This is a genomic window from Pseudomonas syringae group sp. 247E2, assembly GCF_032587795.1.
In the GTDB taxonomy this organism is placed as follows: Bacteria; Pseudomonadota; Gammaproteobacteria; order Pseudomonadales; family Pseudomonadaceae; genus Aquipseudomonas; species Aquipseudomonas amygdali.
Window position 1 is genome coordinate 346,030 of record NZ_JAWHPK010000015.1, and the last position, 55,837, is coordinate 401,866.

Annotated in this window: 55 protein-coding genes and 3 tRNA genes (2 of these 58 running past the window's edge); 37 read left to right on the forward strand and 21 right to left on the reverse strand. The window is 57.1% G+C overall.

Going from position 1 to position 55,837, the window contains the following annotated elements; translation table 11 throughout:
• From fghA to rpoS, 7 genes are all read left to right on the forward strand, one after another.
• On the forward strand, positions 1 to 127 hold the 3' end of the coding sequence (gene fghA, locus RYC18_RS16745) for an S-formylglutathione hydrolase (RefSeq protein ID WP_005733317.1). It extends 719 nt beyond the left edge of the window; 127 of the gene's 846 nt are visible here — the last part of the coding sequence; its start codon lies beyond the left edge, outside the window; its stop codon occupies positions 125 to 127.
• Between the two features lie 52 nt (positions 128 to 179).
• A complete protein-coding gene (gene ispF, locus RYC18_RS16750; protein ID WP_002554705.1) occupies positions 180 to 653 on the forward strand; it encodes a 2-C-methyl-D-erythritol 2,4-cyclodiphosphate synthase in 474 nt (157 codons plus the stop codon).
• Complete coding sequence (gene truD / locus RYC18_RS16755; protein ID WP_010201444.1) at positions 650 to 1,708, forward strand: tRNA pseudouridine(13) synthase TruD; 1,059 nt, start codon at positions 650 to 652, stop codon at positions 1,706 to 1,708. Before ispF ends, truD begins: the two co-directional genes overlap by 4 nt.
• On the forward strand, positions 1,696 to 2,445 hold the full coding sequence (gene surE / locus RYC18_RS16760; protein ID WP_005743445.1) for a 5'/3'-nucleotidase SurE: 750 nt from the start codon (positions 1,696 to 1,698) through the stop codon (positions 2,443 to 2,445). The genes truD and surE overlap by 13 nt, the downstream gene beginning before the upstream one ends.
• Positions 2,446 to 2,486: 41 nt before the next feature.
• Entirely contained in the window at positions 2,487 to 3,122 is a 636-nt protein-coding gene (locus RYC18_RS16765) for a protein-L-isoaspartate(D-aspartate) O-methyltransferase (RefSeq protein WP_002554702.1), read from the forward strand.
• 208 nt (positions 3,123 to 3,330) lie between these two features.
• Positions 3,331 to 4,197 (forward strand): peptidoglycan DD-metalloendopeptidase family protein, encoded by an 867-nt coding sequence (locus RYC18_RS16770; RefSeq protein WP_002554701.1) that lies wholly within the window; start codon positions 3,331 to 3,333, stop codon positions 4,195 to 4,197.
• A 103-nt stretch (positions 4,198 to 4,300) separates the two neighbouring features.
• Complete coding sequence (gene rpoS / locus RYC18_RS16775; RefSeq protein ID WP_005733320.1) at positions 4,301 to 5,308, forward strand: RNA polymerase sigma factor RpoS; 1,008 nt, start codon at positions 4,301 to 4,303, stop codon at positions 5,306 to 5,308.
• Between the two features lie 516 nt (positions 5,309 to 5,824).
• Here rpoS and fdxA read toward each other — a convergent pair.
• Together fdxA and mutS are read right to left on the reverse strand one after the other, a co-directional pair.
• Entirely contained in the window at positions 5,825 to 6,148 is a 324-nt protein-coding gene (gene fdxA, locus RYC18_RS16780) for a ferredoxin FdxA (protein ID WP_004657930.1), read from the reverse strand.
• Between the two features lie 259 nt (positions 6,149 to 6,407).
• Positions 6,408 to 8,975 (reverse strand): DNA mismatch repair protein MutS, encoded by a 2,568-nt coding sequence (gene mutS, locus RYC18_RS16785; RefSeq protein WP_162491500.1) that lies wholly within the window; start codon positions 8,973 to 8,975, stop codon positions 6,408 to 6,410.
• Positions 8,976 to 9,248: 273 nt separating this feature from the next.
• Between mutS and RYC18_RS16790 the strand changes: the two genes are divergently transcribed.
• The 4 genes from RYC18_RS16790 (at position 9,249) to recX (ending at position 11,592) form a co-directional block, all read left to right on the forward strand.
• Positions 9,249 to 9,377, forward strand: coding sequence for a hypothetical protein (locus RYC18_RS16790; protein WP_255872123.1), 129 nt, complete (start codon positions 9,249 to 9,251; stop codon positions 9,375 to 9,377).
• A gap of 68 nt (positions 9,378 to 9,445) precedes the next feature.
• Complete coding sequence (locus RYC18_RS16795; protein WP_005743449.1) at positions 9,446 to 9,961, forward strand: CinA family protein; 516 nt, start codon at positions 9,446 to 9,448, stop codon at positions 9,959 to 9,961.
• 93 nt (positions 9,962 to 10,054) lie between these two features.
• Positions 10,055 to 11,119: a recombinase RecA gene (gene recA, locus RYC18_RS16800; RefSeq protein WP_004657925.1), complete on the forward strand. Its 1,065-nt coding sequence runs from the start codon at positions 10,055 to 10,057 to the stop codon at positions 11,117 to 11,119.
• 5 nt (positions 11,120 to 11,124) lie between these two features.
• Positions 11,125 to 11,592 (forward strand): recombination regulator RecX, encoded by a 468-nt coding sequence (gene recX, locus RYC18_RS16805; RefSeq protein WP_005743450.1) that lies wholly within the window; start codon positions 11,125 to 11,127, stop codon positions 11,590 to 11,592.
• A gap of 4 nt (positions 11,593 to 11,596) precedes the next feature.
• Here recX and RYC18_RS16810 read toward each other — a convergent pair whose 3' ends face one another.
• Together RYC18_RS16810 and RYC18_RS16815 are read right to left on the reverse strand one after the other, a co-directional pair.
• Positions 11,597 to 12,718: an LOG family protein gene (locus RYC18_RS16810; RefSeq protein WP_002554686.1), complete on the reverse strand. Its 1,122-nt coding sequence runs from the start codon at positions 12,716 to 12,718 to the stop codon at positions 11,597 to 11,599.
• Positions 12,719 to 12,911: 193 nt separating this feature from the next.
• Positions 12,912 to 13,328: a quorum-sensing-regulated virulence factor family protein gene (locus RYC18_RS16815; protein WP_002554685.1), complete on the reverse strand. Its 417-nt coding sequence runs from the start codon at positions 13,326 to 13,328 to the stop codon at positions 12,912 to 12,914.
• 279 nt (positions 13,329 to 13,607) lie between these two features.
• Here RYC18_RS16815 and RYC18_RS16820 point away from each other — a divergent pair, with 279 nt between their 5' ends.
• From RYC18_RS16820 to RYC18_RS16830, 3 genes are all read left to right on the forward strand, one after another.
• On the forward strand, positions 13,608 to 14,318 hold the full coding sequence (locus RYC18_RS16820; protein ID WP_002554684.1) for a tRNA-uridine aminocarboxypropyltransferase: 711 nt from the start codon (positions 13,608 to 13,610) through the stop codon (positions 14,316 to 14,318).
• Between the two features lie 245 nt (positions 14,319 to 14,563).
• Entirely contained in the window at positions 14,564 to 15,211 is a 648-nt protein-coding gene (erdR, locus tag RYC18_RS16825; protein WP_002554683.1) for a response regulator transcription factor ErdR, read from the forward strand.
• A gap of 83 nt (positions 15,212 to 15,294) precedes the next feature.
• A complete protein-coding gene (locus RYC18_RS16830; RefSeq protein ID WP_002554682.1) occupies positions 15,295 to 15,660 on the forward strand; it encodes a diacylglycerol kinase in 366 nt (121 codons plus the stop codon).
• Positions 15,661 to 15,667: 7 nt separating this feature from the next.
• Here RYC18_RS16830 and RYC18_RS16835 read toward each other — a convergent pair whose 3' ends face one another.
• A complete protein-coding gene (locus RYC18_RS16835) occupies positions 15,668 to 16,594 on the reverse strand; it encodes a LysR family transcriptional regulator (RefSeq protein ID WP_002554681.1) in 927 nt (308 codons plus the stop codon).
• Positions 16,595 to 16,717: 123 nt separating this feature from the next.
• On the opposite strand from RYC18_RS16835, the gene fpr reads away from it, so the two are divergent.
• Positions 16,718 to 17,497 (forward strand): ferredoxin-NADP reductase, encoded by a 780-nt coding sequence (gene fpr, locus RYC18_RS16840; protein ID WP_002554680.1) that lies wholly within the window; start codon positions 16,718 to 16,720, stop codon positions 17,495 to 17,497.
• 79 nt (positions 17,498 to 17,576) lie between these two features.
• Here the strand turns inward: fpr and tsaA are convergent, their stop codons facing one another.
• The 6 genes from tsaA to RYC18_RS16870 form a co-directional block, all read right to left on the reverse strand.
• Positions 17,577 to 18,269, reverse strand: a complete 693-nt coding sequence (gene tsaA, locus RYC18_RS16845) for a tRNA (N6-threonylcarbamoyladenosine(37)-N6)-methyltransferase TrmO (RefSeq protein ID WP_044324680.1) — start codon at positions 18,267 to 18,269, stop codon at positions 17,577 to 17,579.
• Positions 18,270 to 18,282: 13 nt separating this feature from the next.
• Positions 18,283 to 18,744 (reverse strand): DUF1456 family protein, encoded by a 462-nt coding sequence (locus RYC18_RS16850; protein WP_002554678.1) that lies wholly within the window; start codon positions 18,742 to 18,744, stop codon positions 18,283 to 18,285.
• A gap of 80 nt (positions 18,745 to 18,824) precedes the next feature.
• Positions 18,825 to 19,535, reverse strand: coding sequence for an rRNA pseudouridine synthase (locus tag RYC18_RS16855; protein ID WP_005760260.1), 711 nt, complete (start codon positions 19,533 to 19,535; stop codon positions 18,825 to 18,827).
• Between the two features lie 92 nt (positions 19,536 to 19,627).
• Positions 19,628 to 20,068: a GNAT family N-acetyltransferase gene (locus RYC18_RS16860; protein ID WP_005760262.1), complete on the reverse strand. Its 441-nt coding sequence runs from the start codon at positions 20,066 to 20,068 to the stop codon at positions 19,628 to 19,630.
• 102 nt (positions 20,069 to 20,170) lie between these two features.
• Positions 20,171 to 21,514 carry a 30S ribosomal protein S12 methylthiotransferase RimO gene (gene rimO / locus RYC18_RS16865; RefSeq protein WP_002554675.1) on the reverse strand — a complete coding sequence of 448 codons (1,344 nt, stop codon included), beginning with the start codon at positions 21,512 to 21,514 and terminating at the stop codon, positions 20,171 to 20,173.
• Positions 21,515 to 21,909: 395 nt separating this feature from the next.
• A complete protein-coding gene (locus RYC18_RS16870) occupies positions 21,910 to 23,001 on the reverse strand; it encodes a catalase family protein (protein ID WP_316886509.1) in 1,092 nt (363 codons plus the stop codon).
• A 320-nt stretch (positions 23,002 to 23,321) separates the two neighbouring features.
• Here RYC18_RS16870 and RYC18_RS16875 point away from each other — a divergent pair, with 320 nt between their 5' ends.
• Complete coding sequence (locus RYC18_RS16875; protein WP_005733333.1) at positions 23,322 to 25,217, forward strand: potassium transporter Kup; 1,896 nt, start codon at positions 23,322 to 23,324, stop codon at positions 25,215 to 25,217.
• 97 nt (positions 25,218 to 25,314) lie between these two features.
• On the opposite strand, the gene RYC18_RS16880 is transcribed toward RYC18_RS16875, so the two are convergent.
• From RYC18_RS16880 to RYC18_RS16895, 4 genes are all read right to left on the reverse strand, one after another.
• Positions 25,315 to 26,649, reverse strand: coding sequence for a virulence factor family protein (locus tag RYC18_RS16880; RefSeq protein ID WP_002554672.1), 1,335 nt, complete (start codon positions 26,647 to 26,649; stop codon positions 25,315 to 25,317).
• Complete coding sequence (gene mprF, locus RYC18_RS16885) at positions 26,649 to 29,291, reverse strand: bifunctional lysylphosphatidylglycerol flippase/synthetase MprF (RefSeq protein WP_057405447.1); 2,643 nt, start codon at positions 29,289 to 29,291, stop codon at positions 26,649 to 26,651. The genes RYC18_RS16880 and mprF overlap by 1 nt, the downstream gene beginning before the upstream one ends.
• 349 nt (positions 29,292 to 29,640) lie before the next feature.
• Positions 29,641 to 29,717, reverse strand: a tRNA-Met gene (locus tag RYC18_RS16890).
• A 230-nt stretch (positions 29,718 to 29,947) separates the two neighbouring features.
• Positions 29,948 to 30,024, reverse strand: a tRNA-Met gene (locus RYC18_RS16895).
• Between the two features lie 259 nt (positions 30,025 to 30,283).
• Between RYC18_RS16895 and dinB the strand changes: the two genes are divergently transcribed.
• On the forward strand, positions 30,284 to 31,345 hold the full coding sequence (gene dinB, locus RYC18_RS16900; protein WP_005746536.1) for a DNA polymerase IV: 1,062 nt from the start codon (positions 30,284 to 30,286) through the stop codon (positions 31,343 to 31,345).
• 40 nt (positions 31,346 to 31,385) lie between these two features.
• On the opposite strand, the gene RYC18_RS16905 is transcribed toward dinB, so the two are convergent.
• The 3 genes from RYC18_RS16905 to RYC18_RS16915 form a co-directional block, all read right to left on the reverse strand.
• Positions 31,386 to 32,342 carry a hypothetical protein gene (locus tag RYC18_RS16905; protein ID WP_002554669.1) on the reverse strand — a complete coding sequence of 319 codons (957 nt, stop codon included), beginning with the start codon at positions 32,340 to 32,342 and terminating at the stop codon, positions 31,386 to 31,388.
• Positions 32,343 to 32,412: 70 nt separating this feature from the next.
• On the reverse strand, positions 32,413 to 34,128 hold the full coding sequence (locus RYC18_RS16910) for a proline--tRNA ligase (RefSeq protein WP_002554668.1): 1,716 nt from the start codon (positions 34,126 to 34,128) through the stop codon (positions 32,413 to 32,415).
• Between the two features lie 171 nt (positions 34,129 to 34,299).
• Positions 34,300 to 35,646, reverse strand: coding sequence for an OprD family porin (locus RYC18_RS16915; protein WP_005746539.1), 1,347 nt, complete (start codon positions 35,644 to 35,646; stop codon positions 34,300 to 34,302).
• A gap of 865 nt (positions 35,647 to 36,511) precedes the next feature.
• Here RYC18_RS16915 and RYC18_RS16920 point away from each other — a divergent pair.
• Together RYC18_RS16920 and RYC18_RS16925 are read left to right on the forward strand one after the other, a co-directional pair.
• Positions 36,512 to 36,943 carry an HIT family protein gene (locus RYC18_RS16920; protein WP_057405448.1) on the forward strand — a complete coding sequence of 144 codons (432 nt, stop codon included), beginning with the start codon at positions 36,512 to 36,514 and terminating at the stop codon, positions 36,941 to 36,943.
• On the forward strand, positions 36,940 to 37,146 hold the full coding sequence (locus RYC18_RS16925) for a SlyX family protein (protein WP_002554665.1): 207 nt from the start codon (positions 36,940 to 36,942) through the stop codon (positions 37,144 to 37,146). The genes RYC18_RS16920 and RYC18_RS16925 overlap by 4 nt, the downstream gene beginning before the upstream one ends.
• Before the next feature lie 65 nt (positions 37,147 to 37,211).
• On the opposite strand, the gene RYC18_RS16930 is transcribed toward RYC18_RS16925, so the two are convergent.
• On the reverse strand, positions 37,212 to 37,820 hold the full coding sequence (locus RYC18_RS16930; protein WP_002554664.1) for a cold-shock protein: 609 nt from the start codon (positions 37,818 to 37,820) through the stop codon (positions 37,212 to 37,214).
• A 457-nt stretch (positions 37,821 to 38,277) separates the two neighbouring features.
• Between RYC18_RS16930 and RYC18_RS16935 the strand changes: the two genes are divergently transcribed.
• The 17 genes from RYC18_RS16935 (at position 38,278) to RYC18_RS17015 (ending at position 51,937) form a co-directional block, all read left to right on the forward strand.
• Complete coding sequence (locus tag RYC18_RS16935) at positions 38,278 to 38,751, forward strand: Dps family protein (protein WP_003314356.1); 474 nt, start codon at positions 38,278 to 38,280, stop codon at positions 38,749 to 38,751.
• A gap of 349 nt (positions 38,752 to 39,100) precedes the next feature.
• Entirely contained in the window at positions 39,101 to 39,445 is a 345-nt protein-coding gene (locus tag RYC18_RS16940) for a ribbon-helix-helix domain-containing protein (RefSeq protein WP_005746541.1), read from the forward strand.
• 280 nt (positions 39,446 to 39,725) lie between these two features.
• Positions 39,726 to 41,501 (forward strand): aspartate--tRNA ligase, encoded by a 1,776-nt coding sequence (gene aspS / locus RYC18_RS16945; protein ID WP_002554661.1) that lies wholly within the window; start codon positions 39,726 to 39,728, stop codon positions 41,499 to 41,501.
• A 116-nt stretch (positions 41,502 to 41,617) separates the two neighbouring features.
• Positions 41,618 to 42,364, forward strand: coding sequence for a YebC/PmpR family DNA-binding transcriptional regulator (locus RYC18_RS16950; protein WP_004657903.1), 747 nt, complete (start codon positions 41,618 to 41,620; stop codon positions 42,362 to 42,364).
• Between the two features lie 130 nt (positions 42,365 to 42,494).
• A complete protein-coding gene (gene ruvC / locus RYC18_RS16955) occupies positions 42,495 to 43,019 on the forward strand; it encodes a crossover junction endodeoxyribonuclease RuvC (RefSeq protein ID WP_005746542.1) in 525 nt (174 codons plus the stop codon).
• An 87-nt stretch (positions 43,020 to 43,106) separates the two neighbouring features.
• Positions 43,107 to 43,715: a Holliday junction branch migration protein RuvA gene (ruvA, locus tag RYC18_RS16960; RefSeq protein ID WP_004657901.1), complete on the forward strand. Its 609-nt coding sequence runs from the start codon at positions 43,107 to 43,109 to the stop codon at positions 43,713 to 43,715.
• The gene (ruvB, locus tag RYC18_RS16965) at positions 43,716 to 44,777 is read left to right on the forward strand and encodes a Holliday junction branch migration DNA helicase RuvB (RefSeq protein ID WP_002554657.1); all 1,062 of its coding nucleotides are present in this window, start codon (positions 43,716 to 43,718) and stop codon (positions 44,775 to 44,777) included. It abuts the gene before it with no gap.
• A 133-nt stretch (positions 44,778 to 44,910) separates the two neighbouring features.
• Positions 44,911 to 45,378 carry a tol-pal system-associated acyl-CoA thioesterase gene (gene ybgC / locus RYC18_RS16970; protein WP_005733346.1) on the forward strand — a complete coding sequence of 156 codons (468 nt, stop codon included), beginning with the start codon at positions 44,911 to 44,913 and terminating at the stop codon, positions 45,376 to 45,378.
• On the forward strand, positions 45,368 to 46,063 hold the full coding sequence (gene tolQ, locus RYC18_RS16975) for a protein TolQ (protein WP_002554655.1): 696 nt from the start codon (positions 45,368 to 45,370) through the stop codon (positions 46,061 to 46,063). Before ybgC ends, tolQ begins: the two co-directional genes overlap by 11 nt.
• Positions 46,064 to 46,077: 14 nt before the next feature.
• Positions 46,078 to 46,542, forward strand: coding sequence for a protein TolR (gene tolR, locus RYC18_RS16980; protein WP_002554654.1), 465 nt, complete (start codon positions 46,078 to 46,080; stop codon positions 46,540 to 46,542).
• Positions 46,542 to 47,612 (forward strand): cell envelope integrity protein TolA, encoded by a 1,071-nt coding sequence (tolA, locus tag RYC18_RS16985; RefSeq protein WP_316886510.1) that lies wholly within the window; start codon positions 46,542 to 46,544, stop codon positions 47,610 to 47,612. Before tolR ends, tolA begins: the two co-directional genes overlap by 1 nt.
• A gap of 47 nt (positions 47,613 to 47,659) precedes the next feature.
• Positions 47,660 to 48,910: a Tol-Pal system beta propeller repeat protein TolB gene (gene tolB, locus RYC18_RS16990; RefSeq protein ID WP_216597196.1), complete on the forward strand. Its 1,251-nt coding sequence runs from the start codon at positions 47,660 to 47,662 to the stop codon at positions 48,908 to 48,910.
• A 52-nt stretch (positions 48,911 to 48,962) separates the two neighbouring features.
• Positions 48,963 to 49,463 carry a peptidoglycan-associated lipoprotein Pal gene (pal, locus tag RYC18_RS16995; protein ID WP_002554651.1) on the forward strand — a complete coding sequence of 167 codons (501 nt, stop codon included), beginning with the start codon at positions 48,963 to 48,965 and terminating at the stop codon, positions 49,461 to 49,463.
• A gap of 6 nt (positions 49,464 to 49,469) precedes the next feature.
• Complete coding sequence (gene ybgF, locus RYC18_RS17000) at positions 49,470 to 50,288, forward strand: tol-pal system protein YbgF (RefSeq protein WP_054991767.1); 819 nt, start codon at positions 49,470 to 49,472, stop codon at positions 50,286 to 50,288.
• Positions 50,289 to 50,459: 171 nt separating this feature from the next.
• Complete coding sequence (gene queE / locus RYC18_RS17005; RefSeq protein WP_002554649.1) at positions 50,460 to 51,107, forward strand: 7-carboxy-7-deazaguanine synthase QueE; 648 nt, start codon at positions 50,460 to 50,462, stop codon at positions 51,105 to 51,107.
• 1 nt (position 51,108) lies between these two features.
• Positions 51,109 to 51,798 (forward strand): 7-cyano-7-deazaguanine synthase QueC, encoded by a 690-nt coding sequence (queC, locus tag RYC18_RS17010; protein WP_002554648.1) that lies wholly within the window; start codon positions 51,109 to 51,111, stop codon positions 51,796 to 51,798.
• Positions 51,799 to 51,861: 63 nt separating this feature from the next.
• Positions 51,862 to 51,937 (forward strand) — tRNA-Lys (locus tag RYC18_RS17015).
• Between the two features lie 178 nt (positions 51,938 to 52,115).
• On the opposite strand, the gene RYC18_RS17020 is transcribed toward RYC18_RS17015, so the two are convergent.
• Positions 52,116 to 53,714 carry a glycoside hydrolase family 28 protein gene (locus RYC18_RS17020; protein WP_316886511.1) on the reverse strand — a complete coding sequence of 533 codons (1,599 nt, stop codon included), beginning with the start codon at positions 53,712 to 53,714 and terminating at the stop codon, positions 52,116 to 52,118.
• Positions 53,715 to 54,108: 394 nt separating this feature from the next.
• On the opposite strand from RYC18_RS17020, the gene nadA reads away from it, so the two are divergent.
• Complete coding sequence (gene nadA / locus RYC18_RS17025) at positions 54,109 to 55,167, forward strand: quinolinate synthase NadA (protein WP_002552585.1); 1,059 nt, start codon at positions 54,109 to 54,111, stop codon at positions 55,165 to 55,167.
• 51 nt (positions 55,168 to 55,218) lie between these two features.
• Here nadA and RYC18_RS17030 read toward each other — a convergent pair whose 3' ends face one another.
• Positions 55,219 to 55,837: the 3' end of a M48 family metalloprotease gene (locus RYC18_RS17030; RefSeq protein WP_005732870.1), read on the reverse strand. 815 nt of this gene lie beyond the right edge of the window; the window shows 619 of its 1,434 coding nt (coding positions 816–1,434); its start codon lies off the right edge, out of view; the stop codon is at positions 55,219 to 55,221.

A 55,837-nucleotide genomic window follows, 5' to 3' on the forward strand; every position in this document is an offset into this window, starting at 1 on the left:
GGCCGCCAAGGCTGCGAACTATCCGCTGACCTTGCGGATGCAGCCAGGTTATGACCACAGCTATTTCTTCATCGCCAGCTTCATCGAAGACCATCTAAGGCATCACGCTGAAGCCTTGAACAGCTAACGAGCGCCAAAGCAGGTAGAATCACGCCCTGACTTTTTTCAGGGCGTTTTTTATGCGTATTGGCCATGGCTATGATGTGCACCGTTTCGCTGAAGGCGACTTCATTACCTTGGGCGGCGTGCGGATTGCACACGGGTTCGGCCTGCTGGCCCATTCCGATGGCGATGTCCTGCTGCATGCCCTGAGCGATGCGCTCCTGGGGGCCGCGGCACTGGGTGATATCGGCAAGCACTTTCCTGACACCGATCCGCAGTTCAAAGGTGCCGACAGCCGCGTGCTGCTGCGTCATGTCCTCAAGCAGATCCACGGCAAAGGCTGGAAAGTCGGTAATGTCGACGCCACCATTGTTGCCCAGGCACCGAAAATGGCACCGCATATCGATGCCATGCGTGCCTTGATCGCTGAAGATCTACAGGTTGAGCTGGACCAGGTGAACGTGAAAGCGACAACGACAGAAAAACTCGGCTTTACCGGACGTGAAGAAGGCATCGCGGTGCATGCCGTTGCGTTGTTGCTGCGCGCATGAATGAACTTGAACTGCTTGGCCCCAGGGCCTACGGCGATGCACTGGGTCGTGCAGCCCTCAAGGCGACTGCCGAAGACTTTCAGGTCGACGAGGTGCTGGACATTCCGCTTTCAGGCGATGGCGAGCATTTATGGCTGTGGGTCGAAAAACGCGGCCTGAATACCGAAGAGGCGGCACGTCGGCTGGCCCGGGCCGCGGGGGTGCAGTTGCGTACGGTCAGCTATGCCGGTCTCAAGGACCGCCAGGCACTGACCCGCCAGTGGTTCAGCATTCAACTGCCGGGCAAGGCCGATCCTGATCTGTCGGCCGCGCAGGACGATACGCTGCAAATTCTCAAAAGCACTCGACACAAGCGCAAGCTACAACGCGGTGCTCACGCAGCGAATGGCTTTACGCTGCGGCTGACGCAACTGGACGCTGATACGGACGCTTTGAACCAGCGCCTTGAAATAATTGCCCGGCAGGGCATCCCCAACTACTTTGGTACGCAGCGTTTCGGTTATCAGGGCGGAAATCTTGGCGAGGCACGCGATTACGCTGCCCGCAAAGCGCTGCCTGAGCAACGTGCGGTGCGTTCGCGACTGTTATCAACGGCGCGCAGCTACCTGTTCAATCGGGTTCTGGCAGCCCGCGTTGCCGATGGCAGCTGGGAAAAGGCTCAGGTAGGGGATTTGCTCGCTTTCACCGACAGCCGCAGCTTTTTTCCGGCGGGTGTTGATGAGTGCAGCGATCCTCGGCTGGCGATTCTCGATCTGCACCCTACCGGGCCGCAGTGGGGTGAAGGCCCTTCGCCAGCCGGAGGCGCGACGGCAGAACTGGAAAATGCCATCGCCAATGATGAGTCTGCGTTGCGTGACTGGCTGGTCAGAGCGGGCATGGAGCACGAACGACGCATCCTGCGACTGCCCATTGGGCGGCTGACGTGGCATTATCCCGAGTCTGACATTCTGCAACTGGAATTCGTCCTTCCGCCCGGATGCTTCGCCACCGTTTTAGTGCGCGAACTCATTGATCTGGTGCCGGTTGGGCAGACGGACAGCCCATGCGTATTCTGATATCAAATGATGACGGGGTGAACGCGCCCGGTCTTGTCGCGCTCCATGCGGCGCTGGCGGACTATGCCGAGTGCGTGGTGATCGCCCCTGATCAGGACAAAAGCGGTGCCAGCAGTTCCCTGACACTCGACCGGCCCTTGCACCCACATGCACTGGCCAACGGCTTCATCAGTCTCAATGGTACGCCGACCGACTGCGTGCATCTGGGGATTCATGGGTTATTGGAGCATCAACCGGACATGGTGGTTTCAGGTATCAACCTGGGTGCCAATCTGGGCGACGATGTACTGTATTCCGGAACGGTCGCTGCAGCGCTCGAAGGGCGTTTTCTGCAGCGTCCGTCGTTTGCCTTTTCGTTTTTGTCACGTCAGCCGGATAATCTGGCGACGGCGGCGCATTATGCGCGTTTGCTGGTTGAGGCCCATGAGCAACTCGACCTGCCACCCCGCACGGTACTGAACGTGAATATTCCGAACCTGCCGCTTGAGCATATCCGCGGCATTCAACTGACCCGACTGGGGCACCGTGCCCGTGCTGCGGCGCCGGTAAAGGTTGTCGACCCGCGTGGTCGTGCCGGCTACTGGATTGCCGCTGCCGGCGATGTCGAGGACGGCGGTGCTGGCACCGACTTCCATGCGGTCATACAGGGTTATGTATCGATTACGCCGTTGCAGCTGGATCGAACTTATCAGGACGGATTCAGCAGCCTGAATACCTGGCTGGAGGGTCTTCGTTGATGTCGCGCGAGCAGGATGATCTATTGCGTCGCGGGATCGGGATGACCTCGCAGCGCACCCGTGAACGTCTGATCCAGCGCCTCTGCGAAGAGGGTATTTCCAACCAGCGGGTGCTGGACGTCATTCGCAAGACGCCCCGGCATCTGTTTGTCGATGAAGCGCTGGCGCATCGCGCTTATGAAGACACAGCGCTGCCCATCGGCCACAACCAGACGATTTCCCAGCCTTACATGGTCGCGCGGATGAGCGAGCTGCTATTGGCAGCAGGTCCGCTGGACAAGGTCATGGAGATCGGTACAGGGTCGGGCTACCAAACCGCGGTGCTGGCGCAGCTGGTGGAGCGTGTATTTTCGGTCGAGCGTATCAAAGTCCTTCAGGACCGCGCCAAGGAGCGTCTGGTCGAGCTCAATCTGCGTAATGTGGTTTTCCGCTGGGGCGACGGCTGGGAAGGCTGGCCTGCTCTGGCACCTTATAACGGCATCATCGTCACGGCAGTGGCAACCGACGTACCGCAGGCGCTGCTTGATCAACTGGCACCTGGAGGTCGGCTGGTCATACCGGTGGGTTCGGGAGAGGTTCAGCAATTGATGCTGATCATCCGTGAAGAAAACGGTTTTTCCCGGCACGTACTGGGGGCTGTGCGCTTCGTGCCACTGCTCAACGGGCCAATCGCGTGAAGATTGTCTGCGGTAAACAGTGAATTCTGGCTTCAGTCATTGGTCTACAGCGCGCGGCCCGGAATGTTGAATGGCCTGATGGCATCATTCCATGTAGCTGATTGATACATAACAACGTTTTTTCAACGGTTAATCACTGGCTGCCCGTCGCTATTACGGCACAATAGGCATCTTTTTTGAATTCAGTCACCAGTAAAGGGAGTGGCGGGTGAGTCTCACAGTCATTCAGCAGCTCAGGTCTTCAAGAAGTTATCAGCGTCTGGTGATTGGCATTGCTCTCAGTGTCCTTTTGGTCGGCTGCTCCAGCACGCCTTCAGGCGGTGTTCGTGTCGTTGATCGTAACGGTAATGCCGTTGCCCAGCGCCCGACGGTAACCACCGGCCAATACGTGGTCAGGCGCGGCGACACGCTTTTTTCTATTGCATTCCGTTACGGCTGGGACTGGAAAGCGCTGGCTGCCCGTAATCAGATCCCCGAGCCGTTTACCATCAAGCCAGGTCAGACAATTCGCTTTGACGGGCGCTCCTCTTCAACGCAGGACGTAGCGTCGACTTCTGGCGCAGGACGTCCGGTGACCTCTACATCAACCAGCACCAGCAGTTCCGGGTCCGTCAAAACTACGGTTATTTCCAAGCCTGTTGCGGTTGTACCTGTGGTAATACCTCCTTCTGCGACCACCGGGACAGGCCCGGCCGGCAAGTCTCCGACGGGTTGGACCTGGCCTTCGAGTGGCATTTTGATAGGAAAATTTTCCTCAAACGGCAGTTTGAATAAAGGAATTGATATCGCTGGTGATTTGGGACAGCCTGTTTTGGCAGCGTCTGATGGTTCAGTTGTTTACGCCGGAAGTGGATTACGGGGCTACGGCGAATTGATCATCATCAAACACAGCGATACCTACGTCAGTGCCTACGGTCATAATCGCAGGCTTTTGGTACGGGAAGGTCAACAGGTCAAGGCAGGGCAAACGATTGCCGAGATGGGGTCAACAGGAACTGACCGGGTGAAACTGCATTTTGAGATTCGCCGCCAAGGGAAACCTGTAGATCCATTGGGATTTTTGCCACGTCGTTGATAGTTGCCAGCCTGTTCCGGGCGTATTAGGAACAGGCTCAAGTGTTGCCATGGAATCAGGCGATACTGGAGCTTGAGGTCGAACTCACCAAAGGACTAAAACAATGGCTCTTGGCAACGAAGCGCCGGAGTTTGACATCGATGATGAAGTGCTCCTTATGGAAGCCGGCATTGTCCTGAAGGAAGCGTCAAACGAGAAGCAGCCACCCGCTGCCTCCGGACGCGCCAAGGTCAAGCATTCAACATCGCTCAAACAACACAAGTACATTGACTACACGCGGGCGCTTGATGCTACCCAGCTGTACCTCAATGAAATCGGTTTTTCCCCTCTGCTGTCCCCGGAAGAAGAAGTTCATTTTGCGCGTCTGTCGCAAAGTGGAGACCCGGCCGGGCGCAAGCGCATGATTGAAAGCAATCTGCGTCTGGTAGTGAAAATTGCCAGACGCTATGTCAATCGTGGGCTGTCATTGCTTGACCTGATCGAGGAGGGCAACCTGGGGTTGATTCGGGCGGTTGAAAAATTCGACCCTGAACGAGGCTTTCGTTTTTCTACCTACGCCACCTGGTGGATTCGTCAGACCATCGAACGCGCGATCATGAATCAGACCCGGACCATCCGGCTGCCGATTCACGTCGTCAAGGAGCTGAACGTTTATCTACGCGCGGCCCGAGAACTCACCCAGAAGCTGGATCACGAACCTTCTCCCGAAGAAATTGCCAATCTGCTGGAAAAACCGGTAGGTGAAGTCAAGCGCATGCTCGGCCTCAACGAGCGTGTCTCTTCGGTGGACGTCTCGCTGGGGCCTGATTCGGACAAGACCCTGCTCGACACCTTGACCGACGATCGTCCAACCGACCCCTGTGAGCTACTGCAGGACGATGACCTGTCCCAGAGCATCGATCAATGGTTGTCTGAGTTGACCGAGAAGCAGCGCGAGGTCGTCATCCGCCGCTTTGGCTTGCGCGGGCATGAAAGCAGCACACTTGAAGATGTAGGGCTTGAGATCGGTCTGACGCGTGAGCGGGTCAGGCAGATCCAGGTTGAAGGGCTTAAGCGCCTGCGTGAGATCCTTGAAAAGAACGGGCTGTCCAGCGAGTCTCTCTTTCAGTAACCATCTCTTCGTAACGTCAATCCAGGGCCGATATAACACAGACTGTGTATATCGGCCTTTTTATATGTCTTTCGTCATTTGAATGTCGTAGGTCAATGTGTCTGTTCGGCCTTTCAGCTTTCAAAGCCTGTAAGTCATTGCGTACGGTTGCTGTAAGTCATTCAGGTAACAAGAGTGAGGCTTGTCGCCAAACAGCTGCGTTTTAGGATTTAACACCTTGTTTTAAATGGAAATTATATTTTCGAAGGCGACTGCCATGGAAATATCCTGGAGCGTTTGAGGTGTTGCTCTGCCGGGGTAAATCTCTAATATCGAAGCTGTGCCAACGGACAGGCACAGGCCATCAAGGACGACGGTCAAGGACATCGCGGGATGCGATTCATCAGGATGATGACCAGGGAATACAGGGATCAGGGATAAAATGTGGGCGGGTCATACCGCCCCTTTTTTTGTCTGCAGAAAACCGGACTGTCCAACAAAAAAGGCCCTCTAGAGGGCCTTTTTTCTGTATGGAATCTAGCGTTCCAGATCAGCGATCTTGCCGGGTTTGCCATCCCACTCTGCCGCATCCGGCATAGCGTCTTTCTTTTCGGTGATATTGGGCCAGACTTCGGCAAGCTCAGCGTTGAGCTCGATGAAGTTTTCCATGCCAGCGGGAATCTCGTCTTCCGAGTAAATGGCCACGGCAGGGCACTCAGGCTCGCAGAGCGCGCAGTCGATACACTCGTCCGGGTGGATCACCAGGAAATTCGGGCCTTCGTAAAAGCAGTCCACCGGACAGACTTCTACGCAGTCGGTGTACTTGCACTTGATGCAGTTGTCGGTGACGACGAAGGTCATTTCTAATTTTCTCCTCAGGCGGCTGCGGCAGAGCCCTTCCAGACAGGGGTGCCAGGTTCGGGAGGTTTCCCGGCCCTATGAAAACACGTGCTTTTGGTGGGTGGCCTTGAAGCGGTAAGACTGCGTCGTCTGCTACCTGTCCCTGCCACCTACCGATGGTTCGCTGCATTTTCACGCGGCTCGAAAAACGCCTCGACCAGGCTAAAAGCCGAGAGCGTCCCAAACCGCGCGGGATTCTAACAGTATGTAACGCTTCGCGTCACAGGCGAGTTTGCAATGTGTATAGCAAATCCAGCGCCTGCCGCGGGGTCATATCGTCGACCTTGACCTTCGACAGCTCGTCGAGCACCGGGTGCGGCAGACTTGCGAACATATCGCTCTGCTGCGGGACTGCGGGCTTGCCGGGTTTGGCGCGCGGCTGCTCGTGCGGCAGGCTGGTGGTTTCCAGACGCTGCAAGTGTTCCTTGGCGCGGCTGATGACCTTGCCCGGCACGCCGGCCAGTTGCGCCACGGCCAGACCGTAGCTCTGGCTCGCAGGCCCTGGCAGTACGCGGTGCAGGAAAACGATCCGCTCGTTATGCTCAGTGGCGTTCAGGTGCACATTGCTCACCAGCGGTTCGCTTTCCGGCAGCACTGTCAGCTCGAAATAGTGCGTCGCGAACAGTGTATAAGCACGCAGTTGCGCCAGACATTCCGCCGCTGCCCAAGCCAGCGAAAGGCCGTCGAAGGTACTGGTGCCACGTCCGACTTCGTCCATCAGCACCAGGCTTTTGTCAGTGGCATTGTGCAGGATGTTTGCCGTTTCGCTCATTTCGACCATGAACGTCGAGCGTCCACCGGCCAGGTCGTCGCTGGAGCCGATACGGGTGAAGATCCGGTCGACCAACGACAGTTCGCAGCTGGCAGCGGGCACGAAACTGCCGATATGCGCCAGCAGTACAATCAGCGCCGTCTGACGCATATAGGTCGATTTACCGCCCATGTTCGGGCCGGTAATGACCAGCATGCGCGTGCTGTCGTCCAGCGCCAGGTCGTTGGCGACAAACGGGGTACTCAGTACCTGCTCTACGACCGGGTGACGGCCCTGCTCGATGCGCATGCAGGGTTCGGCAACGAACCGTGGGCAGTTGAGGTCCAGATTCAGCGCGCGCTCCGCAAGGTTGCTCAGCACGTCCAGCTCAGCCAGCGCCGCTGCCGTGTCCTGCAGCGGCGCTAGATGGCCGATCAGGTCTTCAAGCAGCGCTTCGTAGAGCATCTTTTCACGTGCCAGTGCGCGGCTTTTGGCCGACAACGCCTTGTCTTCGAATTCCTTGAGCTCGGGCGTGATAAAGCGCTCGGCCCCCTTGAGGGTCTGGCGGCGTATGTAATCAGCCGGGGCCTGCTCGGCCTGTTTGCTCGGCAACTCGATGAAGTAGCCGTGCACGCGGTTGTAACCGACTTTCAGGTTGGCAAGACCGGTACGGGCCTTTTCGCGGGCTTCCAGATCGATCAGGAACTGACCGGCGTTTTCACTCAGCGATTGCAGATCATCCAGCTCAGCGTCGTAACCAGTCTTCAGAACACCGCCGTCGCGTATCACGGCAGGCGGATTGTCGATGATCGCGCGCTGCAGCAGATCAGCGAGTTCCGGATAGATGCTGGCGGTCTGCGCAAGTTGTTGCAGGTGCGGCGCTTCAAGATCGGTCATCGCCTGTTGCAGTTCGGGCAGAGCGCTCAGGGCATCGCGCAGACGGGCAAGGTCCCGTGGCCGAGCGTTACGCAGGCCGATACGCGCCAGAATCCGCTCGATGTCGCCGATTTCCTTGAGCTGCGGCTGCAGGTTCTCGAAGCGGTAGCGCTCCAGAAAGCAGGTAATGGACGTCTGGCGTGCCTGAAGAATCGTCAGGTCGCGCAACGGCCGGTTCAGCCAGCGGGTCAGCAGCCGCGTTCCCATCGCCGTCTGGCAACGGTCCATGACCGATTGCAGCGTATTGTCGCGGCCACCGGACAGGTTGGTGTCCAGCTCAAGGTTGCGCCGACTGGCGGCATCGAGGATTACCGTATCGTCGAGGCGTTCGTGGCGCAGGCTGCGCAAGTGGGGCAGGGCGGTACGCTGGGTTTCCTTGGCGTAGCTGAGCAGGCAGCCCGCAGCACCGATGGCGAGTGTCAGGTTTTCGCAACCAAAACCCTTCAGGTCCTGGGTTGAAAACTGCTGACACAGACTTTTATGGGCTGAGTCGCGCTCGAAATCCCACGGCGCACGACGTCGCGCACCACGGCGTTTTTCGGCAGGCAGACCTTGCGGCCAGTCGTCCGGAATCAACAGCTCGACCGGGTTGATGCGTTCAAGCTCGGCCAGCAGGTTCTCCCAGCCCTTGATCTCCAGCACACTGAAGTTGCCGCTGGTGATATCCAGCACGGCGAGGCCGAACAGGCGTTCGTCACCCAGTACGGCGGCAATCAGGTTATCCCTGCGCTCATCGAGCAAGGCCTCGTCGCTGATGGTTCCGGGCGTAATGATGCGGACCACCTGACGATCCACCGGGCCCTTGCTGGTGGCCGGGTCGCCGATCTGCTCGCAGATCACGACCGATTCGCCCAGCTTAACCAGTTTGGCCAGATAGCCTTCGGCGGCGTGATAAGGAATCCCGCACATGGGGATGCTCTGGCCTGCCGACTGACCGCGCGCGGTCAGGGTGATGTCCAGCAACTTGGCGGCTTTCTTCGCATCTTCGTAGAAGATCTCGTAGAAATCGCCCATGCGATAAAACATCAGTTGATCCAGGTGCTGGTTTTTGAGTTTCCAGTACTGCTGCATCATCGGAGTATGTGAGGACAGGTCGGAAATTGCTTTATTCATCAGTGGCTTAGGCAAGTTCTTGAGAGGAGTGAGGCAACCTTGAGGCATGACGGGTGGTCCCTCCTTGAATCGAGGGGCGTCTGCCGGGTATGTGCGATGGTCGCAAGGTTATCACGCTCAATCATGCGGTGCAGTTAGAGCGTACCTTCCGCTTATTGGTGACCGGGCGTTTCCTGACAGCCATCAACCTCGATTTGGCGTATAGACTTTCATCGCTGCTACTCGATAACCGGGCGGCACGCTATAAAAAAGGACTTTTATATGAAAAACAAACGAGCAAGGGATTCCGTCAACGGTCGCTTCATCCCGCTGGAAGAAGCCAGAAAAAGGCCGAGAGAAACGACGGTCGAAACGGTCAAAAAGCCGGAACGCAGGAAAGATGCGCGATAAACCGGCAATGGCAGACCCGCTTCAAGGCGGCTGCCTTGTCTCAGGAATCACTTTTACAGGCTTCCAGCATGAATGAGGACACCGTGGACGAGATAACCGGGCTGGCCAATACGCTTGGCAGGCTTCTCGGCGCAATGAACGCTCAAGTGACCACCGCCGAATCCTGCACAGGAGGCGGAATCGCCGAAGCGATCACACGCATCGCCGGCAGCTCGGCGTGGTTCGAAGCGGGTTATGTGACTTATTCAAATGCCCAGAAGACTCGGCAATTGGGCGTGCCCGAGGCACTGTTCGTAGAGGCCGGGGCGGTCAGCCAGCCTGTTGTCGAAGCCATGGTGCGAGGTGCGCAGCGTGAAAGCGGCGCGCGATTCGCCGTCGCAGTCAGCGGTGTTGCAGGGCCTGGCGGTGGTTCGCCGGATAAACCGGTCGGTACCGTATGGCTGTGTTGGGGCAAGGATGACGCGCTTGTCGCACAGCGTCGCCAGTTCGATGGCGACCGGGATCAGGTCCGTCGACAGACGGTCGAAGCCGCGCTGCAAGGGCTTATACAGCTTGCGCGTGGAGAAATGCCAAAACAGGGGTAGGCGCGCGCTCATCGCTGTGGAATAATACTGTCTACTTATACAGGTGTTGTGGCCATCAAGGCCCTAATTGAATTTGATTACGTGAGGACTTCAATGGACGACAACAAGAAGAAAGCCTTGGCTGCGGCCTTGGGTCAGATCGAGCGTCAGTTCGGTAAAGGTGCCGTGATGCGCATGGGCGACCATGATCGCCAGGCTATTCCTGCCATCTCCACCGGTTCGCTGGGTCTGGATATCGCACTGGGCATCGGCGGTCTGCCGAAAGGCCGGATCGTGGAAATCTACGGTCCAGAGTCTTCCGGTAAAACCACGCTGACGTTGTCGGTTATCGCGCAAGCCCAGAAAATGGGTGCTACCTGTGCGTTTGTCGACGCCGAGCACGCGCTTGATCCGGAATACGCCGGCAAACTGGGCGTCAATGTCGACGACCTGCTGGTTTCGCAGCCGGATACCGGTGAGCAGGCGCTTGAAATCACCGACATGCTGGTACGTTCCAACGCCATCGACGTCATCGTTGTCGACTCCGTTGCTGCGCTGGTGCCTAAGGCAGAGATCGAAGGCGAAATGGGCGACATGCACGTGGGTCTGCAGGCGCGTCTGATGTCGCAGGCACTGCGCAAGATCACCGGCAACATCAAGAACGCCAACTGCCTGGTGATCTTCATCAACCAGATCCGCATGAAAATCGGCGTGATGTTCGGCAGCCCGGAAACCACTACCGGTGGTAACGCCCTGAAGTTCTACGCTTCGGTACGTCTGGACATCCGCCGTACAGGCGCAGTGAAAGAAGGCGACGAGGTTGTCGGCAGCGAAACCCGCGTCAAGGTCGTGAAGAACAAGGTGGCTCCGCCATTCCGTCAGGCCGAGTTCCAGATTCTTTACGGCAAGGGTATCTACCTGAACGGCGAAATCGTTGATCTGGCCGTGCTGCATGGCTTTGTCGAGAAGTCCGGTGCCTGGTACAGCTACCAAGGCAGCAAGATCGGTCAGGGTAAAGCCAACTCGGCCAAATTCCTGGCAGACAATCCGGAAATCTGCAAAGCGCTCGAGAAGCAGATTCGCGACAAGTTGCTCACCCCTGGTGTCGACACCAAAGCTGTCGGTTCCCGCGAAGCTGCCGTTGCTGACGATATGGCCGAAGCAGACGCTGATATCTGATAGTCATGCCTGTCGTACTTGATACACCTGTCGCCGTAAGGCGCACTGCAATGGACCTGCTCGCACGTCGCGAGCACGGTCGGGTCGAGCTGACGCGTAAACTGCGTCAGCGCGGCGCTCCCCCTGAGCTTATCGATGCAGCACTCGACCGTCTGGTCGAGGAAGGTTTGCTCTCCGAGTCCCGTTACCTTGAAAGCTTCGTTTCTTATCGGGCACGTTCGGGCTATGGCCCTGTTCGTATTCGAGAAGAGCTGAATCAGCGTGGCTTGCAGCGGGCCGACATTGAGCAGGCGCTCAGGGAATGTGGTGTGGATTGGCAGGAGAAGCTTCACGAGCTCTGGCAGCGCAAGTTTGCCGGTGCTTTGCCTGTTGATGCTCGTGAGCGAGCCAGGCAGGGAAGGTTTCTGAGTTATCGCGGCTATCCGCTGGATATGATCGGCCGCTTGTTAAGCGGCCGTGGCGGGGATGACTGAGGTATCAGAGCGTTTTCTGTGGCGCTTGATCCTGCGCGCCATCTCTTGTCGCTGAGGCGTCCTCCCAGTTTTCCTGTTGATTGATGTAGTCCACCAGTTCACGAAGCCTGCCCTGATTGCGTCCTGTGAAGGTAAACGCAAGTCGTGTCAGGTGACTGAATTGAACTTCATCGTGCTCCTCGCCCTGATAGCTGTGCTGATGAAAGTTTTCATTGATACACAGATCGGCGAAAGCTTCCTGCATGTGCTCCAGAGCCTTCGCGCTGAGCGCGTGGCGCATGCGGATCACAAACTTGTTCTTCAGCCAGCGGCTGGAGTGGAAGTTGCCATAAAACTGGTTGATCTCTTCCACGGCGTCATCGGCGCTGTAGACCAGTCTCATCAGTTTCATATCGGCTGGCAGAATGTAGTGGTTGTCCTGCAACTGGTTTTTGATGAAGTCCAGTGCACCTTGCCAGAAGCTGCCGCCAGGGGTGTCCAGTAACACGACGGGCACCAGAGGGCTTTTGCCGGTCTGTATCAATGTAAGCACTTCCAGCGCTTCGTCCAGGGTTCCAAACCCGCCTGGACACAGCACCAGTGCGTCGGCTTCCTTGACGAAGAACAGCTTGCGTGTGAAGAAGAAGTGGAAAGGCAGCAGGTTTTCCGTGCCCTCCACCGTAGGGTTGGCGTGCTGCTCAAAGGGCAGGGTAATGTTGAACCCCAGGCTGTGTTTCAGACCTGCACCTGCGTGGGCTGCCGCCATGATGCCGCCACCTGCGCCGGTGATGACCATCATGTCCGAGCGGGCAAGCTTTTCGCCCAGCTCTCTGGCCTGTGCGTAAAGGGGGTGCTCTTGAGGGGTGCGAGCAGAGCCGAATACGGTGACTTTGCGGCGGCCCTTGAAGCGCTCGAGCACCCGAAAGGCTTTGTCCAGTTCGCGCAGGGTTTGCAGCGTTATCTTGACGTCCCAGCGATTGCGGTCGTCCTGGGCCATGCGCAACACCGTGAGCATCATGTCGCGATACAGCGGCAGGTTTCTGGTACCAGGAGCAACCTCGTTGATGTGCTCTTCAATTTTGCTGGTCAGGTCGAGCCCGTTGCTTTGAAAGTGTCGGGATAGAAGATCGTCAGGTACATACGGCATTCGGGGTTTATCCTCCTGCAGAATCAATGGCCCGGTGGGGCGTGTTGAATCGATGATGTCCCGGTTTGCAGAGAAAGGCTACCCATTCCCTGTTCATTGCCAGGGCGGATTCGTTGCAGGATGTCTTGAGCGTTGCTGAACTGACGCGCCTGAGGGACAGGCGCGCGGGGAGGGGGCTACGTGCCGGGGTGGCTTACTTTTTCGGCTTTACAGTGCAATCCGACGCCTGAAAGGTCTGGGTCGCAACCGGGCGGTTGGTCTTGTACTCGGTGAACTGATACTTGAGGACGGCTCCCTTGGTCATCAACTGGCGGAAACCGTTGTTGTGGCAAACGCTGTTGCCCAACTGGTTGCGCATCACGTCCGGGTTGGCGCGCATTTGCTGAGCCTGACCTTCGCGTACGCTCAAGTGGTTGATCAATTCGTTGCCACTGACGGTATAGCCCTGATCGAGGATGTCTTCGTTGATCGCTCTTGGCGTGCCGACACTGCTTTCCTTAGCGACTTTTTCCAGCATCTTGCTGAGTTCGAACTCCTGTTTCGACGCCGCCTGGGCGCATAGCGGAGCAACGAGCAAAAGCGTAAGGGTGGGTACGATAAGGCGCAGCATTAAACTCTCCTGATTAAGTGGCTGGCCGTTGGACCAGCGACTTCAAAGTGCGTTCCGGGCAGCCCGCCGATAACGCGGGTTGCAATGGCGCAGCAGTATAGAGCAGGAGTCTTCATCGGGCCTAGGGGCTGTACCCGTTTCAACACGGTCTCTCTGACACGGGAACAGCCCGAGGACCGAAAGCGGGTTGAAGTGCCGGTGCTCTGATAAACTGCGCGGACTTTAATCCTGCCGAGTCTTTGTGGTGTCGATGTATTCCCCCCGCAGGCGTGTCCTGTAATGAGTCATGCCGTTTCCCGTCTGCGCGACGAGCGTCTGGCCCGCAGTACCAAGCCCTTTATTGCTCGCGGCTCGCGCGCGCCGCGCTGTCCGGATTGCCGGGTTATCTCCAGTTATTGCCTGTGCGCGTGGCGACCTGCCGTGACTGCTGAGTCAGGCATGTGCCTGCTGATGTACGACACCGAGCCTTTGAAGCCGACCAACACCGGCTGGCTGATCGCCGATGTCATCAAGGACACCCACGCCTTCGGCTGGTCGCGAATAGATGTCGACGAGCAATTGCTCGCCTTGCTGGACGATCCGCAGTGGCAGCCGTATATCGTTTTTCCCGGTGAATTCGTTGCCGAGGAGCGTGTGGTCAATAAGGTGTCGCGCATGGATGGCAAGCGCCCACTGTTCATTCTGCTGGATGCCACCTGGACCGAGGCGCGCAAGATGTTCCGCAAAAGCCCGTATCTGGAAAGGTTTCCGGTGTTGACGCTGGAGCCCGAGCAGATCTCGCGTTACCGTTTGCGCCGATCAAGGCGAGACGATCACTTCTGTACTGCCGAAGTCGCCGCGCTTTGTCTGGAGCTGGCCGGGGATACCTGCGCCAGTGGTGTACTGGATGCTTATCTGGATGTGTTCAGCGCTCATTATCTGGGTGCCAAGTACCTCAAGCCGATAGACCCCGACGACGCGGCCCACACTCATTTGAAGGCTTTTATTTGAAGGCTTTCTATCACGCAGTGTTGCGGATCTGCCCTGTATGGGCTAATTGCCATCCATGTTCTCGGGCAATGACGCTTCGCGCTTGACCGTCATGGTCTTGCTGGGCATGCTTGGCGCCGCCTGGAAGCCGATTCATCTTGTCTGGTGTGGCACCGACGCTCTTTTCGGGTTGTCGCGATGCGCATTCGCCAGTCTTGCTGGGTGGCCGATTCTGTCGGCCCTCACTATAAAAACAGGATCACTACATGACCTACGACATCCTGATCGCTGATGATCATCCCCTGTTTCGCAGTGCGCTGCATCAGGCGCTGAGCATTGGCCTGGGGCCTGAAGCGCGGCTCGTCGAGGCAGAAAGCATTGCCCAGCTTGAATCCCGTCTGGGAGAGAAGGCTGATTGGGATCTGGTTCTGCTGGACCTGAACATGCCAGGGGCTTATGGCTTCTCCGGGCTGGTCCTGTTGCGCGGCCAATATCCGCAGATACCGGTGGTGATGGTTTCGGCTCAGGAAGAGGCGTCGATAGTGGTGCGTTCCAGAGAGTTTGGTGCCAGCGGGTTCATTCCTAAATCCAGCCCCCTTGAAGTCATTCAGCAGGCGGTGCGCACCGTGCTCGATGGCGACGTCTGGTGGCCGCCGCAGGTCAATGAAGTGATCAGTGTTTCGGATGAAGCGAAGGCTGCAAGCGCTGGCCTTGCCAGCCTCACGCCCCAGCAGTTTCGAGTATTGACGATGGTCTGTGAGGGGCTGCTGAACAAGCAGATTGCCTCAGAACTCAGCGTCTCCGAAGCCACTATCAAGGCGCACGTCACGGCGATTTTCCGCAAGCTTGGCGTACGCACGCGAACTCAGGCAGCGTTGTTGTTACAGCAGCTTGAGTCCATCTCGTCCAGTTAACGGTGTTCAGGTTGCGAGCATTCACGCTTTTTTGACCTTTAGTGCCTTAGCTTTCCTCATCTTTTTTACACAGCAGCCTCTCTATGTCGCCCTTCAAAGGCCAAACCGGTCTAAAACGTATCCTCAATGCCGCAGGCTATTCTCTGGACGGTCTGTCAGCTGCTTTCAAAGGCGAAGCCGCTTTCCGCCAGCTGGTACTGCTTAACGTGGTGTTGGTCCCGCTATCGTTTTTCCTGCACGTCAGCAAGGCCGAGCATGCCTTGCTGGTCGCCGTTTGCCTGCTGGCCCTGATTGTAGAATTGCTCAACTCAGCTGTAGAGGCTGCCATCGACCGAATCTCTCTGGACCTGCACCCATTGTCCAAGAACGCCAAGGACATGGGCAGCGCTGCCCAGTTCATCGCCTTGAGCATGATCGCTCTGGTGTGGGGCATTGTGCTGCTGGGTTAGGGCTTGTTCAATACAGGCTTGGCAGCACGATCTCGTCGCTGCGCTTCACTCCGGCGGTGAACGCGCGGCACAGTTCGAGGAATTCGCGCATGGCTGACGTCTGATATTTCTGTTTGTGCCAGATGAAATAGAACTGACGCGCCAGATCCAGCTCAGGTGTGGCCAGTTCCACCAGATTGCCGCGACGAAATGAGTCGCGTAGCGCCAGTCTGGAAATGCAGCCAATGCCCAGTCCGGATTCCACTGCCCGCTTGATGGCTTCGGTGTGTTCCAGCTCCAGTCGGACATTCAGCCCGTTGCGGTGGTGACGCATGGCCTGATCGAACGTCAAACGCGTGCCTGAACCTTGTTCTCGCAGGATCCAGGCTTCATGGGTCAGTTCTTCCAGCGTTACATGGGCGCGTTTTGCCAGTGGATGCTGTGGAGCACAGAACACCACAAGTTCGTCTTCGACCCAGGACTGCACTTCGATGTCCGGGTGGCTGCAATCGCCTTCGATCAAGCCCAGATCAATCTCGTAGTGGGCAACCTGTTGCACGATATGCGCGGTGTTCTGGACGTGCAGCTTGACCTGGCTTTCCGGGTGACGCTGCATGTAGCCGCCGATCAGCAGGGTCGCCAGATAATTGCCAATCGTCAGTGTGGCCCCGACTGCCAGCGAGCCAAAGCCTGATTTACCGTTCAGCAGGTCTTCGATTTCCTTTGCCTGATCCAGCAGAGCGACGGCCTGCGGCAGTAATTGCCTGCCCGTGGCGTTAAGGCTTAGCCGCTTGCCGGCGCGGTCAAACAGCTGGCAGCTCGATTGGCGCTCCAGCTCGGTGATGGAGGTGCTGGCAGCCGACTGCGAAAGCGAAAGCAGCACGGCTGCTTTGGAGACGCTTTCCTGTCGGGCGACGGCAACGAACACTTGGAGCTGACGAAGAGTAAATCGCATATCTATATAACCGATAACCTATATCTTGATAATTCATTTAACAGATATTGTGTCTGCCACTAGAATGTCGCGCAATAGCGCAGTGCTTCTGCGCGCACTATTTTTTCAGGAGTCTTCACGTACATGAGCAACATGAACCACGAGCGTGTCCTCAGCGTCCACCATTGGAACGACACCCTCTTCAGTTTCAAGTGCACCCGCGACCCTGGTTTGCGTTTCGAGAACGGTCAGTTCGTCATGATCGGTCTGCAGCAGCCAAACGGTCGTCCGCTCATGCGCGCCTACTCGATTGCCAGCCCGAACTGGGAAGAGCATCTGGAATTTTTCAGCATCAAGGTGCCGGACGGTCCGCTGACCTCGCAGTTGCAGCACCTCAAGGAAGGCGATGAAATCATCATCAGCAAAAAGCCTACGGGTACGCTGGTGCTGGACGACCTCAAGCCGGGCAAACATCTTTACCTGTTGAGCACGGGTACTGGCCTGGCGCCGTTCATGAGCGTGATTCAGGACCCTGAAACCTACGAGCGTTTCGAGAAAGTCATCCTGTGCCACGGCGTGCGTTACGTGAACGAAGTCGCCTATCGTGAATTCATCACCGAGCATCTGCCGCAGAACGAGTTTTTCGGTGAAGCGCTGCGTGACAAGCTGATCTACTACCCGACTGTCACCCGCGAGCCGTTCGAGAACGAAGGTCGCCTGACCGATCTGATGCGCAGTGGCAAACTGTTCAGCGATATCGGCTTGCCACCGATCAACCCACAGGACGACCGCGCCATGTTGTGCGGTAGCCCGAGCATGCTCGACGAGACCAGCGAAGTGCTCAACAGCTTTGGTCTGACCGTTTCGCCACGCATGCGTGAGCCCGGCGACTATCTGATCGAGCGTGCATTCGTCGAGAAGTAAGTTGGCCTTACAAAACCCGCCTCGTCCCTGAAGGGATCAGGCGGGTTTTTATTGCTCGGGATTTGTCGCTGGCATCCCTTCAGGCCAGCAGGACTTCAAGCACGCAAATCACACCGGCCTGCGGGTAGTGCCAGCGTACGTCCAGATCCCAGAATTGAGCGCCGTAGCGGCGTTCCGGCGTCGGTAGCTGATAGGCCGGGCGCGGGTCTTGGGCCAGGCATTGCTCGATCAGCTCGACCAGCGGCTCACTCAGGCGTAGTGCGTGTTCGCGAGCCTGCCGCAGGGCGGCGTCCTGCCACTGCACCGGTATCAGGGCCGGCGCAGCGCTGGCGATGTGGTTGGTCGCCTCGGCGATTGCATCGGCGTAGGGTACGTAGGGCTTGATGTCCAGCACTGGTGTGCCATCCAGCAGGTCGATGCCGGACAGCCACAGGCGACCGGCTTCGACTTTGTCCAGCCTGACCACCGACTGGCCGATGCCATTGGGGCGATGCGTCGCGCGCGTGGCAAATACCCCCATCGACTGGTTGCCGCCCAGACGCGGAGGGCGAACCTTCAGGCGCGGCTTGTCTTCCAGCGCCATATGGAACAGAAACAGCAGCCAGACATGACTGACCTCTTCCAGCCCTTGAACAGCCTCACCCTGATCGAAAGGCGCCACCAGCTCCAGCACTCCACGTGCTGCCGGGGCCAGCTGTGGCTGGCGGGGGATGGCGAATTTCTCCTTGAAACAGGAGCGTACGAAGCCGACAGGGGAGACGTTGTAACTCATGGTGCCGACCGGTTCAGCCACGCACGCGCAGGGTCAGACCCTTGAGGAAATTGCGTAGCAGTTGATCGCCACAGGCGCGGTAGTTGGTGTGCCCGACCTTGCGGAACAGTGCGCTCAGCTCTGGCTTGGAAACCGGAAATTCTGCGGATTTCAGGATGGCATGCATGTCGTCTTCTTTCAGTTCGAAGGCCACGCGCAGTTTCTTCAGAACAATGTTGTTGGTAATCGGCAGATCAATCGGCTGCGGCGGACGGCTTTCGTCCTTACCACGTTTGAAGTAAACCAGGCCATCGAGAAAATGCGCCATGATTTCATCGCTGCAATCCAGATAGCCCTCTTCTTCCTCTTTCTTCATGAAAGCGATGACATCGCTTTTGGATACTTCAAAACCGGTCAGACCGATGATTTCGACAACCTTGCTGTCGCTGATATCGAGCATGTAGCGCACGCTACGCAGTACGTCGTTGTTCATCATGAGGCGTGTTTCCTGATAAGTCGTATGGCGGCGCATGACGGTGATCATGCGCGCGGTAATAAGGTCGGGTGCCGAGGGAGTTAAAACTTTTCCTTGGTCGTCATGTAGCGCCACTGGCCTTCGGGCAGTTTGCCCATGGACACGCCGCCGATGCGGATGCGACGAATGGCGACGATCTTCAGGCCAACGGCTTCACACAACAGGGCAATGATGCCGGGCTGCGGGTTTTTCATTGCAAAGCGCAGGCGGTTCTCGTTTTGCCAACTGGCCTTTACGGCGGGCAGTTCCTTGCCTTTGTAGGTCAGGCCGTGATTCAGCCGGTTCAGGCCATGAGCAACCATTTCGCCCGAGATTTCCACCACGTATTCCTGCTCGATCTTGCTGCGGTCATCGGTGAGCTTGCGCAGGATTTTCCAGTCCTGGCTGAACACCATCAAGCCGCTGGCATTGGCTTGCAGGCTTGAAATCGCCTCAAGGCGCATGAAGTGGCCCTTGAGCGGACGCTTGCTGTAGCTGTGCTCGACCGAGAGCGTGCCCGGCGTGATCATCTGCAAAGCCTCTTCGGCGCTTGCCGAGGCAGGTTTGTGCAGGATTATCGTGACCGGTTCAGGGGAGTTGGCCTTGGCATCCGGGCTGAGCTCGATTTTCTGGGTGCTGACCTTGAAGTGCGGCTCTTCGATGACCACGCCGTCCACAGTAACCCAGCCACCCTCGATAAACAGTTCGGCCTCCCGGCGGGAGCAACCGACCAGCTCGATAAGGCGTTTGGAAAGGCGAATGGGGTCTGTCATGAAGAAAAGCCGTTTACTGATGGGAAAGGTGCCATTGTAACCGCCTCACGCTGGTTAATCGCGGCAACATTGCATTTGCGCTGTAATCGATGTCAGTTACGACGGGGCAGGCGCATTCTGAGCATCGGATAGGGCTGACCCAAACCGTCGACTTCAGAACGGCTGACAACGTCGAAACCATGCCGGAGGTAAAACCCCAGTGCCTGAGTGTTCTGCTCGTTGACGTCCAGTTCACGGATGTCGAAGTGCTCGATTGCGTGGGTCAGCAGCTGCGTGCCCAGCTTTTTCCCGCGATGGTTCGGGTCGATGAACAGAATATCCAGTCGGTTTTTGTTCACGCCCGCGAAGCCCGTGATGTTGAGCTGCTCATCCCGGGTGCAGAACAGCGTCACGCTGTCCAGATACTGTGTCAGCAACCCCTTGAGCCTGATGATGTAGGCGTCCGGTAGAAAGTCATGGGTGGCGCGCACCGAGCGCTCCCACACCTCGCTCATCTCCGGGTAATCGTTGGTGTCCGGGGTATATAACCGCATCTCGCGTTCTCCTTTCGGCCAGTCTTGCATAGACAACGGCCAGAGACGAAAAAGCCCTGCCGGTTCAAGGGCAGGGCTTTCGATTGCTGCAAGGGGCTGTGCTTACAGCATCTCGGCCCACAGGTCGTATTCGTCAGCATCGGTCACGCGGCACATGATCTTGTCGCCGGGCTGAACGGTGCTGCCCTCTTCCAGACCGATGAACACGTTGCCGTCGATTTCCGGAGCATCGAAGAAGCAGCGGCCTACGGCGCCACGATCATCGACTTCGTCGATCAGTACTTCGATTTCCTTGCCGATCTTCATTTGCAGGCGCGCAGCGCTGATTGCCTGTTGATGAGCCATGAAGCGATCCCAGCGGTCCTGCTTGACGTCATCCGGCACGATGGCCGCATCCAGCAGATTGGCAGGAGCACCTTCAACCGGCGAATACTGGAAGCAGCCGACGCGGTCCAGTTGGGCTTCGGTCAGCCAGTCCAGCAGGTACTGGAAGTCTTCTTCGGTCTCACCGGGAAAGCCGACGATGAATGTCGAGCGGATAATCAGATCAGGACACTGCTCGCGCCAGTTCTTGATGCGTGCCAGTGTCTTGTCTTCAAAGGCTGGCCGCTTCATCAGCTTGAGGATTTTCGGGCTGGCGTGCTGGAACGGGATGTCCAGGTACGGCAGGATCTTGCCAGCAGCCATCAGCGGAATCAGTTCGTCGACGTGCGGGTACGGGTAAACGTAATGCAGGCGAACCCAGACGCCCATCGAACCCAGCGCCTGACACAGCTCTGTCATGCGGGTCTTGACCGGCTGGCCGTCCCAGAACCCGGTGCGGTATTTGACGTCAACGCCATAGGCGCTGGTGTCCTGGGAAATAACCAGCAGCTCCTTCACGCCGGATTTGACCAGACGCTTGGCCTCATCGAGTACATCGCCAACCGGACGGCTGACCAGCTTGCCGCGCATCGACGGGATGATGCAGAAGCTGCAGCTATGGTTGCAGCCTTCGGAAATTTTCAGATACGCGTAGTGGCGCGGGGTCAGCTTGACGCCTTGCGGTGGCACCAGGTCGATCAGCGGATTGTGGTCCTTGCGGGGCGGCACGACATCGTGCACTGCGTTGACCACTTGTTCGTACTGCTGCGGGCCGGTCACCGACAGCACGCTGGGGTGCACATCGCGAATGACATTTGCGTCAACGCCCATGCAGCCGGTCACGATGACCTTGCCGTTTTCCTTGATTGCTTCGCCGATCACTTCCAGCGACTCGGCCTTGGCGGTGTCGATGAAGCCGCAGGTATTGACCACGACCACGTCGGCATCCTCGTAGGTCGCAACGACTTCGTAACCTTCCATGCGCAGCTGGGTCAGGATGCGTTCGGAATCAACGAGTGCCTTCGGGCAACCCAGTGAAACGAATCCGACCTTTGGGGCGGACGGCGTGGTGACGGTGGACATGGCAAACCTCGGCGTGAAGGGCACCCGAACGCGAAGCGCAGGCGCTGACTGGGCGCTTGCTGCGCCTCTGATCAAAAAGTGCGCAATTCTAGCGGTGAGCGGGCGCGATGACCAGCGTTTGGATGAGAATTGCGACGTATGTCAGGCGAGGGGAGGATTTATGCTCAAAGAGCGCTTGGCTGTTGCGCGAGCCTGCATACTTTGTCTGCGCAATTGTCGGGTTCGGGAGGGAGGCGCATTGGTTGAGACCTTCAGGATATGCAGGACGTATCTGGCTACGCTCTCGGCCGCGAGTTGAAGTCGTATTTGCCTGAAGGCTGTTCCGTTTCATCAGAGGCGCACTGATGAAACGGGAGCCATCGCCATAAGGATCTAGCCTCGGGCCGATTGACCTGTCAACCCCGCGGCTCGTGCATCGGGCACCCATTGTGCTGACTGCGAAAGCCCGCCGAGTGTTCGTAGGCAGGTTTGCGCACTCGCATCACTCCGCCCAGCGGACGGTGCGCCTCAAGACCATGCCATGGGCTGAATGACATGCCTTCATCGATTTCCTGAATGCTTTGCTCTGACCACGAGGATTGGCGGGGGACATCGATTCGAGCGACTGCCACGTAGGGGCTGAGGTCTTCCGGCCAGATCGCCGACGCATCCTCTACCGGCATCTTCTCCAGGTCAGTGGCCAGCTGGATACGAACCTCCCAGCTGGCATCGTTTTCGAGGAAAAACGCTTTGACTGCCTCACGCAGGCCATCCGGCTTGTCTTTCAGGTCCACAGCCTCGTCGGTCAGCGCCATCAACTCTGCGGAAATGGGGACTACGCTCAGCTTGGCGTAGTAGGGCCCGTACAGAAAAGGTACGACGGTGTAGAACGTCTCGCCGAGAATATGAGTCATCGGGTGCCCGCCGAGACTTCTCAGTGTGCCACTCTCGCCCCCGGCAGACTCGATAGCGGACTCGATACCGCGAAGGACTGCAGACAGTGCCTTCTTCATGCCCGGTGCTTTGTCAGTTGTTTTGGCCAATAACTTCAAGGTTTTCAAAAAAGCCTTGGGGTCCTTGGCAGTAAAGGCCTTGGCGTTCTGCATGACGAAATCCTGGGTCGATGCGTCGGCGCTGCCGGGCAAGCGCGTGCCTTCGATACCCACAAGTTTGATCGCCAGCCCCCTGGGCGTTGAGACCTTGTCGTCAAGAATATCCCCCGGGTTGGTTGAGAACCGCATGAAGAGCGGGAAATTTCCAGGTTTCGCAAACGCGCCTTGAGCCAGCGGCTCGGGCAGGTCGTCATAGACCTGAATCTGCCCGCGAAGTAACCCGTGTGCCTTGGCATGCACACTGCGAATGGCGTGCCCGGTGTCTTGCAGAGTGGTTTCAAGAATGGAATGCATGGCTTCCACCAGCTCTTTGCTGGTTTGCGGCTCATCGTCGGGGACGACTTCAAATGAGGGCTGGAAGCGTAATGGCTGAACAGTCAGATTTCTTGTTGTCATCAGGGCATCTCGGTCAGAGGAATCAGGGTGCCCGGGCGTCGATGCGGTTCTTGATGACCTTTCAGGCGGCAGGCTTAAGTAATGACCGGCCGGTATTTGCGTCGTTCAATGATAAATATCTCCCCCGTAAACTGCCTGAAAGACGGGGCGCGCTGGCCTGATCATTTTCGCCGTTTGCGTTTCACCAAGAATTACAACGAGTGCTGCGTTATGCTTCGCGCCATCGCGCCGAGGCATGTCAATGTCTGGCTGAATCTGAATTGTTACGCGTTGTGATGTTCTCAGTGTTGAACCTCATGTCTGGTTTCCGGGAGTAGTGGATGAGTCAAACAAACAGTCATGGGGAGGCCGCAGGCACTGCCAAGCCTATCGGGTTGCTGATCGCGGCAGTGGGGGTGGTTTATGGCGACATCGGAACAAGCCCGCTGTACACCCTCAAGGAAGTGTTTCAGGGCGGTTACGGCGTGGAAGTCACGCATGACGCGATACTCGGGGTGTTGTCACTGATCTTCTGGTCGCTGATCTGGGTTGTTTCGTTCAAGTACATGGCGTTTGTTCTGCGTGCTGACAACCAGGGCGAGGGCGGCATCATGGCGTTGATGGCACTGGCGCGTCGAGCATCGGCCAAACACCCCAAACTGCAAATGATGATGGTGGTGTTCGGGTTGTTCGGTGCTGCGCTGTTCTACGGTGACAGCATGATCACCCCGGCAGTCTCGGTATTGTCGGCGATGGAAGGGCTGGAACTGGCCTTCGATGGCCTTGATCACTGGATCGTGCCCATGGCGCTGATCGTGCTGGTGGGGCTGTTTCTGATTCAGCGCCACGGCACGGCACGCATCGGCGTGCTGTTCGGCCCGGTGATGGTGACCTGGTTTCTGGTGCTCGGCGCGCTGGGCGTTTACGGCATCATGCAGTCGCCGGAAGTGCTCAAAGCGGTCAATCCGGCCTGGGGTGTGAATTTCTTCATCATTCATCCGGGCATTGGTGTGGCCATTCTGGGTGCTGTGGTGCTCGCCCTGACGGGGGCCGAGGCGCTGTATGCCGACATGGGTCACTTTGGCCGCAAGCCGATTTCACGTGCCTGGTTCATCCTCGTGCTGCCTGCGTTGCTGCTCAACTATTTTGGCCAGGGTGCGCTGGTGCTGGGCAACCCTGAAACGGTTCGCAACCCTTTCTATTTGCTGGCACCGGGCTGGGCGTTGCTGCCACTGATCGGCCTGTCGACGATGGCGACCATCATTGCCTCGCAGGCGGTAATCTCCGGCGCGTTCTCGATGACGCTGCAGGCGATCCAGCTGGGCTACATTCCGCGCATGCATATCCAGCACACCTCCAGTGATGCGCAGGGCCAGATCTACATCGGTGCCGTCAACTGGGCGCTGATGGCGGGTGTCATTCTGCTGGTGATCGGCTTCGAATCGTCTGGCGCGCTCGCATCTGCGTACGGCGTGGCAGTGACCGGGACCATGCTCTGCACCACCATTCTGGTGTCGACGGTGATGCTGATGCTCTGGAAATGGCCGCCGTTACTGGCTGTTCCGTTGCTGATCTGCCTGCTGCTGGTGGATGGCCTGTTCTTTGCGGCCAACGTACCGAAGATCTTCCAGGGCGGTGCCTTCCCGGTGCTGGCAGGTGCAGTGCTGTTCATCCTCATGACCACCTGGAAGCGCGGTAAGCAACTATTGGCGGAGCGGATTGACGAGGGCGGGCTGCCGTTGCCGATCTTCATCGGCAGTATTCGCGTTCAGCCGCCGCATCGCGTGCAGGGCACGGCGGTGTTCCTGACCGCACGTTCGGATGCCGTACCTCATGCGCTACTGCATAACATGCTGCACAACCAGGTACTGCACGAGCAAGTGGTGTTGCTGACTGTGGTGTACGAGGACTCACCGCGTGTGCCTGCCGCTCAGCGCGTTGAAGTGGAGTCCTATGGCGAAGGCTTTTACCGGGTGATCCTGCACTTCGGTTTCATTGATGAGCCCGATGTGCCTGCTGCGCTGGCCTTGTGTGATCTGCCGGAGCTGGATTTCAGTCCGATGCGCACCACTTACTTCCTCAGCCGCGAAACGGTGATCCCGTCGAAGATGGATGGCATGGCGCGCTGGCGTGAGGCGCTGTTCGCGTTCATGCTCAAGAATGCCAACGGCAACCTGCGCTTCTTCAAGCTACCGTTCAATCGGGTGATCGAGCTGGGTACGCAAGTAGAGATGTAAGCGTTCGCTGGCAAGGCTGGCAGCGTGGATAAAAAAATCCCGGCGACCTCACGGTGCCGGGATTTTTTATGCCGTTCAGATTTCTATCTGGCGGCGCTTACTGAGCGGTAGCCTTGCCCTGACGCTTGTTGATGGCGTCGATCAGGCGCTTGGCCAGTGCCGGATAGTCTTCATCGAAGTGGTGACCGCCAGGCAACTGAACGGCCTCGCCGACTGCGGTAGTGTCGGTGCAACCGCTGTCTTTCTTCTCTTCGACACCATAAACACAGAACACCTTGGCGGCTGGCAGCTTGGCCATCTCCTGTCCGGTGGTGGCTTCCTTGCCTGCGTTGCCGAGCCAGCCGTCGACGTGAATCTCGAAGCTGCCAGTACGGGCGAAGGCCAGCAGAATGATCGCGTCGACCCGATTCTGATCATCCGCAGCCAGGCGGTTGTAGATCGCGGGCATCACGTCCGCGCCGAACGAGTAGCCAGCCAGGATGAAGCGCTTGGTGCCCCATTTCTGACGGTAGTGGTTCATCAGGTCGGTAAGGTCGACAGCGGTCTGCTCCGGTGTCTTGTGCTCCCAGTAGTAGCGCAACACGTCGATGCCCACCACCGGATAGCCCATCTTGGCCATGTCGCCTGCCACGACCTTGTCCAGATCGCGCCAGCCGCCGTCACCGGACATGAACAGTGTCACGGTATCGGAAGGCTGGCTGGCCGGTACTTCGACGACCGGGATGCCCAGGCCGCCACTGTCGTTTTCACCGAGTAACAGGTGGCGCAGCTCGGTGTTGAGCACCTGAGGCAGCGGAATGTCGTAGTCGCTGATGCTGGTGTCGGCATTGGTCTGGTCACGCACGAACGCTGCACTCGGATCATCCGGGGCGTCGTTCCAGGCGGCCAGCCAGTGTCCGTGCGGAGCTTTTTGCGGCAGCGGCACGTCGCAGATCTGCGGCGGTTTCTCGTCCTCCTCCAGAACAGGCGGCGGATTCGAAACATGCTCCAGCGCAAACCCGACGGAAATGGCCTGCGCCTTGTCGTCGGTCTGCTCGGCCAGCCAGCGCCACGCCAGAGTTGCGCCAGGGCCTATGCCACCGACAACCTTCGCGGGGCCGTCAAGCTTCGCCAGGGCTTCCTGAAAGGTTTTCTGTTGCAGGACGCAGTCGTCCTTGGGCAATACCACCTGAATGATGCGTGCCGAAGCGTCCTTGCTGATCGCCAGCAACTGCTTGTCGGTGAGCATTTCTTCAGCGGTGACGGCCAGCGCAATGCGGGTCTTGATGCTGGTGGCTGGTGTCACGCTGGTCAGTGGCGCGCCACCGTCAAGGTTCAAGTGTTCCAGCGATGCGGGCGGGGCAGGGCGGTTCCAGATCCATATTCCCAGTGCTACGACTAAAAGAACAATTACCAGAGCTGCAAGCAAAAGGCGCCAGGAGCGTCGAATCATCAGCGTTTCACCAATCCAGTCAGGCCGCCCGCAATCAGGGCGGCGGTGTCAGCCAGTGCCACGAGCGGATCAAGTCCGGCAGGCACGGCCATATAACGAGGTTCCCAGTCGGGCTGGAACTTGTCCTTGAAGCGACGCAGCCCCTGGAAGTTGTACAGTTGCTCGCCACGACGAAAGATCATCGAACCCAGGCGCTGAGTGATCGGCGCGCCACGTCGTGGCTGCAGCCCCGACAAAGGCACCATTCCCAGGCTGAATCGCGCATAACCCTGGGCTTTATAATGCAGAATCAGGCCGACCATCATGAATTCCATGGTCAGCTTGGGGGCGTCCGGGTGAGATCGCATCAGGTCCAGACTGGCCAGTTCCGGGCTGGTGGTTTCCAGCAGGTTGGAAAACGCGACCGGTTTGCCCTGGAAGTGCACGATGGCAATACGGAAATACTTGAGGTACTCAGTGCTGAAGCGGCCCAGCGAGAAGCCTTTTTCGCGGACATTCTTGCCGGTTAGCCAGGCATCGGAAATCACTTTCAGCTCATCGATAGGCGCTTGGCCCGGCTCGTAGATTTCCAGCGAAAGCCCATCGCGGCCACCTCGGTTCCAGGTGTAACGCAGGTCTTTCATTTCCTTGCCTTTGGCGTCGATATCGAAGCGTCGCAGATCAACGCGCGCTTCCTCGCCCAGCTTGATGGCGGTGAGGCCGATGTCCATGTAGAACGGCAGGTTTTCCGCGCGCACCTGATAGAACACCGGGCGAGCATGGTGCACGTCGCACAGGTCGCGGAACTGCCAGATCAGCTCGGCACGCTGCTGGGTCGGGCCAATCGGGTCGTAAAGTGCTACCAGACTGCGGCCGCGATGCGAGTACATCAGGAACGCATTGCCAGCCGGGTGGAACAGGATCGCCTTATCGCCGGTCAGCACCAGACCGCCATCCGGCTGTTTGGATGCTTTGAGGATCTCGGCTGCCTTGTCCAGATCTGCCGCGTCGGGCAGTTTGATGACCGGTCTGGCAGTACGCAGCAACCAGGTCAGCGAGACCACCACCAGCAGCACTGCGCTGCCCAGTGCCGAACGCAGGCCGCGTGGGGCATCTGCATCAAGGGTGAACTGCCACCACAACTGATGGCTGTAAGGCACGTCCTGATAGGCGAACAGCAGCAGCCAGATTGAGGCACCGACCACACAAATGCTGGCAATCAGGTAGACCGGCGAGAACGGCAGTTCCAGCAGGCGGCTTGGGCGGTAGAACGAACGGCGGAACGTGAGCAGCAGGCAGGCGGTCAGCAGCAGCATGCTGGCCTCTTCCCAGTCGAAGCCCTTGAGTATCGACAGCACTGCACCGACCAGCAGCAAAATAGAGGTCAGCATCCAGGCCGCAGACAGCCGACGACGCAGGCCCTGGGCAAGCAGCAGGCACAGCACGCCCACAAGACTTGCTCCGAAGTGCGACGCGTCGATCAGCCGATGCGGGATCATGAAGCCGACGTTTTCCAGTCGGGTATCGATTTCAGGGGTGGCACCAGAGAAGAGCAGCACCACCCCCGACAAGAAAACCAGTAGGGCCAGAATCGGTGCCGCCAGCCCCGAGGCAACGCGCATGGCTTGCTTGGTCGGCAGCAGGCGCTGGGCTTCGGTAAACAGCAGGGTAAGGCAGGCCAGCAGCAGCGGCAGGATCACGTAGATCAAGCGGTAAAGTAGCAGCGCGGCGGCTAGCGGGGCGGCACCCAGTTCGTTGGCAAAGGCTGCGAGCAGAATGGCCTCGAACACGCCGACGCCGCCAGGCACATGGCTAAGTACGCCAGCAGCGAGCGCCAGCAGATAAATAAGGATGAACGCACCGAGAGGCGGCGCGTGCGGCAGCAGCAGGTACAACACCATCGCCGCAGCAGCGACGTCCAGCGCGGTAATCACCAGCTGGATCAGCGTCAGCTTCAAGTCTGGAAGGCGCAAGGTACGACGACCGAGGCGAACCAGAATATTGTGCGGAATGTCCTGTTCCGGCAGGCGGCGACGGTAGACGAACACCGCAAGCAGCAGGCTGCCAACCAACACTGCTGTGGCGACTACAGCCAGCACGTCGACGGGAAGCTTGAGTGCCAGTGACGCGCCTGACAGGTTGCTCAGCGTGGCCAGTGCCGCCAGTGGCGGCAACGCACAGCCTAGCGAAAGGCTGGCGAATACGGTCATGCGGGCGATTTCGATTGCCCCCACGCCATAGCGTGAGTACAGGCGATAGCGTACCGATCCGCCGGACAGCATCGACAGGCCGACCGCATTGCCGATGGCAAACGAGGTGAAGCCGCCGAGAAGCAGCGTCTTGATGGGCAGATCGACATTGGCATAGCGACTGGCGGACAGTTCATAGCCCATCAGGATGATATAGCCGACGATTGCCGCGAGCAGCGCACCGCCCAGAGCGGGCAGGGGCACTGCGAACAGTGAGTCGTGCAGCGCATACCAGTCCATTTCGACCAGCATGTGGCGGCAGGCAATAAGGGCCAGGCTGAACAACAGCAGCATCACCGCCAGCCCGATAGGCTGCCGGTATTTGCTTAGCAGTTCACGCCAGTTCTGGCGTGGCGGGCTGCCGGGTTGTTCTGCATCAACGGTTTCATTGGAATCGGACATGTTGTCGCGCATCAATCACTCCTTGGATCGTGCGCGACAGGATGGAGGTATGCAGCCAAGTTACCAATCCCTACGCAGAAAATATTTCAGGATGTTAGCGCGTCAACGTCTAACGAGCGAATAGCGAATCCGGCCAGGCGATGCTGTTCAGCCGAGGTTCAGTCGTGATTCAGCTTAGTAACACCTATCGGCAGCGCATGCAAAAACTGTCGTCAATGAAAGCATTACGTTACAGATGTGATGATAGGGTTTCAAAGGGCTTGGAAAATAGTCTTTTTTCTCAGGCAGTTAGCGGTCGCCTGAAATGTTTTTTCACCGGAAACAAAAAAGGCCACTCTTTCGAGTAGCCTTTGTTGATGTTTGGTTGCGGGAGCCGGATTTGAACCGACGACCTTCGGGTTATGAGCCCGACGAGCTACCAGACTGCTCCATCCCGCGTCTGTGTGGCGGCATTCTACAGCCGAACGCTGAAGTGTCAACCCTTAATCTTGAAAGCAGGCAAATGAGTAGCAGATTGTGCACCTTTGCCAATGAGGCTGCCTTTTTGCGCCTCAATGTGAAAGCGCTGATCAGACTGCGATGAAGGGGTGTCAGTGGCAGGGCATGAGAAGGTACTTTTAACGCAGGCACAAAAAAGGCCACTCTTTCGAGTAGCCTTTTTTGATGTTTGGTTGCGGGAGCCGGATTTGAACCGACGACCTTCGGGTTATGAGCCCGACGAGCTACCAGACTGCTCCATCCCGCGTCTGTGTGGCGGCATTCTACAGAGAGATGGCGGGGTGTCAATGGTTAGTTTTAAAAAAGTGCTTTTTCTTCAATTGGTTAGCGCCGCCGCTTATGAGTTTTTTCGGCTCTGACGCCTGTATGGCGGGGCTCAGCAGTTTTTTCGACCACGCGTCAGGGACTTTTCACTGCTTTTCACGGCGACCTTTCGATCACTGGATGTTACTTGCCGGTACGAATGAGATACTGCTCAGCCATTGATTGCAAAATCCCATCAGGTCATGACGCAGCGCAAAATCATCCATATCGACTGTGACTGCTTTTATGCAGCCATTGAAATGCGTGACGAGCCCGAGCTCGCTGGCAAGCCGCTGGCGGTGGGCGGCTCTGCAGAGCGGCGTGGGGTGATTGCGACCTGTAATTACGAAGCGCGCGCGTATGGGGTGCGTTCAGCCATGTCATCCCGACATGCGCTCAAACTCTGCCCGGACCTGACCATCGTCAAGCCGCGCATGGAGGCCTATAAGGAGGCGTCACGGGAAATCCATACGATATTCCGGGATTACACCGACCTTATAGAGCCCTTGTCGCTGGATGAGGCGTTCCTCGACGTATCGGATGCCGGGCACTTTTCCGGTAGCGCCACGCGCATCGCCCAGGACATCCGGCGCCGGGTCTCGAATCAGCTGCATATCACGGTTTCGGCGGGCGTCGCGCCGAACAAATTTCTGGCCAAGATCGCCAGCGACTGGAAGAAGCCCAACGGTTTGTTCGTCATTACTCCGGATCAGGTCGAGGATTTCGTCGCCTCTTTGCCCGTTACCAAACTCCACGGCGTGGGGAAAGTCACCGCAGACAAGCTGGGGCGGCTGGGCATCGTCGACTGTGCCGACCTGCGAAGCCGCAGCAAGCTTGCGCTGGTCCGTGAGTTCGGCAGCTTCGGTGAGCGTCTCTGGAGTCTGGCGCACGGAATAGATGACCGTCCGGTGCAGAATGACAGTCGACGTCAGTCAGTCAGCGTAGAAAATACCTACGACACGGATCTGCCTGATCTGGCTGCCTGCCTGGAAAAGCTGCCCGCGCTGCTGGAAACCCTCGGTAACCGGATGGCGAGAATGGAAGGGCAGTACCGGCCCGGCAAGCCCTTCGTCAAAGTGAAATTTCACGACTTCACCCAGACGACTCTGGAGCAGTCCGGAGCCGGAAGGGATCTGGGCAGTTACGAGCAGTTGCTGGCGCAGGCGTTTGCCCGTGGTGCCAAGCCTGTTCGGCTTCTGGGTATAGGTGTGCGTCTGCACGACCTGCGCGCAGCTCATGAACAATTGGAGTTGTTCTCGCAATAATGAAATGGTCGGCTGCGGTTGCATACCGCAGCCTTTCACATTACTGGCTCTGGGCGGGAACGGCGACCAGACGGCCAGCATCTCTGGCGAGTGATTTGAGAAATTCACCCTGCAACTGCGGATCGTTGCGTGTCAGTTCAATCAGGCTCTGTTCGAGCTCGCTGGCTTCTTCTTCCAGCCCCAGGTCAGAAAGGCGTTTGACGCGATGCACCCATTGGCTGACTTCGTCATCTTCCAGGTCGTCGTAGATCAGGGCGTGCGCCTCCAGCAGCTTGCCGCGCAGAGAGTGGCTGATCGGCAAGCTGGCGTTCGCGTGAGCGCTGTCCTGGTCGTCTTCGACGTTGATATAAATGCGCGTGATACGGCTCAGGTCCTGTTCGGCAAAAGGACTGTCCAGCAGGTTCAGGCGCAGAATGCCGTTGCGGTCGGTGCTCATTTCATGAGTTTCGTTACCGGCCTTGACCATCACCGGGCGTTCATTCCACGGCAGCGTGGAGTTCTCGATCCGTTTGTCTTTCTGGACTTCGTCAATGCTCGCCAGATTCTGCTGGGCGCGCCCGTGAGAGGGGGCGTTCATGAACGGGTTCAGACCTGCCACACCGTAGTGAATCCAGTCCCGGGTCATGCTTTCCGGCAAATTGCCCAGTGCAAACACGTTGACCACATTCGCCCCGACGCCTGCTACAACAGCGACCGCGCCGAGCGGGATCTCGTAGATCTCCCGCCAGGGCTGGTAAGGCGTATAGCGGTCATAGTGGCGGGTGACTTCAAAATCGGTAACTTCGAACGATTTGTGCTCGTGAATCCGCACGCGGCGTTGCGGTAACTCCAGCGTTTTGGGCTCACCGATATCGACTTGCAGTGTGTGTTCGAGCAGTTTGCGTTCGACGCGCTCCTCGTGCTCACTGCGTTGTGATAGCTGATTGGCACAGCCGCCGACGAGAAACGAACCGCAAAGGACGGCGCTGCCGAGGCTTAAGGTGCTTCGTTTGAGCATGGGATCTCTGATGCGGATTGGGCGAGTGACGAGCGGCGCACCTGTTGAGAAAACAGGTGCGCCTTTTGACTCAGCGGTTCACTTTGCCCTGGATGAACGACAGCACATCCGCGACTGCAATGGCTTGCGGTTGCGACTCGGTACGGCTCTTGTATTCCAGATTGCCTTCGGCCAGACCACGGTCGCTGACTACGATGCGATGCGGAATACCGATCAGTTCCATATCAGCGAACTTGATGCCGGGGCTGGTTTTCTTGTCGCGGTCATCGAGCAATACCTCGAAGCCGGCGGCAGTCAGCTCGGCGTACAGTTTGTCTGTCGCTTCACGAACCGCGTCTGTCTCGTAGCGCAGAGGGATCAAGGCGATCTGGAAAGGCGCCAGAGTGTCGTTCCAGATAATGCCGTTTTCGTCGCTGTTCTGTTCGATTGCGGCGGCAACCACGCGGGAAACGCCGATGCCGTAGCAACCCATCGCCAGATTGACCGGCTTGCCGTTTTCCCCCAGCACCTGGCACTTCATCGCTTCGCTGTATTTGGTGCCCAGCTGGAAGATGTGGCCCACTTCGATGCCGCGCTTGATTTCCAGCGTGCCCTTGCCGTCCGGGCTTGGGTCGCCCGCAACAACATTACGCAGGTCTGCGACGGTCGGAACCGGCAGGTCGCGTTCCCAGTTGACGCCGAAATAGTGCTTGTCATCGATATTGGCGCCGACGCTGAAGTCGCTCATCAGCTCGACCGAGCGGTCGATGATGCACGGCAGCGGCAGATTCAACGGACCCAGCGAGCCTGCGCCTGCACCGATGGCATCACGCAGTTCGGCTTCGGATGCCATCACCAACGGGCTGGCAACCTGTTCAAGCTGGCTGGCCTTGATTTCGTTGAGCTCGTGATCGCCACGGATGATCAGGGCAATCAGCTTGCCTTCTTCGGCAGCATGGACCACCAGCGTCTTGACGGTTTTCTCGATCGGCAAATCAAAACCTTCGACCAGTTGGGCGATGGTCTTGGCGTTTGGAGTATCGATCAGACGCAATTCTTCAGTAGCGGCCGGACGAGCTTTCTCACGAGGTACTGCTTCGGCTTTTTCGATGTTGGCTGCGTAATCGGAGCCATCGCTGAACACAATATCGTCTTCGCCGGATTCGGCCAGCACATGGAACTCGTGCGAGCCTGCGCCGCCAATCGAGCCGTTGTCAGCTTCGACCGGGCGGAATTTGAGGCCCAGGCGGGTGAAGATGTTGCTGTATGCCAGGTGCATGCGGTCGTAGGTGACCTGCAGCGAGGCGTGGTCAGCGTGGAACGAGTAGGCGTCTTTCATGACGAATTCGCGTCCGCGCATCAGGCCGAAGCGTGGACGAATCTCATCACGGAATTTGGTCTGGATCTGGTACATGTTGATCGGCAGCTGTTTATAGCTGTTGAGCTCATTGCGTGCCAGATCGGTGATGACTTCTTCGTGGGTCGGGCCCAGGCAGAACTCACGGTTGTGGCGGTCGACCAGGCGCATCAGCTCCGGGCCGTATTGTTCCCAGCGACCGGATTCCTGCCAGAGTTCTGCAGGCTGAATGCCGGGCATTAGAATTTCGAGTGCGCCAGCGGCGTCCATTTCTTCACGAACAATCGCTTCGACCTTGCGCAGCACGCGCAGGCCCATGGGCAGCCAGGTGTAAAGACCGGATGCCAGTTTACGAATCATGCCAGCGCGCAGCATCAGCTGATGGCTGACCACGACCGCATCGGAAGGGGTTTCTTTCTGTGTGGCGAGCAAAAATTGACTGGTGCGCATGGTTGGCCGTTGTCGGTTGCTGAGACTGGATATGACCTGGCATTGTACGGCGGTGTTCCGGTCGCGTACAGGGCGGGGCAGGCTTGCAGAGGGTAGGGGAGTTCTTTCAGAGCCAAATGAAAAAGCCCGGCATGAGCCGGGCTTCTTCTATTAACGAGTGCTGAGCTGCGATTACAGGATCGAGATCGGGTAGTCGACAATCAGGCGGAACTCGTTGACGTCGCCATCTGCCTGGGCATCGTTACCACGGTGCCATGCCTGACGCATACGGAAGGACAGGTCTTTGGCTGGGCCAGTCTGTACAACGTATTTGGCTTCAACGTTGGTTTCGTGGTGTTTGCCATCAGCTCCATACATATTGGCATAGGCACTGGACGCGTCTACTTTGGTGCCATCAATGTTGTCACCGTTAAGGTAGCGGGTCATGAAGCTCAGGCCAGGAACGCCGTAAGGCGTCATGTTCAGGTCGTAGCGCACTTGCCACGATTTCTCGCCTGGACCGTTGAAGTCGGAGTACTGAACGGAGTTGGCGAGGAAAATAGAGTCGCCACCACGATTGTTGTCGCCTATACCGATGTAGTCGAACGGTGTATCGCCGTCGACTTTCTGGTACGCAACGGTAATGGTATGCGCTGCCAGGAATGAATAGGCTGCCGACGCCGAGTAAGTGGTGTTGTTAATCGATCCAGCTTTAGCGCTGCCTTCGTCAAGGGTGCGGTACAGGTTGACGTCGAAAGCCAGTGACTGATCATTACCCAAAGGCAATGCGTAGTTCACGTTACCGTAGTACTGATCCCAGATGTCTTCGAGTTTGGCTGCGTAGAAAGCTACGCCCAAACCGTCGGTCACTGCGTACTTGCCGCCAACAAAATCTGCGCTGCTGGCTTTCAAGCCGTTGAAGCCGTTTGCGTAAGTTGCCCAGATGCTGCCGTCGTGACTGGTGTCATCCTGGCTTGTGCCTGAGTAGAAGTGTCCTGCTTCAAGATCAAGACCTGCAATCTCACTGCTTTGCAGGCTTAGACCGCTAGCGGTTTGAGGTAACAGGCGTGATCCGCCAACCGCAAATACTGGACTGGTAGGCTGCATATCACCGATTTTCAATTCAGTTTTCGATACGCGGAATTTTACAGCGCCGCCCAGCTTACCCTGCGTAGCCTCGTTATCACCATTGGCGTCAGTGACCAGGTTTCCAGAACCTGAGTATTTGTCGAGACCCCAAAGCCTGAGGCCACCATAGCCGAATGCCTCAACGCCGACACCGATGGTGCCTTGAGTGTAACCGGTGCTGAAGTTGGCCCAGATACCTTGGGTCCAGTCTTTATCGCTGCGGCCGCCTGGAGCGGGGTTGTTTTTCTTGTCACGGTTGTAATAGTAATTGCGCAACTTCAGGTCAAGCGTGCTGCCTTCCACAAAGCCCTTGGCATCAGCCTGATCGCTGACGAAAGGTGCCGCTGTTGCCAGTTGGGTGCTGGCTGCCGTAACGGCCAGTGCGATTGCGCTCCACTTCATCACTCTCATCGTGATTGCTCCTTTGGTTTTTAGAAGATTTTTGCCGTCCACCTGTTTTTTTATCTGGACGGCTCTTTCTATTTTTGGTCGGCGGAATCTATATCACGCTGACGCTGGTTGCTATAGGTACAGCTCTATCCTTTCAGATTCTTTACGACATGGCGCCAGGCTAGCCCGTAGTGGCATCTGTGCTTGATCGAATGGATCAACGCGCAGTCTGCCAAACACGTCCCCCCAAGGTCGCGAGCCTTGTTTCCCTTGATGCTGTCACCCTCGTTTTCCGCCGGGGGTGGCGTGATCATATGGGTCATAAAGCAACAAGCGTGCACAAAATTTCCGAAAATGAAAAAATTTTGTGAAAAATCAGAATCAGCATCGCTTTTTTGATTTATCCATATGATTTTTATGAATATTTCAATTTTGAAAAAATATCGATGGATTTTACGTGTCAGGGTTGGGGGCGGTTCTTTCTCGCAAAAGCGTTACCCGAATCAGCTCCCTTTGAGTAGAAAACGAATGCGTTGTGTTGTTGTCGCAACAGCAGTGTGTGATTTTGGTGCAGTGCGTGCCCGGTTCGCCTGAACCTGGAGCAATGCTCTGGTTGGTCACCATGGTGAGGCCAGGGCTGTTTCATTTTCATGTACCTGAAGCAGGCAATTGTCAGGCGGCGTTTCAATGCATGAATTCATGGTTGGCGGTTGTGTGACATTAGCGAGCGTCAAATCGGTGCGGTCACCGTTATGCCGGACTCATTCTGGTGCGCATGGCGGCGGGCAGGTGAAGCGTCTTGCGAACCCTAGTATCCTGCGGACCTCGCAGCACCCTGTTACCGACAGGGCAGGTACATTCACCTGGCAGTCAGGAGCTTTTTATCGTGTTCGTTCTGGATTCTCGTCTTCAACAAGACACCTTGCCCATTGGCGACTTTCCGCTGTGCCGGTTGCTGCTCTCCAATGACAGTCATTACCCGTGGTTCATTCTGGTCCCGCGTCGGGCTGATATCACTGAGGTGTTTCAGTTGAGCGCTGCAGATCAGTTGCAGCTATGGCAGGAAACCAGTGTTCTGGCCAAGGTGCTGAAAGAGCTGTTCGATGCGGATAAAATCAACATTGCTGCCTTGGGCAATGTGGTCAGTCAGTTGCACATGCATATAATTGCGCGCAATCGTGACGATGCGGCCTGGCCTGCGCCCGTGTGGGGCAAGCATGCTGCAGTTGCTTACACCGACGAGCAGTTCTCGGCAATCTGCCGGCAGCTCAGGCCGGTATTGACGAATGATTTTCGATTTGAGGAGGAGCAGTCATGAGCCTTGAAGAGCGAGTCATGGAGCTGGAAAGCCGTATGGCCTTTCAGGACGATACGATTCAGGCACTCAATGATGTGCTGGTAAAGCAGCGGCGCGAGTTTGATCATCTACAGCAGCAGATGGCTGCAATGATCAAGCGTCAGGAGGAGATGGGCAGTCAGTTCGATACCTTCGAGGAAGAAGCGCCGCCACCTCACTATTGATCTGTTGCCATAAAAAAACCGCGACTTCCGTTGGGAGGTCGCGGTTTTTTATTGCCCGAAAAAAGTCAGCGGCGGGGCAGGGCTGCAATGACGTCTTCTGCCTGCAGGCCTTTGTCACGGTTCATCACGGAAAACTCGACGCGTTGGCCTTCGACCAGTACGCGATGGCCTTCACCGCGAATGGCACGAAAATGCACAAAAATATCGTCGCCGGAATCCCGGGAGATAAAGCCGAAGCCCTTGGAGGTGTTGAACCACTTTACGGTGCCAGTATCACGATTTCCCATGTCGTGGTTTTGAGGTGCGGAGGATGGAGTGTAAGACCTGTAAAAGCTGACGCCCAGGTGCAAGGCGACGGCCACGATGGCAATGCTCAGGCTAACCAGAATTGCCGGTTGGCCTGCAATGCCGGGCAGAGGAACAAGCAAGGTCAGCGTTTGTACGATTACTGCAATGACAAGCAGGGCACTGACCAGATTTTGCAGATTATGACGTGGGCCTCGATTCCAGTAAGGGATTACCGGAGCGAGTATCAGGTTAAGCAGCCCGAGGAATGCCAGGCAGATGGCGTCAGGGTTTTGCAGGTAGAGAGAGACCGCTTCACTACGCAGGCTAGGTATGAAAGAGAGCAACAGGGCTGCTGCTCCCGTTACCAGATGGACGATTTTCAACATTTTAAAAAGCTCACATGCAGAAGGATTACAAGAAATAGCTGGTAACGCCCGGTACGCTTCTGAACAAGATGAGGCGTGATGCACGGGCGCAGGGCCAGCCTATGCGCCAACGCTGAATGGCAACTCGTTGGCGACACGACGTGTATTTAACAGCAAAGCCTGATGCTACTCAAATCAGCAATCAATGACGGCTCTCCTGCTTGCCCTGCCTGGATAGCCTGTGCCGCTACAGGGGTTGAAGCAGAGCGTTCAGGCTGGTTTTGCTAATGAGCATTGAGGGTGCGCAGGGATTTTCTGTCCGTGGCGCCTGTCGTGATGCGTCACAAAGCACCCAGGTATGTCCATGAATCGTTGCCGGCTTGTGGCATCGACCCAACGGAAAGCTGCGCCATTCGGGTTCTCTTGATAGAGTAGTGGTCTTTACTGCTTTTCAATCCTCACTAAAAGGGCATGAAACATGGCAATCGATATTGGTATCAGTGAAGAGGATCGCAAGTCGATCGTGGACGGTCTGTCGCATCTGCTGTCGGATACTTATGTGCTTTACCTCAAGACTCACAACTTTCACTGGAATGTCAGCGGGCCGATGTTTCGCACGCTGCATTTAATGTTTGAAGAGCAGTATAACGAACTGGCACTGGCGGTTGACTCTATTGCCGAGCGTATTCGTGCGTTGGGCTTCCCTGCTCCTGGCACTTATTCGACGTATGCTCGCCTGTCTTCCATCAAGGAAGAAGAGGGCGTGCCAAGTGCCGAAGATATGATCAAAAGTCTGGTTCAGGGGCAAGAGGCCGTTGTCCGTACTGCGCGTAGTATCTTTCCTCTTCTCGACAAGGTCAGCGACGAGCCGACGGCTGATCTGTTGACGCAGCGTATGCAGGTTCATGAAAAAACTGCCTGGATGTTGCGCTCGATGCTTGAGTCGAAATAACGACCGGGGCGAGTGACGCCAAGCGCCACTCGCCTGTTCTTCATATGTTGCCTTGCAGGCAGCGCCTGATCTTCGCCTTTTTGGCCTCCGCTGCTTGAGCGCTCAGGCACAAGAAGGCCTGGTCGTCGCTCGTTGTCACGCATATCATCCAGCCATATTCCTTGCTCCTCTTCATTATGCCTTCAGGGTTAAACGATATTCCGCTGATTCCTGTAGCCATCTCCTACAGTGATAAAGTATCAGAGCGGCTGGATATAAAATCTCGAATCATGTTTTATACATCAGGGTATTTATTTGTTTTTGAATATTTCTTTTAATGTTTAAAGTTTATGATTCGAAGGTGATCGTTATGATGTTACGAAGTGCTGAGCGAGAGCTTAAGTTTTTACATCGGGAGGTGGAAATACGCCATGACCCCTTTGTCGAAGATTTCAACATGACCCTGGCGCAGCCTCATTCCAAATCCGTTCGGCTAAATGGTCTGGCCACCTGCCTGCGCCTGGAGAACGTGTATTGGAACATTCTGTCAGGCATTGCAAGTTCCAATGAGTGTTCTGTTAATGCGGTATTGTCCTACATTGATCGAGAGGTTCACTTACGTCATGGAGGTGTAAAAAACTTCAGCGGTCTGATTCGCGTTGTCTGTGTTGCGCATCTGTTGAAGGATGCTCACGTAGAAAATACCCACGTTTAGAGTGGTCTTCACCCTCATTCCTGCAGGCCCGCTTCGGCGTGCCTGCGTTTCCCTCGTAGCGCGACCGAGCTGGGGGCGGTCACGAACTTATCCGGCCGTGATAGGTTCGTTCGGCTGCACGGTGCCAATTAACTCTATATAATCCTCCGTCTTGCTAGCGGGCGTGACTCTGCGTGGGCCAGGGCTGGCTTTAGTCTTGTGCCGGTGCCGTGTACCACTGAGCGCAAGCCAGGAGCGAAAGCGCCACCGAATTCGAATTACGAGAAGTGAAAACACCATCATGATGCGCAGCCATTATTGCGGCCAACTGAACGAGAGTCTGGAAGGCCAGGAAATTACCCTTTGCGGATGGGTCCACCGTCGTCGTGACCACGGAGGCGTTATCTTCCTCGATATCCGCGACCGTGAAGGCATGGCTCAAGTCGTGTTCGACCCTGATCGTGCCGACAGCTTCGCCGCCGCTGACCGCGTGCGCAGCGAGTACGTGGTCAAGGTCGTGGGCAAGGTTCGCGCTCGTCCGGCAGGTGCCGTGAACGCGAATATGGCGTCGGGTGCCATCGAGGTTCTGGGTTACGAACTCGAAGTGCTGAACGAGTCCGAGACTCCGCCATTCCCACTGAATGAATATTCCGACGTCGGCGAGGAAACACGCCTGCGTTATCGCTTTATCGACCTGCGCCGTCCGGAAATGGCCGAGAAGCTGCGTCTGCGTTCGCGCATCACCACCAGCATCCGCCGCTATCTGGATGACAACGGCTTTCTCGACGTCGAGACGCCGATCCTGACCCGCGCCACGCCGGAAGGTGCTCGCGACTATCTGGTTCCAAGTCGCACACACCCGGGCAGTTTTTTCGCCCTGCCGCAATCGCCTCAGTTGTTCAAGCAATTGCTGATGGTGGCTGGCTTTGACCGCTACTATCAGATCGCCAAGTGCTTCCGCGACGAAGATCTGCGTGCCGACCGTCAGCCGGAATTCACCCAGATCGACATCGAGACCAGTTTCCTCAATGAAGAGGACATCATCGGTCTGACCGAGAAGATGGTTCGTCAGCTGTTCAAGGAAGTTCTGGACCTGGAGTTCGGTGATTTCCCGCACATGACCTTCGAAGAGGCCATGCGCCGCTACGGCTCCGACAAGCCGGACCTGCGTAACCCGCTGGAACTGGTGGATGTTGCCGATCAGCTCACCGGCGTCGAGTTCAAGGTGTTCAGCGGTCCGGCCAACGACCCCAAAGGCCGTGTTGCCGCACTGCGTGTGCCGGGCGCTGCCAGCATGGCGCGCAGCCAGATCGACGACTACACCAAATTCGTCAGCATCTATGGTGCCAAAGGCCTGGCCTACATCAAGGTCAACGAACGCGCGAAGGGGCCGGAAGGCTTGCAGTCGCCGATCGTCAAGTTCATCCCGGAAGACAACCTGAACGTCATCCTTGATCGCGTGGGTGCGGTCGATGGCGACATCGTTTTCTTCGGAGCGGACAAGTTCAAGATCGTCAGCGAGGCCCTTGGCGCGCTGCGCATCAAGATCGGTAACGACCTCAAGCTGCACACGTGCGAATGGGCACCGATGTGGGTCGTCGACTTCCCGATGTTCGAAGAAAACGACGACGGCAGCTTCACCGCGTTGCACCACCCCTTCACGGCACCCAAGTGCACGCCTGAAGAGCTGGAAGCCAACCCGGCGACGGCGCTGTCGCGTGCCTACGACATGGTGCTCAACGGTACCGAGCTGGGCGGCGGTTCGATTCGTATCCACCGCAAGGAAATGCAACAGGCGGTCTTCCGTCTGCTGGGTATCGCCGAAGACGAGCAGCAGGAGAAGTTCGGCTTCCTGCTCGATGCCTTGAAATACGGCGCACCGCCGCACGGTGGTCTGGCGTTTGGTCTGGACCGTCTGGTGATGCTGATGACCGGCGCGCAATCGATTCGTGAAGTGATTGCGTTCCCGAAAACCCAGAGCGCCGCCGACGTCATGACCCAGGCGCCTGGCGTTGTCGATGCCAAAGCGTTGCGTGAGCTGCATATCCGTCTGCGCGAGCAGCCGAAGGCTGAGTGATGCCGGGCAGGGCGTATCGTCGATACGCCCTGTATCTGCCCTTATTGAGTGAAGCTTTTTGCCCGGTTGTTCAGGGCGAAAGGTGAAGGTGTTTCAAAAAGAATCTGGAGCGAAAAATGGCAGGTCATTCTAAGTGGGCGAACATCAAGCACCGCAAAGAGCGTCAGGATGCCAAGAAAGGCAAGATTTTCACCAAGTGGATTCGTGAGCTGACCGTTGCTGCGCGTCAGGGTGGCGGCGATCCTGGTTCCAACCCGCGTCTGCGTTTGGCGCTGGACAAGGCGCTTGGTGCAAACATGACTCGTGACACCATTGATCGTGCGGTCGCGCGAGGCGTGGGCGCATCCGACGGTGACGATGTCGAGGAACTGGGTTACGAGGGCTACGGCCCGGGCGGTGTGGCAATCATGGTCGAAACCATGACTGACAACCGTAATCGTACCGCCGCTGCCGTTCGCCATGCGTTCACCAAGTGTGGCGGCAACCTCGGTACTGACGGCTCTGTGGCTTACCTGTTCGATCGCAAGGGTCAGATTTCCTTTGCTGCCGGCGTCGATGAGGATGCCCTTATCGAGGCTGCCATGGAAGCTGACGCCGATGATGTCGTGACCAACGACGATGGCTCGATCGATGTGTTTACGTCGTTCTCCGGGTTCTATGCCGTGCGTAACGCTCTTGAGGCCGCAGGTTTCAAGGCTTCCGACGCAGAAATCGTCATGTTGCCGACAACCAGTGCAGTGCTTGATCTGGAGACCGCCGAGAAGGTCCTCAAGCTGATCGACATGCTTGAAGACCTGGATGACGTGCAGAACGTCTATTCAAACGCGGAAATTCCGGACGACGTGATGGAGCAACTGGGCTGATCGCCGACAGGTAACACCGAGTCAGAAGCCGGGGGAGCGAAGCTGTGAGCATCACGCAGCTATCGGCCTCCGGCTTCTGCCTTTATGCTGCACCTATTGTTTTGCGTCACCTTCTCAAGCTGCAGGCGTTATGACTCTTATTCTTGGTATCGACCCCGGTTCGCGAATTACCGGCTATGGCGTGGTACGTGACACCGGGCGCGGTTGTGTCTACGTCGCTTCCGGGTGCATTCGTACCGGCAGTGGTGAATTGCACGAACGTTTGCAGATCGTTTATCGCGGGGTGCGTGAGGTCATAAAGACCTACGGGCCGGTGACTATGGGCATCGAAAAGGTTTTCATGGCGCGCAACGCCGATTCAGCCCTGAAGCTGGGGCAGGCCAGGGGCGCGGCCATCGTGGCGGGTGCCGAGGAGGCGCTGGAAATTGCCGAGTACACTGCCACTCAGGTCAAGCAGGCAGTAGCAGGGACTGGCGGTGCCAATAAAGAGCAGGTGATGATGATGGTCATGCATTTGCTCAAATTGACCCAGAAGCCTCAGATTGACGCGTCCGATGCCCTGGCTATCGCGCTGTGTCATGCGCACACGCGCTCCAGCCTGATTCCTCACGGGTTGAGCGCCGCGCGAAGTCGCGGCGGCCGTTTGCGCCTGTGACTGCATCATGAGCACCTGTGTCTTTATGATGACTGTGTTCAATTTCTTCTTCGCGCAAGCGACAGGCAACACGAAAGGATCTGAAACGTGATTGGACGTTTACGCGGCTCTCTCGCCGAAAAACAGCCTCCGCATCTGGTGTTGGATGTCAATGGTGTCGGCTATGAGCTGGAAGTGCCGATGACGACGCTGTATCGGCTGCCGCATGTCGGCGAGACAGTGACATTGCACACCCATCTGGTGGTCCGCGAGGACGCGCATCTGTTGTATGGCTTCTATGAAAAACGCGAGCGCGAGCTGTTCCGTGAATTGATCCGACTCAACGGGGTTGGCCCCAAGCTGGCGCTGGCGTTGATGTCCGGCCTGGAAGTTGATGAGCTGGTGCGTTGCGTTCAGGCGCAGGACACGTCGGCGCTGACTCGTATTCCCGGTGTAGGCAAGAAAACCGCCGAGCGTCTGCTGGTCGAGCTCAAGGATCGGTTCAAGGCCTGGGAATCCTTGCCAGGCACCTTTACGCTGGTTTCCAATGGTCCGAATCAGGCCGAGCCTGTGGCATCGGCCGAATCCGATGCAGTCAGCGCGCTGATTTCACTGGGTTACAAACCGCAGGAGGCGAGCAAGGCTGTCTCCGCCATCAAGGAAAAAGATTTGAGCAGTGCGGATCTGATTCGCCGTGCGTTGAAGGGGATGGGTTAAGTGATAGACGCCGACCGTCTGATAACCGCCGCTGGCGGCCGTGATCGTGATGAACAGATGGACCGTGCGATTCGGCCACTGAGTCTTGCGGACTACATCGGCCAGCCGACCGTACGCGAGCAGATGGAACTGTTCATCCAGGCTGCCCGTGGCCGCAATGAGGCGCTGGATCACACATTGATCTTTGGGCCGCCCGGTCTGGGCAAGACCACGCTGGCCAATATCATCGCCCAGGAAATGGGTGTGTCGATCAAGAGTACTTCAGGACCGGTGCTCGAGCGGCCTGGTGATCTGGCCGCAATTCTGACCAACCTTGAGCCCAACGATGTGTTGTTCATTGATGAGATCCATCGTTTGTCGCCGATTGTCGAAGAAGTGCTGTATCCGGCAATGGAAGACTTCCAGCTCGACATAATGATCGGTGAAGGCCCCGCCGCACGTTCTATCAAACTTGATCTGCCACCGTTCACGCTGGTCGGTGCGACTACCCGAGCGGGCATGCTGACCAATCCATTACGCGATCGTTTCGGGATCGTTCAGCGGCTCGAGTTTTATAATATTGCCGACCTGTCGACGATCGTGTCTCGCTCGGCTGGCATTCTGGGACTGGTCATCGAGCCGCAAGGCGCTTTCGAGATCGCCAGGCGCGCCCGTGGTACGCCACGGATCGCCAACCGTTTGTTGCGTCGGGTGCGGGATTTCGCCGAGGTGCGCGGCAATGGGCAGATCACCCGGCAGACCGCCGACAAGGCCCTGAACCTGCTGGACGTCGACGAGCATGGCTTCGATCATCAGGACCGGCGTCTGCTGCTGACCATGATCGAGAAGTTCGATGGCGGGCCTGTCGGTGTCGACAGCCTTGCGGCGGCCATCAGCGAGGAGCGTCACACAATTGAGGATGTGCTCGAGCCCTATTTGATCCAGCAAGGCTATATCATGCGCACGCCGCGTGGACGTGTAGTCACCCGTCATGCGTATCTGCATTTCGGGCTGAATATCCCTTCGAGGATGGGGGAGATGCCAGTGGCGGACGATGTGGTCGATGATCCGGCGGATTTATAGCAATGCTTTGCAATTTATTTGCGGTCGGCGTGGTCACATTGCCAGTCCTGCCGCCGATACCGGTAATAAGTGGCAAAACGTTGAAAAACAGTTGCCTGACCCGATTGGCAACCTGAGGAGTAAGCTCTAGAGTATGCGCGCGCAAAACGGGGTTCAGTCGTTCGCACATCGCTGTCGCGTTTATTACGAGGACACCGATGCCGGCGGCATCGTCTACTACGTCAATTATCTGAAATTCATGGAGCGGGCTCGTACCGAGCGGCTGCGGGAATTGGGCTTTGCCCAATCCGAACTGGCGCAGGAAAACCTTTTATTTGTCGTGCACTCCAGTGACGCGCGTTATCACAAGCCCGCGCGGCTGGATGACGAGTTGCTTGTCAGTGCAGAAGTAACCGAATTGAACCGTGTCAGCCTGCGCTTTCAACAGCAGATCAGGCGGGCGTCGGATGCAACGCTGCTCTGTGAAGGGCAGTTCCTGGTGGCGTGTGTACGCGCCGATAGTTTTAAACCCCGGGCCATTCCCGAAGCTCTGCGAGCGGCCTTTGCCGACCAGGGCGGCGCGGGCATACATTCAGAGCAGGAGATAAAGCGTGGAAGCTAACGTCGTCGACCATTCCTCCATGTGGAGTTTGGTCAGCAATGCCAGCATTGTTGTTCAGTTGGTAATGCTGATTCTGGTGGCTGCTTCGGTCACTTCGTGGATCGTGATTTTTCAGCGCAGCAATATGCTGCGTGCAGGTCGGCGTGCACTGGACAGCTTTGAAGAGCGTTTCTGGTCGGGTATCGATCTGTCCAAGCTGTACCGTCAGGCGGGCAGCAATCCCGATCCGGACTCTGGCGTAGAGCAGATCTTTCGTGCTGGTTTCAAGGAATTCTCCCGCCTGCGTCAGCAGTCCGGTGTCGATCCCGATGCGGTCATGGAAGGTGTGGCGCGCGCCATGCGTGTAGCTATTTCCCGTGAGGAAGAAAAGCTCGAAGCAGGTCTGCCGTATCTGGCGACCGTGGGCTCCACCAGCCCGTATGTCGGTCTGTTCGGTACTGTCTGGGGGATCATGAACTCCTTCCGCGGTCTGGCGACTGCCCAGCAGGCAACGCTGGCCACCGTGGCACCGGGTATTGCCGAGGCACTGATTGCAACGGCCATCGGTCTGTTCGCAGCCATCCCGGCCGTTATTGCCTACAACCGTTTCGCCGCGCGCAGTGAGACCTTGATCAGCCGTTACTACACGTTCGCTGACGAGTTCCAGGCCATCCTGCACCGTAAAGTGCACACCAGCGAAGAGTGAGCAGGTAATTCCCCATGGCTTTAATCGCTCGAGATCGTCGCAGAAAACGCAAGCCGGTCGCCGAAATGAACGTAGTGCCCTACATCGACGTGATGCTGGTGTTGCTCGTGATTTTCATGGTGACGGCTCCCATGATCAACCAGGGCGTGAAAGTCGACTTGCCCAAGGTCTCCAGCGAGGCTTTGCCGCAAGACAACAACAATCAGGTCCTGACCATTTCGATCAAGGCTGACAAGACCTATTACTGGAACCTTGGCAGCGAAGTCGATACCGACAAACAGATGGACAAGGCAATGACCCTGCCGCAACTGACTGCCGCAGTGACCAAGATCGTCGCTGCCGGTCGTGACGCAGGCAAGCAGACGCAGGTTTTCATTCGTGGTGACAAGACCGTCGATTACGGCTCGGTCATGGGCACGATGGGCGGGCTGCAGAAGGCTGGGGTCGGGAATGTTGGCTTGATTACCGAGGCACCCTGATGCAGCCGATTCGAGAGCCGTCCGCCTCGGAAAGCTACTTCTGGCCCAGTGTCTGGGCCGTGGCATTGCATATTCTGATCTTTGGCATGCTGTTCGTCAGCTTTGCCATGACTCCGGATCTGCCCGAAGCCAAGCCTATCGTTCAGGCAACGCTCTATCAGCTCAAGTCCAAGAGCCAGGCCACTACCCAGACCAACCAGAAGATTGCCGGTGAGGCGAAGAAAACCGCTGCGCGACAAACTGAAGTCGAACAGCTGGAGCAGAAAAAGATCGAGCAGCTCAAACAGGAAGCTGTAAAAGCTGCGGAACAAAAGAAAGAAGAGGCTGCTCAAAAAGCCGAAGAGCAGAAAGCTGCCGACGAAGCCAAAAAGGCCGAACAGAAAGCAGAGGAGGCCAAAAAGGCTGACCATGCCAAGAAAGCCGATGAAGCCAAGAAGGTTGCCGACGCCAAAAAGCTTGAAGAGAAGCAGCAGGCTGATATAGCCAAGAAAAAGGCCGAAGAAGAGGCGAAGAAAAAAGCCGAAGAAGACGCCAAGAAAGCTGCTGCCGAGGAAGCCAAGAAACAGGCTGCTGATGAGGCCAAGAAAAAGGCCGCAGAAGACGCCAAGAAAAAGGCTGCCGAGGACGCGAAGAAAAAAGCTGCTGCAGATTCCGCCAAGAAGGCGCAGGAAGCAGCTCGCAAATCCGCTGAAGACAAGAAGGCGCAGGCACTGGCCGATTTGCTGTCCGATAAACCGGAACGGCAACAGGCTTTGGCTGACGAGCGGGGCGATGAAACGGCTGGCAGTTTCGATGACCTGATTCGTGTCAGGGCTTCCGAAGGCTGGAGTCGTCCACCATCGGCACGTAACAACATGTCGGTAACGTTGCAGATCGGCATGTTGCCGGACGGTACGATTGCTTCAGTATCGATTGCCAAGTCCAGTGGTGACGGGCCGTTCGACAGCTCTGCGGTTGCTGCGGTGAAGAACATTGGACGTTTGACAGAAATGCAGGGTCTGAAGCCGGCTGACTTCGCTCCCTATCGTTCATTCAAGATGACATTCACACCTGGAGATCTAGCCTTGTGATCAACCTTTTTCGAGGACTGCTGGTCGTTCTCTGTTTCGCATCCGCAATGGTGTCGGCAGAAGAAAAGAACATTCTGGTCACCAGCGGCAGTGACCGTGCGGCACCGATTGCTGTTGTGCCATTCGGATGGCAGGGCGGTAACGTACTGCCGGAAGACATGGCGGAAATCGTCAGCAACGATCTGCGCAATTCCGGCTACTACGCGCCGATCCCGAAGCAGAACATGATCAGCTTGCCGACCCAGGCCAGCGAAGTCATTTTCCGTGACTGGAAAGCGCTGGGTGCCCAGTACGTCATGGTCGGCAACATCACGCCTGCCGGCGGACGTCTGCAGATCCAGTACGCGCTGTTCAACGTAGCCACCGAGCAGCAGGTTTTGACCGGTAACGTGTCAGGCACCAATGACCAGCTGCGGGACATGGCGCATTACATTGCCGACCAGTCGTTCGAGAAGCTCACCGGCATCAAGGGCGCGTTTTCTACCCGCATGCTTTACGTGACGGCCGAGCGTTTCTCCGAGAACAACACGCGTTACACCTTGCAGCGTTCGGATTACGACGGTGCTCGGGCAGTAACCCTGCTGCAATCGCGTGAGCCAATCCTGTCGCCACGTTTCGCGCCGGACGGCAAGCGTATTGCCTATGTATCGTTCGAACAGAAGCGCCCGCGCATTTTTGTTCAGCACATCGATACCGGTCGCCGTGAGCAGATCACCAATTTTGAAGGCCTGAATGGCGCGCCTGCATGGTCGCCGGATGGCAGCAAGCTGGCATTCGTTCTGTCCAAGGACGGTAACCCGGAGATCTACGTAATCAATCTGGCTTCGCGCCAATTGAGCCGCGTTACCAATGATTCTTCGATTGATACTGAACCTTTCTTCGGAAAGGACGGGTCTACGCTATACTTCACGTCGGACCGTGGCGGCAAGCCACAGATCTACAAGACAAACATTAATGGCGGCGGTGCCGAACGTGTAACGTTCGTGGGTAACTACAACGCCAACCCGAAATTGTCAGCGGATGAAAAGACGCTGGTAATGATTCACCGGCAGGACGGCTTCACTAATTTCAAGGTGGCAGTGCAGGATTTGGCCCGCGGTAGCGTAAAAATTCTCACAGATAGCAACCTTGATGAGTCGCCTACTGTTGCGCCCAACGGCACCATGGTAATCTACGCCACCCGCCAGCAGGGCCGGGGAGTCTTGATGCTCGTGTCCATTAATGGACGCGTAAGGCTCCCGCTTCCTACCGCTCAAGGCGAAGTCAGAGAACCTTCCTGGTCCCCTTACCTGAACTGACGCGGCGCTACACGATTTGCTTAACACACTGGGGTTCATTAGGAGTTTCAAGATGGAAATGCTGAAGTTTGGTAAATTTGCTGCGCTGGCTCTGGCCATGGCTGTAGCTGTAGGTTGCTCTTCCAAAGGCGGCGACAATGCCGGTGCAGGCGGTGCTGTTGACCCTAACGCTGGTTACGGCGCCAACACTGGTGCAGTTGACGGCTCCCTGAGCGAAGAAGCTGCTCTGCGCGCAATCACTACCTTCTACTTCGAATACGACAGTTCGGACCTGAAGCCAGAAGCCATGCGCTCCCTGGACGTGCACGCAAAAGACCTGAAAGCTAACGGCGCTCGCGTTGTTCTGGAAGGCAACACCGACGAACGTGGTACTCGCGAGTACAACATGGCACTGGGCGAGCGTCGTGCGAAAGCCGTTCAACGCTACCTGGTTCTGCAAGGTGTTTCCCCAGCTCAGCTGGAACTGGTTTCCTACGGCGAAGAGCGTCCAGTTGCTACCGGCAACGACGAGCAGTCCTGGGCTCAAAACCGTCGCGTCGAACTGCGTAAGTAATTTGACATGCGAACGTGCCGACGTGCTCTAACCGTTTTGGCCCTCGCCCTTCCGCTTTCAGCGTTGGGTGCGGCACCTGTGGTCGATAACAATTCTGGCTCTGGCAGCAGCAGTTATCCGCCAGCGGGTTATGGCACGTCCGGCGCCTATGCCGGGGGAGGGGTTACGGCCCCTGCCTCGGCACAAGGTCAGCTGTTCATGCAATTGCAGCAAATGCAGGACGAAATCGCGCGTTTGCGCGGTGTTGTCGAGGTCCAGCAGAATGATATCCAGCGCATGAAGCAGGAAGCTCTGGAGCGTTATCAGGAACTCGATCAACGCATAGCCAGTGGCGCAGCCGCTCCGGCTACCAATAATTCTCAACCTTCTGGTGGCGCTATCGATGCCAGTGGGACGCCTTCGGCCTCAGCGGCTCAGCAGGCACCGGCAGCAGGCACCGAGCCTCCTGACCCGGCGAAGGAAAAGCTTTATTACGAAGCGGCCTTCGATTTGATCAAGGCAAAGGATTTCGACAAGGCCAGTCAGGCCTTTACCGCTTTCCTGCGCAAATACCCGAACAGCTCGTACGCGGGCAACGCCCAATACTGGCTGGGTGAAGTGAATCTGGCCAAAGGTGACCTTCAGGGTGCCGGTCAGGCGTTCGCCAAGGTCAGTCAGCAGTATCCGAAGCATGCCAAGGTGCCTGACTCGCTATACAAGCTGGCTGACGTCGAGCGTCGTCTCGGTCACACCGATAAGGTCAAAGGCATATTGCAGCAAGTAGTCGCCCAGTATCCGGGCACCTCAGCTGCACAATTGGCGCAACGAGATCTTCAGCGTCTTTGATGTTCTGACCCGCTGATTAAGAAAGCCGCGCTAGTCGCGGCTTTTTTCGTTAGAATCTCGCACCCGAAATTCCGGTACACCCTACGCTTTTCCGGATTCTGCGATTGCAGGGTCCTTTGAAGTGCCTGACGGAGGCGGACGGCCTGTTTAGCTGTTACGCCCGTGGCTGATATGCAAGACACATTACGCATCACCGAAATCTTTCACTCGTTGCAGGGTGAAACCCGTACGGCTGGTCTGCCTACCGTATTCGTCCGCCTGACCGGCTGCCCATTGCGCTGTCAGTATTGCGACAGTGCCTACGCATTCAGCGGTGGGACCATCCAGACGCTGGATGACATCGTTGGGCAAGTGGCGGCCTATCGTCCTCGCTATGTCTGTGTGACCGGCGGTGAGCCGCTCGCTCAGCCCAATGCCATTCCGTTGCTCAAGCGTCTTTGTGATGCTGGCTATGAGGTCTCACTGGAGACCAGCGGCGCGCTGGATATCTCGGCAGTCGATCCTCGTGTAAGTCGCGTTGTGGACCTCAAGACCCCTGGGTCAAAGGAAGTCTCGCGTAACCGTTACGAGAACATCGAGCTGCTGACGAGAAATGACCAGGTAAAATTCGTGATTTGCTCGCGCGAAGATTATGACTGGGCCGTCTCCAAGCTGATTCAGTACGGTCTTGAACGCCGTGCGGGCGAAGTCCTGTTCTCTGCCAGTCACCACGAGCTTAAAGGTCGTGATCTGGCGGACTGGATCGTTGCCGACAATCTGCCGGTACGGTTGCAGATGCAGTTGCATAAAATTCTTTGGGATGACGAGCCGGGGCGCTGACATGAGTGAATTGACCAATACCGAAAAAAGAGCCGTGATCCTGCTGTCCGGTGGGCTGGATTCTGCAACCGTCGTCGCCATGGCCCGCGCAGAAGGCTACGCCTGCTACACCATGAGCTTCGACTACGGCCAGCGTCATCGCGCCGAACTGGATGCCGCAGCGCGCGTTGCCCGCGATCTGGGTGCAGTCGAGCACAAGGTCATTGGCCTGAACCTCAACGGCATTGGCGGCTCGGCATTGACCGATAGCTCCATCGCCGTGCCGGAGTCGCCCTCTGAAGGTATTCCGATAACTTACGTACCGGCACGCAACACGGTGTTCCTGTCGCTGGCGCTGGGCTGGGCAGAGGTGCTGGGGGCACGGGATATCTTCATCGGCGTCAATGCCGTGGACTATTCAGGCTATCCCGACTGCCGTCCCGAGTTTGTCGAGTCGTTCGAGCGCATGGCCAATCTCGCGACCAAGGCTGGTGTGGAAGGGCAGGGGTTCACAATCAGAGCGCCGCTGCAGAACCTGAGCAAGTCGGACATCGTCAAGGCAGGCGCTGCTTTGGGGGTCGATTACTCACTGACGGTTTCCTGCTATCAGGCTGATGACCAGGGCCGAGCCTGTGGCAAATGCGACAGCTGTCGCCTGCGCGCCGAGGGCTTCACAGCCGCCGGCATGGCAGACCCGACACGTTATTTTTAAAGTTTTTTGAAAAAGGTGTTGAATTACTGATAAAAATCAGTAATATACGCGCCACACAACAGAGGGTCGTTAGCTCAGTTGGTAGAGCAGTTGGCTTTTAACCAATTGGTCGTAGGTTCGAATCCCACACGACCCACCATTTCGAAAATCTGGAAGGCCCATGAAAATGCGGATTTCCAGGTTTTTTTTTGCCTGTCTTTTATTCAGGTACCCAGATCAGCACGCGCCGGAATGACCCGCCATCCCGTGCCCTTAAGCTGGCAGCCATCTGCGGGGAACTCCAAGCCCCCGCAGCGCTGTCCGACAACAAACGTTCGTTAAAACGGAGCCCAAGGCACCACTGATTTCATCGGCACAAACGCTGCCGTGCAATCGACCGGCGCGCCGTCACCTGGACTGCCGGACACCGTGACGTCGTCTTTTATCGAAGGCACCAGTTTGTTGAAGAAGCTTACCGGCCCTGGGCCAATTGTGAAGTGGGTGGCGGTAAGCGCTGTGAAGGCTGGTTGAGTGCCGTCAAAGACAACGTTATCCAGCGTGATCAGAATCGGCCGTTTCTGGCCATTGTCACTGTAGCCGGCGAAGGTCATTTTGCCGCCACCGAATCGCGGACTGTTCAGGTAGTGGAAGCCCTTCACTGTGATGTCGCTGAGATCGGGGTACGAGGTTCCGCTGGCACTGCCGTAGTTGGTGTCGAACACCAGCGGGAATTTGACGCTGCGCATGCATACGTTTTCGTAACGGATACCGTCTACCTTTCCACCGTTCTTGGCACTCGTCTTTATTCTCAGTCCGATGCCGTCCTGGCTGTCTCTACCATCCGCCGCCAAATCCATAACTCTGACATTGTGTACGCCACCGTTGGTTTCACTGCCGATGGACAGGCCGTGGCCATAATAAAAATGATTGTGCGCGAACATCAGGTCCCGACTGCCGGAGATTCGGCTGGACTTTATCGCTACGTTGTCATCACCTGTGCTGATGTAGGAATAGGCCAGCAATACTTTGTTCGATTGACCGGGGTCGAAGCCGTCGGTGTTCTTCACGGTTTCCGGGGTAAAGCAGGTCCCTGGGGTCTTCTGGTCGGGCGTCGAGCCGCTTGGGCAGTGGTAGCCCTCTACGCTGTAGACCCGGCTTGGATTCAGAATCTTGATCCCCCATACAGTCACCCCGGTCACGCCGTCAGTCACAATGTTGAAGTCCGGAGCGTTTTGCAGCGTCAGCCCCTGGATAACGAAGTCCGTTCCGCCACTGACCTGTATAAGGCGCGGCTTTTGTTGATAAACGTTGGACAAGGTCTTCTGATAAACAAGGTCCCACCAGCTGCGCAGATTGGCATTCGCCCCGGCGGTAAGCAGACTGCCGCCGCGACCATCGATAACGCCTTTGCCTATGACGCCGCTGGAGTGGGTGTTTTTGGCCGAAATCAGTGAACTGCAGGCATCCTGATTGGCAACTGTAGTCACGCCGCAAGTGCCTTTGCCGTTGTCGTAGTCCTTGGGGTTACGTGACGCAAACAACGTTACGCCCTCGTCTATCCAGAGCGTGACGCCGGATTTCAATTGCAGCGGCCCGCTGAGGAATGCCGAGTTGTCGCCGTCACCTTTTACAAGCTTTACGGCTTGTCCGGCAGCACACCCATTGATTGCATTCTGGATATTCTCCTGGTCAGGCCTGGAGTCGAGCGCCGAACCGTCAGCGCTGTCCAGCGAGCCGTCTCTGGGAGTCAGGTGCGCTTGAAGTTGCTTACAGACTGGTGGGCTGGTTGGCTCGCTTATAGTGCCCCATGGCGTCACCATGGCTGCCTCACTGGCCGCCTGCGCGGGCAGTATGAGGGTCAGTGACATAGCCGCGGAAGCGGCCATCCAGGAGGTCTGCCGAAAAGTGTTCATGGCGAAGTGTAGGGGACCTGGCATCTATGAGACCTGTGATAGTGAGTAACCATGTTGGGTCGGCCAAGATATTTTAGAGATGTGTCAAATAGAAAGTCGCTACAAATTATTTCTTTGTCATGTTTCGTTATTAATGGATCTCTAGACGGTTTCAAGAACGATTCTCATCGGCTATGGGCAAGCCAGAAACTTCTGGTAAATCGGTTTTTTGGCGTTAGAATCGGCGCGCCTTCAGAAGTCGGGCCGATATTTACTGAATATCAGCCATATGCTTGATTGCACATGGCGCAGCCTTTGTCAGGCGATGTATGCGTAAAGCTGGAGGGCCTTGGTTGATAAGGGTTTCCGGCTTTTTTATTGCCTGTATTTCGGGTGTAAACTTGCCTTTCGCGCTCTAGCGCCTTCAGGTCCCGCGAACATGACACAGATCTCCGAACGTTTCCTGGTGCAGGCTCATCTCGATGCGAAGCAGCCCAAAGCGCTGAGCCCGGCAGAGCAGGCGCGTTACCGAGCCGACATTGCTGCCGAACTCAAGAAGCAGGATGCCGTGCTGGTCGCTCACTATTATTGCGACCCGGTCATTCAGGCCCTGGCCGAGGAAACCGGTGGTTGCGTGGCCGACTCTCTGGAAATGGCCCGCTTCAGCAATAACCACGCTGCCAGTACTGTATTGGTCGCAGGTGTGCGTTTCATGGGCGAAACCGCGAAGATTCTCAACCCGGAAAAACGCGTGTTCATGCCAACGCTCGAAGCCACCTGTTCGCTTGACGTAGGGTGCCCGGTCGATGAGTTTTCCGCGTTCTGCGATCAGCACCCGGAGCGTACCGTGGTGGTGTATGCCAACACCTCGGCAGCGGTCAAAGCCCGTGCGGACTGGGTAGTGACCTCAGGCTGTGCGCTGGAGATCGTCGAAAGCCTGATGGACAACGGCGAGAAAATCATCTGGGCTCCAGACAAGCATCTGGGCCGCTATATCCAGCGTGAAACCGGTGCCGATATGTTGCTGTGGGACGGTGCCTGCATTGTCCACGAAGAATTCAAATCCAAGCAGCTTGAAGACATGAAAGCCTTGTATCCCGAGGCTGCGATTCTGGTTCACCCGGAATCGCCGGAAGCAGTGATCGAGCTGGCTGACGTGGTCGGCTCCACCAGTCAGATGATTGCCGCCGCGCAGCGCTTGCCCAACAAGACGTTCATTGTGGCCACCGACCGGGGCATCTTCTACAAGATGCAGCAGCTGTGCCCGGACAAGATCTTCATCGAGGCGCCTACGGCCGGTAATGGCGCTGCATGCCGAAGCTGTGCACATTGTCCGTGGATGGCGATGAATACGCTTGAGCGCACCTTGCAGTGCCTGCGCGAGGGTAGCAATGAGATATTCGTTGACCCGGCGCTGATCCCCAACGCCGTACGCCCGTTGCAGCGCATGCTGGACTTCACCCAGGCGGCGCGCTTGCGACAAGCGGGCAATGCCTGACAGCCGTAATGAAAAAGCCCGACGCTTGCGTCGGGCTTTCTCATTCGGACATCAGTTCATCATGTCCTTGACCATCCGCTCTTGTTCAATCAGATCCTTTTGCCGTGCATCGATGCGTGACGCCAACTGGAAGTTGTTGGCCGCACGGCGTTTGGCAAAGTCCAGTTGCTGGATTGCCTGACGGAAATCGCCGACCAGTGCGAAATATTCGGCGCGCGCCTGATGCAGGCCTATGGTGTTGCCGTTCAGGCCACGGGTTTCCGCCACGACGTACCAGATGTCGGGATCATCCGGGCGGGTCTTGAGCAGCGCTTCAAGGCTTTTTTCAGCTTCCGCGGTGCGGTTCTGCTTGAGCAGCACGTCAATGCGCACGTCATTGAGCGGGTAGCTGCCGGGGTACAGCGTCAGCATGCGATCGACCCGTTGCTGGGCATCGGCCAAGCGGTTATTGGTGATGTCCAGGTCGATCTGCGTCAGATTGTAGGTGATGTCGTTTGGCGCTTTTTCGAGTAATGGCTTGAGGGTTTCTCTGGCTTCGTTCAGTTGCCCACCCTTGATCTGCGCGATGGCCAGGCCATAGCGAGCCGGATCGGATTTCGGGTTTTCAACCAGTTGCGCACGAAAACGCTTGGCGGCAATACCTGGTGTTTCTTCGTATATCAACGCAACG

Bases quoted from the DNA above. Each gene is read 5' to 3' on its own strand.
- ispF (WP_002554705.1), top strand. From the start codon at position 180: ATGCGTATTGGCCATGGCTATGATGTGCACCGTTTCGCTGAAGGCGAC.
- truD (WP_010201444.1), top strand. From the start codon at position 650: ATGAATGAACTTGAACTGCTTGGCCCCAGGGCCTACGGCGATGCACTG.
- surE (WP_005743445.1), top strand. From the start codon at position 1,696: ATGCGTATTCTGATATCAAATGATGACGGGGTGAACGCGCCCGGTCTT.
- RYC18_RS16765 (WP_002554702.1), top strand. From the start codon at position 2,487: ATGACCTCGCAGCGCACCCGTGAACGTCTGATCCAGCGCCTCTGCGAA.
- rpoS (WP_005733320.1), top strand. From the start codon at position 4,301: ATGGCTCTTGGCAACGAAGCGCCGGAGTTTGACATCGATGATGAAGTG.
- fdxA (WP_004657930.1), bottom strand. From the start codon at position 6,148: ATGACCTTCGTCGTCACCGACAACTGCATCAAGTGCAAGTACACCGAC.
- RYC18_RS16790 (WP_255872123.1), top strand. From the start codon at position 9,249: ATGAAAAACAAACGAGCAAGGGATTCCGTCAACGGTCGCTTCATCCCG.
- RYC18_RS16795 (WP_005743449.1), top strand. From the start codon at position 9,446: ATGAATGAGGACACCGTGGACGAGATAACCGGGCTGGCCAATACGCTT.
- recA (WP_004657925.1), top strand. From the start codon at position 10,055: ATGGACGACAACAAGAAGAAAGCCTTGGCTGCGGCCTTGGGTCAGATC.
- recX (WP_005743450.1), top strand. From the start codon at position 11,125: ATGCCTGTCGTACTTGATACACCTGTCGCCGTAAGGCGCACTGCAATG.
- RYC18_RS16810 (WP_002554686.1), bottom strand. From the start codon at position 12,718: ATGCCGTATGTACCTGACGATCTTCTATCCCGACACTTTCAAAGCAAC.
- RYC18_RS16815 (WP_002554685.1), bottom strand. From the start codon at position 13,328: ATGCTGCGCCTTATCGTACCCACCCTTACGCTTTTGCTCGTTGCTCCG.
- RYC18_RS16820 (WP_002554684.1), top strand. From the start codon at position 13,608: ATGAGTCATGCCGTTTCCCGTCTGCGCGACGAGCGTCTGGCCCGCAGT.
- erdR (WP_002554683.1), top strand. From the start codon at position 14,564: ATGACCTACGACATCCTGATCGCTGATGATCATCCCCTGTTTCGCAGT.
- RYC18_RS16830 (WP_002554682.1), top strand. From the start codon at position 15,295: ATGTCGCCCTTCAAAGGCCAAACCGGTCTAAAACGTATCCTCAATGCC.
- RYC18_RS16835 (WP_002554681.1), bottom strand. From the start codon at position 16,594: ATGCGATTTACTCTTCGTCAGCTCCAAGTGTTCGTTGCCGTCGCCCGA.
- fpr (WP_002554680.1), top strand. From the start codon at position 16,718: ATGAGCAACATGAACCACGAGCGTGTCCTCAGCGTCCACCATTGGAAC.
- tsaA (WP_044324680.1), bottom strand. From the start codon at position 18,269: ATGAGTTACAACGTCTCCCCTGTCGGCTTCGTACGCTCCTGTTTCAAG.
- RYC18_RS16850 (WP_002554678.1), bottom strand. From the start codon at position 18,744: ATGATGAACAACGACGTACTGCGTAGCGTGCGCTACATGCTCGATATC.
- RYC18_RS16855 (WP_005760260.1), bottom strand. From the start codon at position 19,535: ATGACAGACCCCATTCGCCTTTCCAAACGCCTTATCGAGCTGGTCGGT.
- RYC18_RS16860 (WP_005760262.1), bottom strand. From the start codon at position 20,068: ATGCGGTTATATACCCCGGACACCAACGATTACCCGGAGATGAGCGAG.
- rimO (WP_002554675.1), bottom strand. From the start codon at position 21,514: ATGTCCACCGTCACCACGCCGTCCGCCCCAAAGGTCGGATTCGTTTCA.
- RYC18_RS16870 (WP_316886509.1), bottom strand. From the start codon at position 23,001: ATGACAACAAGAAATCTGACTGTTCAGCCATTACGCTTCCAGCCCTCA.
- RYC18_RS16875 (WP_005733333.1), top strand. From the start codon at position 23,322: ATGAGTCAAACAAACAGTCATGGGGAGGCCGCAGGCACTGCCAAGCCT.
- RYC18_RS16880 (WP_002554672.1), bottom strand. From the start codon at position 26,649: ATGATTCGACGCTCCTGGCGCCTTTTGCTTGCAGCTCTGGTAATTGTT.
- mprF (WP_057405447.1), bottom strand. From the start codon at position 29,291: ATGCGCGACAACATGTCCGATTCCAATGAAACCGTTGATGCAGAACAA.
- dinB (WP_005746536.1), top strand. From the start codon at position 30,284: ATGACGCAGCGCAAAATCATCCATATCGACTGTGACTGCTTTTATGCA.
- RYC18_RS16905 (WP_002554669.1), bottom strand. From the start codon at position 32,342: ATGCTCAAACGAAGCACCTTAAGCCTCGGCAGCGCCGTCCTTTGCGGT.
- RYC18_RS16910 (WP_002554668.1), bottom strand. From the start codon at position 34,128: ATGCGCACCAGTCAATTTTTGCTCGCCACACAGAAAGAAACCCCTTCC.
- RYC18_RS16915 (WP_005746539.1), bottom strand. From the start codon at position 35,646: ATGAGAGTGATGAAGTGGAGCGCAATCGCACTGGCCGTTACGGCAGCC.
- RYC18_RS16925 (WP_002554665.1), top strand. From the start codon at position 36,940: ATGAGCCTTGAAGAGCGAGTCATGGAGCTGGAAAGCCGTATGGCCTTT.
- RYC18_RS16930 (WP_002554664.1), bottom strand. From the start codon at position 37,820: ATGTTGAAAATCGTCCATCTGGTAACGGGAGCAGCAGCCCTGTTGCTC.
- RYC18_RS16935 (WP_003314356.1), top strand. From the start codon at position 38,278: ATGGCAATCGATATTGGTATCAGTGAAGAGGATCGCAAGTCGATCGTG.
- RYC18_RS16940 (WP_005746541.1), top strand. From the start codon at position 39,101: ATGATGTTACGAAGTGCTGAGCGAGAGCTTAAGTTTTTACATCGGGAG.
- aspS (WP_002554661.1), top strand. From the start codon at position 39,726: ATGATGCGCAGCCATTATTGCGGCCAACTGAACGAGAGTCTGGAAGGC.
- RYC18_RS16950 (WP_004657903.1), top strand. From the start codon at position 41,618: ATGGCAGGTCATTCTAAGTGGGCGAACATCAAGCACCGCAAAGAGCGT.
- ruvC (WP_005746542.1), top strand. From the start codon at position 42,495: ATGACTCTTATTCTTGGTATCGACCCCGGTTCGCGAATTACCGGCTAT.
- ybgC (WP_005733346.1), top strand. From the start codon at position 44,911: ATGCGCGCGCAAAACGGGGTTCAGTCGTTCGCACATCGCTGTCGCGTT.
- tolR (WP_002554654.1), top strand. From the start codon at position 46,078: ATGGCTTTAATCGCTCGAGATCGTCGCAGAAAACGCAAGCCGGTCGCC.
- tolA (WP_316886510.1), top strand. From the start codon at position 46,542: ATGCAGCCGATTCGAGAGCCGTCCGCCTCGGAAAGCTACTTCTGGCCC.
- tolB (WP_216597196.1), top strand. From the start codon at position 47,660: ATGGTGTCGGCAGAAGAAAAGAACATTCTGGTCACCAGCGGCAGTGAC.
- pal (WP_002554651.1), top strand. From the start codon at position 48,963: ATGGAAATGCTGAAGTTTGGTAAATTTGCTGCGCTGGCTCTGGCCATG.
- ybgF (WP_054991767.1), top strand. From the start codon at position 49,470: ATGCGAACGTGCCGACGTGCTCTAACCGTTTTGGCCCTCGCCCTTCCG.
- queE (WP_002554649.1), top strand. From the start codon at position 50,460: ATGCAAGACACATTACGCATCACCGAAATCTTTCACTCGTTGCAGGGT.
- queC (WP_002554648.1), top strand. From the start codon at position 51,109: ATGAGTGAATTGACCAATACCGAAAAAAGAGCCGTGATCCTGCTGTCC.
- RYC18_RS17020 (WP_316886511.1), bottom strand. From the start codon at position 53,714: ATGCCAGGTCCCCTACACTTCGCCATGAACACTTTTCGGCAGACCTCC.
- nadA (WP_002552585.1), top strand. From the start codon at position 54,109: ATGACACAGATCTCCGAACGTTTCCTGGTGCAGGCTCATCTCGATGCG.